Source organism: Streptomyces lomondensis (genome assembly GCF_014651035.1).
Classification (GTDB): domain Bacteria; phylum Actinomycetota; class Actinomycetes; order Streptomycetales; family Streptomycetaceae; genus Streptomyces; species Streptomyces lomondensis.
Window position 1 is genome coordinate 1 of the sequence record NZ_BMWC01000019.1, and the last position, 56949, is coordinate 56949.

Here is a 56949-nt window from a genome sequence, read left to right on the forward strand (position 1 = left end):
AGCACCCGTGGTTCCAGGAGTCGCGCAAGGACCCCGACGGCCCCTACGGCGACTACTACATGTGGGCCGACGACGACAAGGGCTACCCGGACGCGCGGATCATCTTCGTCGACACCGAGACGTCGAACTGGACGTTCGACCCGGTGCGCGGCCAGTACTTCTTCCACCGCTTCTTCTCGCACCAGCCCGACCTCAACTACGAGAACCCGCGCGTCCAGGAGGAGATCCTGGCGGCGCTGAAGTTCTGGCTGGACCTCGGCATCGACGGCTTCCGGCTGGACGCGGTCCCGTACCTCTACGCGGCCGAGGACACGAACTGCGAGAACCTGCCGGCCACCCACGCCTTCCTCAAGCGTGTCCGCCGCGAGATCGACGCGCAGTACCCCGACACGGTGCTGCTGGCGGAGGCCAACCAGTGGCCCGAGGACGTCGTCGACTACTTCGGCGACTACGCCACCGGCGGCGACGAGTGCCACATGGCCTTCCACTTCCCGGTCATGCCGCGCATCTTCATGGCCGTCCGCCGCGAGTCCCGCTACCCGGTCTCGGAAATCCTGGCCAAGACCCCGGCCATCCCCTCGGGCTGCCAGTGGGGCATGTTCCTGCGCAACCACGACGAGCTGACCCTGGAGATGGTCACCGACGAGGAGCGCGACTACATGTGGGCCGAGTACGCCAAGGACCCCCGCATGCGCGCCAACATCGGCATCCGCAGGCGTCTGGCTCCCCTGCTGGACAACGACCGGCACACCATCGAGCTGTTCACCGCGCTGCTGCTGGCCCTTCCCGGCTCGCCGATCCTCTACTACGGCGACGAGATCGGCATGGGCGACAACATCTGGCTCGGCGACCGCGACGCCGTCCGGACCCCGATGCAGTGGACCCCGGACCGCAACGCGGGCTTCTCCACCTGCGACCCGGGCCGCCTCTTCCTGCCGGCGATCATGGACCCCGTCTACGGCCACCAGGTCACCAACGTCGAGGCCTCGATGTCCTCGCCCTCGTCGCTGCTGCACTGGACCCGCCGCATGATCGAGATCCGCAAGCAGAACCCCGCCTTCGGACTCGGCTCCTACACCGAACTGCCCTCCTCCAACCCGGCGGTGCTCGCGTTCCTGCGCGAGTACGAGGACGACCTCGTGCTCTGCGTGAACAACTTCGCGCGGTTCGCGCAGCCCACCGAACTCGACCTGCGCGAGTTCGCCGGGCGCCATCCGGTGGAGCTGTTCGGCGGAGTCCGCTTCCCGGCCATCGGTGAACTGCCGTACCTGCTGACCCTCGGGGGCCACGGCTTCTACTGGTTCCGGCTCACCCGCGTCGCCTCGCGCATCGGCCGACGACTGTGAGCATGCGCCGACGAAAGGAGGCGTGACCATGCCGAAGACCGCATCCCTCCGCCCGAGCCTCACGCGCCTGGCCGAGCCCATGGAGTCGCTCGGCGGGCTGCTGCGCGACTGGCTGCCGCGGCAGCGCTGGTTCGCGGGCAAGGACCGGCCCGTCACTGAGCTCGGCCTGCTGTCGATGACCGAGCTGTTCCCGGGCTGTCTGCACCTGCTGGTCCACGCCGGTCACGCCGGTCACGCCGGTCACACGGGCGTGCCCTCCCCCGGTGGGGCGCTCCCTGCCGGGGACTGCTACCAGCTGCTGCTCGGCGTGCGTGAGCATCCGGCGCCGCGCCTCGGGCGGGCGCTCATCGGGCAGGTGCAGGACGGACCGCTGGCCGGTCTGACGGTGTACGACGCGCTGCACGACCCCCGTTCGGCGCAGCTCCTGCTGGACCGGCTGCGGCACCCCGGCACCGCGGGCCCGCTGCGCTTCGACTGCGACGCGGACCAGCAGGTACCCGCCGGACTGGTGCCTCGTCTGCTGGACGTGGAGCAGTCCAACTCCTCGCTGGTCTACGGCGACGAGTACATCCTGAAGGTCTTCCGGCGCATCCAGCCGGGCGTCAACCCCGACCTGGAGGTGCCGGGGGCACTGGCCCGCCAGGGCTGCCACCGCGTCCCGGCGCCCGTGGCCTGGTTCCAGACGAAGCATCCGTTCCAGGCCACCCTCGGCGTGCTCCAGCCGTATCTGCGGGACGCCTCCGACGGCTGGACGCTGGCGCTGCACGCGCTGGCCGCCGGCGACGACTTCACGGCCCAGGCGCGGGCGCTGGGCGCGGCCACGGCGGAGGTGCACCTCGCGCTGGCCTCGGCCTTCCCGGTCGGCGAGCCCGGGGAGAACGGGCGGACGGCCACCGCGATGAACGAGCGCCTGACCGCCGCCGCGCACTGCGTGCCCGCGCTGAAGCCGCTCGTGCCGGGCCTGCGGGCCGCGTTCGCCGCCCTGACCACCTGCGACGTCGGGCCGCCCGCCCAGCGCATCCACGGCGACCTGCACCTGGGCCAGGTGCTGCGGGCCGGGCGCGAGTGGTTCGTCATCGACTTCGAGGGCGAGCCGTCCAGGCCGCTCTCCGAACGGCGCAGCGCCCACTCCCCCGTGCGGGACATCGCCGGGATGCTGCGCTCCTTCGACTACGCCGCCCGGCAGCGCCGCCCCTGGCGCCCGCAGTGGGCCCGCCGCTGCCGCGAGGCCTACTGCGCGGGCTACGCCGGCCGCGCCGGCTGGGACCCCCGCAAGAAACACGGACTGCTCCGCGCCTACGAGACGGACAGGGCCGTGTACGAGGTGCTGTACGAGGCACGGCACCGCCCCGACTGGCTGCCTGTACCGATGGCGGCGATCGAGCGCCTCGCCGTGAGAGGAGACTGAGCCGTGGCCCTGCGCGACACCTCAATCCCGGAGCCGTCCGGCCCGGTCCCGAGCCCGACCGCGCCCGCCCTGAGCCCGGAGGACCGGGGGCGCCTGCTGGCGGGCGCCCACCACGATCCGCACGCGCTGCTGGGCGCCCACCCGGTCCCGGGCGGGATCGTGTTCCGGGCGCTGCGCCCCTTCGCCCGCTCCGTGAGCGTCGTGATCGGCGGGAAGCGCACCGCCCTCGCCTCGGAGGGCGACGGCCTCTTCTCCGGCGTGCTGCCCCTGGACGCGATCCCCGCGTACACGCTGCACGTGGCGTACGACGGCAGCGAGCAGGAGGTGCACGACCCGTACCGCTTCCTGCCCGCGCTCGGCGAGCTCGATCTGCACCTGATCCGCGAGGGCCGGCACGAGCAGCTGTGGCAGGCGCTCGGCGCGGAGCCCATGACCCACGAGGGCGTGGCGGGCACCCGGTTCACGGTGTGGGCGCCGAACGCGCAGGGCGTGCGGGTCGCCACGGACTTCACCTACTGGGACGGGACGCAGTTCCCCATGCGGTCCCTGGGCGCGTCCGGCGTGTGGGAGCTGTTCCTTCCGGGCGTCGGCGAGGGCACCGCGTACAAGTTCGAGATCCACTCCCGGTACGGCCACCGCTTCCTCAAGGCGGACCCGATGGCCCGCCGCTGCGAGGAGCCGCCCAACACGGCGTCGGTCGTGACGGCCTCGCACTACGAGTGGGGCGACGCCGAGTGGATGGCGCACCGCGCCGACACCCCGGTGCACGAGGCGCCGTTCTCGGTGTACGAGGTGCACCTGCCGTCCTGGCGCCCGGGGCTGACCTACCGGCAGCTCGCCGAGGAACTCCCGAAGTACGTCAAGGACCTGGGCTTCACGCACGTCGAGCTGATGCCGGTCGCCGAGCACCCCTTCCACGGCTCCTGGGGCTACCAGGTCACCGGGTTCTACGCGCCGACCGCGCGGCTGGGCTCCCCGGACGACTTCCGGTACTTCGTCGACGCCTGCCACCGGGCCGGCATCGGCGTGATCATGGACTGGGTGCCGGCGCACTTCCCGAAGGACGACTGGGCGCTGGCCCGGTTCGACGGGGACCCGCTGTACGAGCCCGGGAACGCGCAGCGCGCCGAGCACCCGGACTGGGGCACCTACGAGTTCGACTTCGCCCGCACCGAGGTGCGCAACTTCCTCGTGGCGAACGCCGTGTACTGGTGCGAGGAGTTCCACATCGACGGGCTGCGCGTGGACGCGGTCGCCTCGATGCTCTACCTGGACTACTCGCGCGAGGACGGCCAGTGGGAGCCCAACGCGTACGGCGGCCGGGAGGACCTGGCGGCCATGGCGTTCCTCCAGGAGATGAACGCGACCGTGTACCGGCGGGCGCCCGGCGTCGTCACCATCGCCGAGGAGTCCACCGCCTGGGGCGGGGTGACCCGGCCCACCGACACCGGCGGGCTCGGCTTCGGGCTGAAGTGGAACATGGGCTGGATGCACGACTCGCTGGAGTACATCGCCCACGAGCCGGTGCACCGCAAGTACCACCACCACGAGATGACGTTCTCGATGGTGTACGCCTACAGCGAGAACTACGTGCTGCCGATCTCCCACGACGAGGTCGTGCACGGCAAGCAGGCGCTGGTGTCGAAGATGCCCGGCGACTGGTGGCAGCGGCGCGCGACCGTCCGCGCCTACCTCGGCTTCATGTGGGGCCACCCGGGCAAGCAGCTGCTGTACATGGGGCAGGAGTTCGCGCAGGGAGCCGAGTGGTCGGTGGAGCACGGGCCGGAGTGGTGGCTGCTCGACGACGGCTACCACTCGGCGGGCGACCACCGGGGCGTGCGCGACCTGGTCCGCGACCTGAACGCGGTGTACCGGGCGACGCCCGCGCTGTGGCAGTGCGACACCCGGCCGGAGGGCTTCCGGTGGGTGGCGGTGGACTCGGCCGACGACAACGTCTTCGCGTTCCTGAGGTACGACGCCGAGGGCAGGCCGCTGCTGGCGGTGTCGAACTTCTCCCCCGTCGTCCGGCACGACTACGGCCTCTGGGTGCCGGGGGACGTGGCCGCTTGGCAGGAGACCCTCAACACCGACGACCCACGCTACGGCGGCAGCGGCGTGACCAACACAGATCCGGTCAAACCGGAGGACGGCTGTGTCCGGATCACGCTGCCTCCCCTGGCCACCGTCTGGCTGACGCCGTTCGCTCCGTGAAGTCCTGCCGCCCCACCAGGTGTCCGAACCGCCTGTGAGGGGCACTGGGGGTCTACCACCGGGACAACCCGGTGGCAGACGCGGCAGGGCACAGAAGGGCGGACATCAGGGTGCGCACCGTCGGAGTGGAGGAGGAACTCCTCCTGGTCGATCCCGAGACCGGGGACCCGCGGGCACTGTCCGCAGCGGTGCTCGCCCGGGCCGCGCAGGACGACGCGGATCAGGACGTTTTCGAGAAGGAACTCCACGAGCAGATGCTGGAGTTCGCCACTCATCCGCAGTCGTCCATGGAGGCCCTGCGCGCGGAGATCGTCCGCTGCCGCAAGGAGGCCGCCCGGCACGCCGGGGAGATCGGCTGCACGGTCGCGGCGCTCGCCACCTCCCCGCTGCCGGTCAGCCCCGCCGTCGGCGTCAACCGGCGCTACCAGTGGATGGCGGAGCAGTACGGCATCGCCACCCGGGAGCAGCTCGTCCTGGGCTGCCATGTGCATGTGGCGGTCGAGTCCGACGAGGAGGGCGTCGCGGTCGTCGACCGGCTGCGGCCCTGGCTCCAGGTGCTGAAGGCGCTCAGCGCCAACTCGCCGTTCTGGCAGGGCAAGGACTCCGGGTACAGCAGCTACCGCAGCCGGGTGTGGCTGCGCTGGCCGTCGGCCGGCCCGACCGAGATCTTCGGCTCGGCCGAGCGGTACCACCGCCTGATCGCGGACATGGTGGCCACCGGGGTCCTCCTCGACGACGCGATGATCTACTTCGACGCGAGGCTGTCCCAGCGGTACCCGACGGTGGAGATCCGGGTCTCGGACGTCTGCCTGCACGCGGGCACGGCCGTGCTGGTCGCCACCCTGGCCCGCGGGCTGGTCGAGACCGCGGCACGCGAGTGGCGGGCCGGCCGGGAGCCGCTCGACCACAGCGTCAGCCTGCTGCAGCTGGCCGACTGGCAGGCCGCCCGGTCCGGCCTCGCGGGCGAGCTGCTGCACCCCGTGACCATGCGGCGCATGCCCGCCGAAGCCGTCGTGCGAGCCCTGCTGGACCACGTCGAGGAGGCCCTCGCGGACACCGGTGACCTCGAACGGGCCCGGGCCGCCTGCGCGGAGCTGCTGCGGGACGGCAACGGCGCGCAGGTGCAGCGCGAGCTGTTCGAGCGCACGGGGAGCCTGCGGGACGTCGTCACGGAGTGCGTCCGCCACACGCAGGCGTGAGGCGTCCCGGTCTTTCCGGGCGCGGGTTCAGAGGATCAGGACGAGGGCGTAGGCCAGGAAGAACGCCGCGATCAGCACCACGAGGACGATGATCAGCGCCAGCGGTCCCTTGGCCCAGCCCTTGGGCGGGTTGTGCGTCTCCCGGGGCCCTGCCTCGGGCAGGCTGCTCTCCGCGGGCGGGGTCTCGCCCGGCGGTACGCCGCCGCCCGGCTCCAGGCCGGGGGTGCGCTCTGGATCGGGATCGGGATTGATGTGGCTCATGCCGACCGGGTCCCCCGATCGCGGCCGGATCATCAGGGGGTCCCACTTCCGTATTTCCCGACCCGGAGGGTCCGGTCTCGACTAGATTCGAGCACCGCGCCGATGACGGTACCCGTCGGCAATGTCACACCCCGTACACGTCAGGAGCAGTGCATGCGCGACCTCGCCCTCGCTCCGCCGGCCGTCTCGCCCCTGACCGGCGGGCTCGCCGACAGCGTCTTCGAGAGGGCGGACCGCGAGCCCACCCGGCCGGTGCTCGCCCGCCGCAGCGACCCCGCCTCCGCGGTCTGGGAGGAGGTGACGGCGATCGAGCTGCGCGACGAGGTGGTGGACGTGGCCAAGGGCCTGATCGCGTGCGGGTTACGGCCGGGCCACCGCGTGGCCATCATGGCGCGCACCCGGTACGAGTGGACGGTGCTGTGCTACGCGCTGTGGGCCGTGGGGGCGGAGGTCGTGCCGGTCTACCCGACGTCGTCGCGGGACCAGGTGGAGTGGATCCTGCGGGACTCCGGGTGTGTGGCCGTGGTGGTCGAGGACGAGCAGGGCGTGATGACCGTCGGCTCGGTGTGCGCGTCGCTGCCGCTGCTGCGCCACGTCTGGCAGCTGGACGCGGGCGCGCTGGAGGAGCTGACGGGGCGCGGGGAGTTCATCCCGCTCGCCACGGTCGACTCGATGCGCCGCCTCGTGCTGCCGGACTCCACGGCCGTCATCGCCTACACGTCCGGCACGTCGGGTCACGCCATGGGGTGCGCTCTGAGCCACCGCAGCCTGGCCGCCCCCTGCGACACGCTGCTGGCCGGCTGGGGGCACACGGTGGCCCCGCGCGGGGAGCAGGGCTCGGTGCTCGCGTTCCTGCCGTTCTCCCATGTGTACGGACTGATGATCCAGGGCCTGTGCGTGCGCGGTGGCCTGCTCATGGGGCACCAGGCCGAACTGAGCGCCGAGGCGCTGTCGTCGGCGCTGCGCTCCTTCCGGCCCACCTACCTGTACGCGGTCCCGTCGATCCTGGAGAAGATCTACAAGAACTTCCTGCGCACGGCCCAGCAGGGCGGTCACGGCGGGCTGTTCGAGCGGGCCGCCGAGACGGCACGGGACTTCGCCGCGGCCCTGGAGCGCCAGCGGCTGGGCCGGGGCCGAGGGCCGGGCTTCGACCTGCGGCTCCAGCACGCCCTGTACGAGCGCACGGTGTACCGCCGGCTGCGGGCCGCGCTGGGCGGCCGGGTGCGGCGGGCGACCTCGGGCGGCTCCCCCCTCAGCCGCGACCTGTCCCTCTTCTACGAGGGCATCGGCATCTACGTGCACGACGGGTACGGCCTGACGGAGACCGCCGGCGGTGTGACGATGCAGCCGCTGGGCCGGGAGAAGTCCGGGACCGTCGGGCAGCCGCTGCCGGGCACCGAGATCCGGGTGGCCGAGGACGGGGAGATCCTGGTGCGCGGCCCGTCGGTGTTCCAGGGGTACGTGGGCGACGAGGCGGCCACCCGGGCCGCGCTGCGCGGGGGCTGGCTGGCGACCGGGGACCTCGGGCAGCTGGACTCGGAGGGCTATCTGACGATCACCGGCCGCAAGAAGGACATCATCATCACCAGCGGCGGCAAGAGCGTCGCCCCGCTGGCGCTGGAGCAGCGGCTGCGGATGCACCCGCTCATCCACCAGGTGGTGGTCGTGGGCGACAACCGGCCCTGCGTCGGCGCCCTGATCACGCTGGACCCGGAGTTCCTGGCGCACTGGCGGGCGGCGCTGGCGCTCCAGGGCGAGATGCGGGAGGCGCGGGAGGAGAACGCGCTGCGGGAGGAGGTCGCGCGGGCCGTGGCCGCGGCCAACAGCGCGGTGTCGCGGTCGGAGTCGATCCGGGTGTTCCGGGTGCTGCCGGAGCCGTTCGACGTGACCAACGGGCTTCTGACACCCTCGATGAAGCTGCGCCGGGACGAGATCGTGCGGCGCTACGCGTCGGAGATCGACGCGATGTACCGGTCACGCCGGCGTCCCGGTCGCCCGAGCACGGTGGACGAACCATCGAACTGGGACGATTCGGACAGCGTGTTCCGCTGAGCACCCGGCCGGACGCGTAGGCCTCGCCCCCTCGGGAACACGCAACAGTGGCGACGCAAGAGAAAGGACGACAGCCCTGACGACAGCCCTTGCTGACGCCGGGCCGGAAAGGCGATATGTCAACCGAGCCGCGTGGGGATGACGCACTGACCTCCGAGGAGATCCCGAGCCGCACGAACAGCTTCGTGGGCGAGCCGCACGATGTGACGGGTGCGCGGCTTGCCGCGGAGGAGTTCCTGCGTGACCTGGCACGCTCCTCCCCGCCCGCTGCCCCCGAATACTGGGACGACATCCTGCTGGTGGTGACGGAACTGGCCGCCAACGCGGTCCAGTACGCCCCAGGACCGTTCGCCCTGCGGATGCGCCGGACCTTCGACGGGGTGCACGTGGTCCTGCACGACACCAGCACCACGGAGCCCGCCCCGCGCCCCTTCGACCCGCGCAGCGGTGGCGGCGGCATCGGCTGGCACCTGATCCACACCCTGTGCGACCAGGTCAGCGTGGTGACCGACGACCGGGGCAAGGACGTGCACGTGTTCCTGCCCTGGTGAGCCGGGAGCGTCACGGGCGCGGCGCGCCCGTGACGGCTTCAGACCGAGGTCGCCGCGCGCGGCGGCAGCCGGTGGTAGTAGTCGCCCACGGCTGTCAGGTACTCCCGGTCCCTGGTCTCGCTGTCGGTCTGGAAACGGGGCGCCGCCTTGGCGTCTCCCCTGGTGCAGGCCAGTGTGATCTTCCGGGCCTGCGTGTCTATGCCGGTGACGACCCCGGCCGGCACCAGGACACTGCGGCCGAACACCCAGACACCGGTGTCGACGACCAGGTGCCGCATGGCGTGCGGGGCGGCCTCGCGGTCCACGTGCCCGATCGTGCCGTCGGTCGCGGCGACGGTGAACCCGGTCAGGTCCTGCCCCTCGGTGTGACCGCTGTCCGGCGCGTACGACCAGATTCTGTCGATGGCCACGCTGTCCCATCCTCCCTGGCGATGTGCGGATCGAGCCCCGGCGGACGGCTCCCGCCCGCCTGCTCCACAGCAGCAATTACCCTCCTGCCGCAAGCGCATTCGGCGTACACGCCTGCCACCGCGCCAGGCGGCGGTCCTCGGCGATGTTCACATCCGGGGGCATGGAGGGCGGTTTCCGGGGTAATCGCGGGGGCGCGGTGAAAACGGAGCCCGGCAGCGAAGGGAGGCACATGAGAAACGGCACTCGAGCCCGCGACACGACCGGCATCGCCCCGCACCGCGGTCACCCCCGGAGGTGACCAGCCCAGGCCGTAGCACTTGTTGGAGGTACCCGTGCCCCTCGCCCAGAACCCGCTGTCCGTGGAAGTCGAACTGCCCCGGGAGGACGTGGCCCTGATCACGGTCGACGGCTACCTGGACGTCGACACCGCGACCGAGTTCCAGGCCCATCTGGCCAACCAGCTCCACCACGGCCGACGGCACTTCCTGCTCGACCTGTCGTCCGTCCCGTTCATGGACTCGTCGGGGATGAACATCATCCTGCGGGTGTACCAGGAGACCCGCGGCAACGCCGGCAGCGTGCATGTCATCGGCCCGACGCCGGCCGTGCGGCGCATCCTCGACCTGACCGGGGTCAGCATCACGGTGCCGATATCGGAGAGCGTCGACGAGGCCCTGGCCCGTGTCGACGAGACGCCGGACACCCCCGGGGAGCCGGGGGCGGAGGGCGCCTGACGGACTCGGTGTCCCTCGGGCACGGCGCCGGTACGACCGGTGGCCCGGTGCCCTCGCTCCGCCCTGCCCGGACGGCGGCCCGCCCCTGCGCACGCGGGTGACGGCGGTGGCCAACCGCCGTTCCCCCGAACCGTTCCGCTTGCGCCGGATCCGGTGTCGTACGAGGTCGGCGCATGGTTAGAGTTGTCGCCCGGCAAGTGTCACAGCGCCGTCTCGTTGCCTGAAGCGGGTTCGGTCGATGCAACGCGGATGAGGAGAGAACCAGGTGCCGGAGCACGAAGCGGACGGACAGCTCGCCACCCCGACGCACGAGGTCAGGGACTTCCTGAACCGACGGCGTGAACAGATCGCCCAGCGGTGGGCGGACGAGCCCCTGTTCCGCACCGTGTTCACCGTCTCGCGCGACGAGGCGGTGGAGGCGGGCAAGGTCGTCGTGGACGCGCTGGCCCAGGTGGCCGACTCGGACCAGGTGGAGGACCCGGACGCCGCGGGATTCAGCGGCGTGCGCGAGCAGCTGGCCCGGATGGGCGCGGCCCGCTCCCGGGCCGGGCTGTCCAACACCCAGGTCTCCAGCGAGCTGGCCGCCCTGCGGCCACCGGTCGAGAATCTGCTGGCCGCCGATCTGGAACAGGCACCCCCCGAGCACCTGCGGGCGTGTTCGACGGCGCTGACCGTGCTGATGGGCACCCTGCGGCTGGTGGCGATGCAGACCGCGCTGAGCGAGTGGCAGGCGCTCAGCGACCGGCAGCAGATGCAGCTGATGGAGGTGGCCACGCCCGTCATCCGGCTGTGGGACGGCATCGTGGCCGTGCCGCTGATCGGGACGCTGGACAGCGCCCGCAGCCAGGTGGTGATGGAGACCCTGCTGAACGCCGTGGTCGACCAGCACGCCCGGTTCGCGATCCTCGACATCACCGGCGTGCCGACCGTGGACTCGCTGGTGGCCCAGCACCTGATGAAGACGGTCGCCGCGGCGCGGCTGATGGGTGCCCAGTGCATCGTCTCGGGCATCCGCCCCGCCATCGCGCAGACCATCGTGCACCTCGGCCTGGACCTGGACGTGATCACCCGCGCGAGCCTGTCCGACGCGCTGGGTTACGCGCTGCACCAGCTCGGCGCGGACATCGTGAACCCGGGTACGGGTCAGCGGTGAGCGAGGCGTACTCCCGTCCGGTCACCGGCCATGTGCCGGTCCTGCGGCTCGGTGACGTCCTGCTGGTCACCCTCCAGGGGGACCTGCACGACAGCACGGCGCAGCAGCTCCAGCAGGATCTCGCCGAGACGATCTCCCGTACCGGAGTGCGCGGTGTCCTCATCGACATCTCCGGGGTGGAGATCGTCGACTCCTTCCTCGGCCGGGTGCTGGCCGAGATCGCGGCGCAGGCCAGGCTGCTGGCCGCGCGGACCGTGGTGGCGGGCATGCGCCCGGCGGTCGCCATCACCCTGGTGGAACTGGGCCTGACGCTGCCGGGGCTGAGCACCGCGCTCAGTACCGAGGCGGGCATGGAACTCCTCGGACAGCAGGCCCCGGTGACCCGTCCCGGCAGCCCGCGTCAGGAGAGTCCGTGATGCACACTGCCGCGGGCGTGGAGGCCTGCCTGCCCATCCGGTCGGACATGGACCTGGTGTGGGTGCGACAGCATGTACGGCAGGCCGCTGCCCGCCTGGGCTTCGGCCTGGTGGAGCAGACCAAGCTCGTCACCGCGGCCAGTGAGCTGGCCCGCAACACCCTCGTGCACGGCGGGGGCGGACAGATGGAGGCGGTCCACGTCAGCAGCGGGGGCGTCCACGGGCTCCGGCTGTCCTTCACGGACGAGGGGCCGGGCATCGCCGACCTGGACCAGGCGCTCAGCGACGGCTACACCTCCGGCAACGGGCTGGGCATGGGGCTGAGCGGCGCCCGGCGCCTGGTGCACGACTTCGACATCGAGAGCACGCCGGGCGCCGGCACCACCGTCCGGGTGACCTGCTGGGCGGCCCAGCCGCCGCGTCCGCGCGAGGAGGTGTGATGCCGCGCGTGTGGGATGTCCCGGTGCGCGACTCGACCCGGGTGCGCGACGCGCGGGTCGCGGCGGAGGGCGCGGCCGCGCTGGCCGGGCTGGACGAGCGGCGCACCGCGGCCGCCGCGCTGGTCGCGACCGAGCTCGCCACGAATCTGCTGAAGCACGCCGAGGGCGGGCAGGTGCTCATCGACGTCGTGGACCCGCCCGCGCCGCGGGACGGCCGGACGCGGGCCCGGGTCGTGCAGATCGCCGCGATCGACCACGGGCCCGGCATCGCGGACGTCCCCGCGGCCCTGCGCGACGGTTTCTCCACGACCCGGTCGCTCGGGGCCGGGCTCGGCACGTGTCTGCGTCTCGCCGACGACTTCGGCCTGCACAGCACACCGGGCCGCGGCACGGTCGCGGTGGCCCGCGTGGGGATGACGCCCAGGGGTGGTGCCGCCACCGCGGGGTCGGCGGTGACGGCGTGGGCCGACGGGCTGCCGGGGGGCCGGGGCCCGGCCGGTGGCGGGGTCGAGGGCGGCATGCCCGGGCCGGGCACGCCGGGTGGTGGGCAGCGGGGCACCGGTGCGTGGCCCGAGGGCCCGGGCTCCGGCGGCGGGCTGTGGCCGGACGCCGGGCCCGGCCCTGCCTCACGGACCGAGCCGCCGGTCATGGCCTTGGCCTGCGGTGACCTGACGGAGCACACGGCGGTGCCCGGCATCGCAGGAACCCTCGGCCTGCCGGCAGGGGCCCCCGCCGGCAGCCCCGGCACGCCGGAACAGGAGCCGGGACGACTGACGGCGCCGGGCGGCGAACCGTCCGGTGCCGGCGCGCCGGGGCGAGCGGCACTGGCCGGACCGCAGATGGGACCGGACGGCGATCCGTCCGGTGCCGGCGCGCCGGGGCGAGCGGCGCTGACCGGTCCGCAGCCGGGACGGCAGACAGGCCCGGGCGGCGAACCATCCGGTACCGGCACGCCGGGACGAGCGGCGCAGACCCGTCCGCAGCCCGGATGGCACGCGGGACTGGACGGCGAACCGTCCGGTACCGGCGTGCCGAGGCGGGCGGCGCAGGCCGGTCCGCAGACGGGACCGGGCGCCGAACCATCCAGTGCCGGCACGCCGAGGCGCACGGCGCAGCCCGGCCCGCAGACGGGACCGGGCGCCGAACCATCCGGTGCCAGCGCGCCGGGGCGAGCGGCGCAGACCGGCCCGCAGACGGGACCGGGCGCCGAACCATCCGGTGCCGACGCGCCGAGGCGCACGGCGCAGGCCAGTGCGCAGACGGGGCCAGGCGGGGAACCATCCGGTACCGCCACGCCGAGGCGCACGGCGCAGGCCGGTGCGCAGACCGGGCCGGGCGCCGAACCATCCGGTACCGACGCGCCGAGGCGTGCGGTGGTGGCCGGCCCCCTGCGCGGGCCCTCCATGCCCCTGGGGGGAGTGCGGGCCGGAGGTGTGAACATCCCTTACGGCGGGGCCGAGTACTCGGGGGACGCGTGGACGTGGGCGCGGGCCGGGGACCGGGTGACGCTGATGCTGGCGGACGGGCTGGGGCACGGGCCGGAGGCCGCCCGGGCCTCGTCCGCCGCGGTCGCGGAGCTGCACCGCTGGGCCGGCCTCTCCCCCGCCGAAGCGCTGCGGCGGCTCCACGACGCGCTGAGGGGCACCCGGGGCGCGGCCGTCGCCGTGGCCCAGGTCGATCTGAGTGCCGGGCGGCTGCGGTTCGCCGGCATCGGGAACGTGGGCGCGCGGCTGCGCGCGGACGGCACCTGGCGTCCGCTGCTGTCGCGGCCCGGCATCGTCGGCGTCCACCGGCCCACCACCCTCCGCGAGGAGGAGGCCGACTGGGCGGCCGACCGGCTGCTGATCCTGCACACCGACGGCCTGCCCAGCCGCTGGACGCCGCCGTCCGACGCCGGTCCGCCGGCGGCCGACCCGGCCGTGACGGCCGCCGTGACGATACGCGACGCGAGCAGTCCCGCCCGCCCGGTGCGGGACGACACCGCAGTGGCCGTGCTGACTCCGACCCCGCCGGACCGCCCATGATGCGCACTTGGCAGATCACCACCGTCACCGACGCGGCACGCGCCCGCATCGCCCTGGCGCGCCTGGCCGCCGCCTACGGTGTGCCCACCCTCGAACGGACCAGGCTGACCACCGCCCTCAGCGCCCACCTGCGGCAGTGCCTCACCAAGGGCGGCACCTGGCGGCTCACCCTGAACCTCGCCGGGTCGCCCGCCGAGGAGGGCCTGCTGCACGCCGTGGTGACCCCGTCGCCGGACGCGTGCGCCGCCGGGGAGCCGCCCTGGGAGGTCACGGTCCCCTGCCCGGAGGCGGCCCAGGCCGGGGAGGGCGGCACCGTCGCCGACGACCCGGCCGCCCTCGCGGAGGCGCTGCTCGGCGCCGACGAGGACACGGCCGTGGTGCTGGACAAGCTGACCGAGCAGGAGGATCTGGTCGCCTTCCACCGCGAGGAGCTGCACCAGACCAACCAGGGCGTCCTGGCGCTGCACGCCGAGCTGGACGCGGCGGGCCGGGCACAGCGCGAGGCCTTCGCCGCCGAGCGCAGCGCCCGCAACGAGGCGGAGAGCGCCCGCCGCAGGCTGACGTTCCTCGCGGACGCGAGCGCCGTGCTGACGGCCTCCCTCAACCACGAGGAGATCGTGCGCCGGCTGCCGGACCTGCTGGTGCCGGAGTACGCGAGCAGCGTCGACGTCTGGCTGTTCGACCACGAGGACGACAAGCACCGTTCGTCGCCGCATCCGGCGGCGGCCGTGGTCGCGGCCCGTACCGGCCGGCCCCAGTACGCCGCCGACCATCCCGGCAACCTGCCCGGCGTCGACGACCAGCCGCCGTCGGCGCTGGACCCGGCGCGGCCGCTGCTGTGCGTCCCGCTGCCGACGCGCCGGGCGCCGCTGGGCGTGCTGACGCTGTCGCCGCCCGGCGGGCGCTGGGACCCGGACGACGCGGTGATGCTGATCGAGCTGACCCGCCGGGCCAGCATCGCGATCGACAACGCCCGGCGCTTCGAGCACAACCGGGACATCGCCGAGACACTCCAGCGCGCCCTGCTCACGGACCTGCCGGCCACGCCCGGCCTCAGCCTGGCCGCGCGGTACCTGCCGGCCACGCACGGCCTGAACATCGGCGGCGACTGGTACGACGCGTTCCCGCAGCGGGACGGCGGGCTCATCACCGTCATCGGCGACGTGACCGGGCACGGTCTGCACGCGGCCGTCATGATGAGCCAGCTGCGCACCGCGCTGCGGGCCTACGCCGTCGACGGCGACAGCCCGGGCCGGCTGCTGACCCGGCTGCACCGGTTCCTGCACCATCTCCAGCCGGACCTGTACGCCACCGCCGTCATCGCCCGGTTCCACCCGGACGAGCCCACGCTGACCTGGGCCGCCGCGGGCCATCCGCCGCCGGTGCTGCGCCTGCCCGACGGCAGTGTGCGCACCCTCGACGCCAAGCCGGGCGCCATGCTCGGCATCCCGCTCACCCAGGAGATCGACGACCACACGGTGCGTGTGGCGCCCGGCTCGACGCTCGCGCTGTACACGGACGGTCTGGTGGAGCGGCGCGCGCAGGGCATAGACCCGGGCATCGAGCGGCTGGCCACGGCGCTCGGCGGGTTCCGGTCCGCGGAGCTGGACGCGGACCTGGAGGGCTCGGCGGACCGGATCCTGCATCCGCTGCTGAGCGACTCCGAGCGCGACGACGACGTGTGCCTGCTGCTGTGTCATCTCCAAGGGGACGCGGCGGCCTGACGTCAGGTCGCGCGGGACCGGGTGTGCACGCGTTCTTCACTCCCGCCTGGTGCTTTTCGGCCACGGTGCGGGCATGGTGGTGATCGACACGTTCGTCTGCATGCCGCGTCCGGCTGGCGTACCGGTCGGGCACGGGGTGGGATCGAAGGGGTGCGAACCGGCGATCCAGGGGCAGTCGAAAGGCGTTCGAGGCAGACCGCCTGGAGCCGCAGAAAGGGATGAACACCGTGACACGACCCAGGATCCTGGTGGTTGGCGCAGGCTTCGCCGGCGTGGAGTGCGTCCGCCGCCTGGAACGGAAACTCTCCCCGGACGAGGCCGACGTCACGCTGGTGACGCCGTTCGCCTACCAGCTCTACCTGCCGCTGCTCCCCCAGGTCGCCTCCGGGGTGCTGACGCCGCAGTCGATCGCCGTCTCGCTGCGCCGCAGCAAGAAGTACCGCACGCGGATCATCCCGGGCGGCGCCATCGGCGTGGACCTGAAGGCGAAGGTCTGCGTCATCCGCACCATCACCGACCGGATCGTCAACGAGCCGTACGACTACATCGTGCTGGCCCCCGGCAGCATCACCCGCACCTTCGACATCCCCGGGCTGACGGAGCACGCGTTCGGGATGAAGACGCTCGCCGAGGCTGCGTACATCCGTGACCACGTCATCTCCCAGCTGGACCTGGCCGACGCGAGCCAGGACCCTCAGGAGCGGGCCTCGCGGCTGCAGTTCGTGGTGGTCGGCGGCGGCTACGCGGGCACCGAGACCGCGGCGTGCCTCCAGCGTCTGACGCACGCCGCCGTCAAGCGCTACCCGCGCCTCGACCCGGGGCTGATCAAGTGGCATCTGATCGACATCGCGCCGAAGCTGATGCCGGAGCTGGGCGAGAAGCTCGGCAGCAGCGCGCAGGAGATCCTGCGCCGGCGGGGCATCGAGATCTCCCTGGGCACCTCCATCGCCAAGGCGGGCCCCGAGGAGGTCACCTTCACCGACGGGCGGGTGATCCCGACCCGCACGCTCATCTGGACGGCCGGGGTCGTCGCCAGTCCCCTCATCGCCACGCTCGGCGCGGAGACGGTCAAGGGGCGGCTGGCGGTCGCCCCCGAGATGAACCTGCCGGGCAGCGACGGGGTGTTCGCGCTCGGCGACTCGGCCGCCGTGCCCGACCTGGCCAAGGGCGACGACAGCGCCATGTGCCCGCCCACCGCGCAGCACGCCCTGCGGCAGGGCCGGCACGTCGCCGACAACGTCATCGCGACGCTGCGGGGCCAGGCGATGAAGCCCTACGTCCACAAGGACCTGGGGCTCGTGGTCGACCTCGGCGGCACCGACGCGGTCTCCAAGCCGCTGGGCATCGAACTGCGCGGCCTGCCCGCCCAGGCCGTCGCCCGCGGGTACCACTGGTCGGCGCTGCGCACCAACGTCGCCAAGACGCGGGTGATGACGAACTGGCTGCTCAACGCGATCGCCGGCGACGACTTCGTCCGCACCGGCTTCCAGGCCCGCAAGGCCGCCCGGCTGAAGGACTTCGAGTACACGGACGCCTACCTGACGCCGGAACAGGTGCGGGAGCACGTCGAGGGAGCCGGCCGGCAGGAGTAGCGCCCGGCCCGGACGGGAGCTTCCGCTCGTGGCATGACATGCTGAGGTGCGGATCTTGGTGTGAGTGCGAGTCGGGAGAGAGTGCGGCGGCGTGAGGGCAGCGGGACGCTCGGTGCGGACACGACTGCGGGACCGGATCGCGGCGTCCGACCCCGGACTGCTGCGTCTGACGGCCGGGCTGCGGACGGTCGGCGCCATCGCCCTCACCCTGCTCGTGCTCTCCCTGCTGCGGGCGGATGTGCACCACTTGGTGGCGGGGGCCATGGCGGCGATGGTCGCCACCTTCGCCATCCAGGAGAAGCAGCTCGGCGCGCAGGCCGTCACACTGGCGTGGGGGCTGCCGGTGGCGCTGGCGTCCGTGTCCCTGGGCGCGGTGCTGAACACGCGTCTCGTCGTCGGTGACGTCTTCTTCGTCGTCCTGATCTTCTGCGCGGTCTACGGCCGCCGGTTCGGCGACCGCGGCACCGCGCTGGGGCTGATCGGCTTCCAGGTCTACTTCCTGTCCCTGTTCGTCGGCGCCACCGTCTCGGCGCTGCCCGTGCTGTGCGGCGCCATCGCCCTGGCGTTCTGCTCCAGCGCGGTGATGCGGTTCGCGGTCGTGCCCGCGACCCCGGCGGGCGTCCTGCTGCGGCTGCGGCTGGCCTTCCGCGCCCGGCTGGCCCAGCTGGTCTCCGCGCAGCTCGACCTCCTCGACGCCGGCCCGGACGAGATGGACAAGGCTCTGGAGGCCGTGCGCGAGGGCACCGCGCGGCTGCACGAGACGGCGATGATGATCCAGGCGCGGCTGGAGGAGGGCACTCCTGACGAGTCGGTGGCGCGGCTCGTGCAGCGCCGGATCGCGGACGCCGAGATCGCCGCCGAGCGGCTCGGCCTGCTGCTGCTGACCTCCCGCAGCGCCGAACGGGCCGACACCCTCACCCTGCACCTGCCGGGTGCCCCGGCGCCGTCGGTGGGGCACCCGGCCGTGCCGGACGAGGCCACCGCCACGCTCCGCCGTGATCTCCAGGCGCTGCGCACCCTCGTGCTGCGGGCCGGGAGGGGCGACTCGGGAACCGCGCTGGCCCATGTGCGCAACCGGCTCCTCGGCTACCGGGACGAGGACAACCTGCCGCCCGCTCCGGCCGCCGTCCAGGACGTCTTCCGGGCCATCGGTGAGGCCGCGCGGGCGGTGCTGGGGCTGCGGATCGCGCTGGACGGCCCGCAGGACGAGTCGGACGACTCCCCCGCCACGGCCCGCTCCCGCGAGGAGCTGGACGCCGAGGACGCCGCGATCGACGGCGGCGAGGAGCCGGCGCAGGAGGAGCAGGACAGGGGTCTGCGGCGCCCCACCACGCGCGCGGCCGTACAGGTCGCCGTCGGGTCGACGCTGGCCATCGTGGGCGGCGAGCTGCTGTCCACGCAGCGCTGGTACTGGGCCGTGCTGACCTGCTGGATCGTTTTCCTGAACACCGCCTCGACGGGCGAGATCCTGGTCAAGGGCTATCGGCGGCTGCTGGGCACGGTCTTCGGCGTCGTGGCCGGCATCGTGCTGGCGGGCCTGGTGGGACAGCACACCTGGACGGCGTTCGCCCTGGTCCTGGTGCTGATCTTCGCGATGTTCTACGTGGCGCCGCTGTCGTACACGCTGATGTCGTTCTTCGTCACCGCGATGCTGGGGTTGCTGTACACGCTGCTGCACACCTACAGCCTCGACGTGCTCCTGCTGCGGGTGGAGGAGACGGCGCTCGGTGCGGCCTGCGGAGTCGTCGCGGCGGCGCTGGTGCTGCCGGTGCGGACGGACCGCCGGACGAACGAGCTGCTCGGCACCGTGCTGGAGCGGCTGGCCGCCGTGACGGAGGCCGCGGTCGGCCAGCTCAGCGGCGGGCCCGCGGACGACCTGCTGGACAAGGCGCGCGACCTGGACCAGGCGCTGGCCGACCTGCGGGCCGCCACCCAGCCGCTGACCCACCCGGTCACGCCGCTGCGGGCCCGGCGCCACACGGCCCGGTACGTGGTGGCGCTGCTGGAGACCTGCGCGTACCACGCGCGGTCCCTGGCGGCGACCGCCGAGCTGCTGCCCACGCATCCCTCGATCGCGGCGGACCCGAGGCTGCGCGGGGCCGCGGGGCGCACGGTGCGCAACATCGAGACCATCGCGGCCCGGGTCGCGGACGAGCACGCCGGTGCGAAGGTCGAGACCGGGCCGAGCATCGCCTCGCTGCTGGGGTCCGACGCCGGCACACCGCGCTACGGCCGCATCACCGACCGCGTGCTGCGGCATCTGGAGCGGCTGGACGAGGCCGTGGTGGGCCTGGCCCGGCCGCTGGACGTGCCGGTGGCGGCGCCCCAGCAGTGACGCGGGCTCCCGCCGGTCAGAAGTCGGTGGGCAGCCCGCTCACCTCGGCGATGCCGCGGAGCTCCTCGGTCTGCCGGTGCCGTTCCTTGATGTAGTCGGCTATCTCGCCGAGGCGGACCGGGTCGGACGCGGTGGTCGCGTCGGTGACGATCCGGACCGGGCCGGTCTCGTCGACGTCGAGTTCGATCACTTCGTTGTCCAGGCGGCCGGTGACGGCGGTGGCGATGACGAGGGCCACCTCGTCACGCACCTCCTGGGGCAGTTCGTCATTGGCCCCGGAGTCGAGCGCGAAGTCGAGGCTGGACAGGCGTTCCTCGTCGATCGCCTCGAGGACCGGTTCCACCACACGCATCAGGAGGCGGTAGTCCTCCGTGTCCATCCGGATGCGCAGGAGGTCCAGGTACATGTCCACGGGCCGGCCGTCGCCATGCGGAATCTCGGAATCGCTCATCCGTCCCGTGTTCCCCGTACGGCGCGGCTCAGACGCGTCGCCAGCGGGCCATGGCGAAGGAGAACACCCCGAAGAGCACGAGCCCGGCCGCGACGCAGACCAGCAGCCAGGGGCCGAGCGGGGTGTCGGCGAAGCTGCGCAGGGTGTCGTCCAGGCCCTTGGCCCGGTCGGGCTCGTAGTCGACGGCGGCACGGACGGCGAAGAGGCCGGCCACGGCGAAGACCAGCCCGCGGGCGGCGCCGCCGGCCACGCCGGTGACGTCCACCAGCTGCCGGGTCCGCTGGCTCATCTGCCCCAGCCGCAGCTTGTCGTGGTACTTGCGGAGCACCGCCCGTACGCCGATCCAGCCGCCCACCGCGACGATCGCGATCCCGGCGGCGCCGACCAGCCACTGCCCGGCGGGTATCTCCAGGACCCTGGCGGTGGCGTCCCGGGACTGCTGGTCGCTGGAGCCGCCGCCGCTCTGGTCGCGGCTCGCCGCGAAGGAGAGCACGGAGTAGGCGACGAAGGCGTAGAACGCGCAGCGGGCCGTCGCGAGCAGCCGCTTGCGCGCGCTGCGGCCGTCCTGCCCGACGGAGCCGAAGAGCACCTCGGACAGCCGCCACAGGGCCATGCCGACAAGCCCGATGCCCAGGGCCCACAGCAGCACCGCGCCGAACGGCTTCTGCGACAGTTCCGCCAGGGCGCCCCCGCGGTCGGCCTGCTCGCCCGTGTCGCCGAAGGCGATCTGCAGGGCCAGCGCACCGACGAGCAGGTAGATCACGCCACGGGCGGCGAGGCCCGCACGTGCCGCCCCCTCGGTCACCGAACCCCGCGCCGCTCGCCGGGCCCGGAACCGACCTTGTGCCAACGCACTCGTGTCCATGTCGACCTCCCGGCCCTCCGGATGCCCCGGCTCGGCCACCGCACACCCGGCGCGGCCTCCGGACCAGGGGATTCCGGTCGGTGCCGGGCCGGTTGGGGTCTGCCGGACACCCGGCGCGGCGGACCCGGTCCGACAGACGTGCCGGCCGGGCACGGTGTGCCGGGCCGGTTCCGGCTGCCGGACGCCCGCCGGGGCAGGGACCCGGTCCGGCAGGCCGAGGCGCTAGCGGCGCCGGGCAGCGCCTACCGCTCCCGCGGCGAGACCTGCCCGCCGGGCACAGTGTCCGGCCCGGCGACCGCGGGCTGCCGGCGCCGCCCGTGACGAAGGGGCTCGCGGCGCCGGGGAGCGCGAGCGCGTACCGCTCCGGCGGCATGCCACGCACGAGCCCGGCCGCGGCTGTCGCCGTCGGCCGGGCTCGTGTTCCGCCTCGCCTTCCCCGTCGGGTCACACCCAGCCGTGGATCAGGCGTTCTCCGTGGCCGGGACGCGCTGTTCGGTGGCCAGGGCAGCGGTCTCGCGGGCCGGTGCGGGTGCGGCCGCGAGCCACTGGTGAGCCGCCTCCAGGGCGCGCCTGACGTCCCGGGTGCCGGTGGACACGCACAGCGTGTACGCCAGGTCGCGGGCGCGGGGGCTCAGCTCGGCCGGTCCGCGCGCGGCCTCGGCGGCCGACAGTGCCTCGTACTCGTCGACAAGTCGGCGCAGCACGGCTGGATGGGGCCTCAGCATGTAGTTCGCTCCTCGTGGGGTCGGTTGGTCAGGCCGTCGTGGAAGTGCCGCCGGTGCCCCGGTTGCCCGTCCGCTGCCCCAGGACCTCGTCGCGCACGCGGGCGCAGCTGCGGCTGATGAGGCGGGAGACGTGCATCTGGGAGATGCCGAGGTGGTCGGCGATGCGGCTTTGTGTCATGTCCTCGAAGAAGCGCATGTAGAGGATGGCCCGTTCGCGCTCCGGCAGGCGGCGCAGGCCCTCCTTGGCGGATTCGCGGTCGACGACGACGTCGTAGGACGAGTCTGCCGCGCCGAGGGTGTCCGCGAGGCTGTAGCCGTCGTCGTCGGCCGAGAGCTCGGCGTCCAGCGACAGGGTGCTGAAGCTGTCCAGCGCCTCGAGCCCGGCGCCGACCTCTTCCTCGGTCAGGCCGGTGTGGGCGGCGATGTCCGCCACGGAGGGCTCGGGGCTGCCCGGGTTCTGGGTGAGTTCACGGCGGGCCACCCGCACCTTGTTGCGCAGTTCCTGCACACGGCGGGGGACTCGCAGGGCCCACATGCGGTCCCGGAAGTGCCGCTTGACCTCACCGGTGATGGTGGGCACGGCGTAGCTTTCGAAGGCACCCCGGCTCGGGTCGAACCGGTCGATGGCCTTGACCAGCCCCAGGGCGGCCACCTGGCGGAGGTCCTCGATGGACTCTCCGCGGTCGCGGAAGCGGCCGGCGATGCGGTGGGCCATGGGCAGCCACAGCGTGACGAGCTCGTCGCGGACGGCTTCCCGCTCGGGTCCCTCCTCCAGCTCCGCCATCCGGGCGAAGAGGGCCGCGGTGTCAGGGGCGTCGTCGTGGCGCCGCCGGGGAGCGGCGGTCGTCGTTTCGGGCGTGCCGGGACGGTTGGTGGGCGTATCGATGAGCATGCGGATTCGCTCCTGAACGGTCGTTTCAGGGATGTACCGCGGGAGCGTCACGCCCGGATCGCCTGGACGGCCTCCGGGGCAGTCATACCGCTCCCGCTGGCGCGCCTCCGGTCCGAAGCACGAAACTGCGTCTGCCCTGCACCCGGTAGAACAAACTCCACTTTGCAGAGCAATCTGCCGGGGGGCTACCGCGCCGCTGTTCAGACGAGGGGCACGACGGCGGTGATGCACTTGCCGCCGGCGGGCAGGTCCGACACGCGGACGTCGCGGGAGAGCCGGCAGACGATGGGCCAGCCGTGGCCGCCGTGCCGCAGCCGTCCGTGCGGATCGGTGCGGGGCGGGGTGACGGGCAGTTCGTCACTGCGGTCGCTCACCGAGACGGCCACACCGGGCCCGTCGATGTCCACCCGGAAGTCGGTGACGCCGCCGCCGTGCAGGATCGCGTTGGTCGTCAGCTCCGAGGCCACGAGCAGCGCGTCGGACAGGGCGTCCGCGTCGCACGGTGTGTGGGTGGCGCGGCAGCGTTCGGCCACGGCGCGCTCCACCGCCCGGCGCGCCTCGGCGGGTTTGCACGGCCGGGTCCGGCCCGCGCCGGGCGGCTCGAATACAGATTCGATCGTGTGCTCCTCGCACATCCTGAAGCTCCCTGGTCACTGGGGACGGAAGCCGGATCCGGACCGCCGTCCGGGGCCGTCCGCACGGGCGCACCTGGGGCCCGCGGACCCGCTGCTTCCTCCAACCTGCCGCGGCGTCCGGGGCGCGCACCGCGCGAGCGCCGCGGGTCTCCCTCTTCGGCTGACCTCTCCCCGCACCTGCAAACCTCCGGCGCGCCCCGAAGGCCGAAAACACGTCGAACGGCCGTGAGTCGGTGCCATCGCCGCGCTCTCCCGGGGTACGCGGTGTCCCATGACCGATGTGGTGGATTCGGACGAACTGCTGCGGCGCATCCAGCGCGCGAGGGCCTGCGCGGCCGAGGAGGAACGGACGTGGCGGAGCAGGAGCGAGGAACTGGACGCGACCGACCCGCAGGGAGCGCGGGACGCGACCGTGCGGCGGATGTCCTACGAGGCGGTGCTCACGGTGCTGGACGAGATCCTGACCCCGGGCAAACGCACCGCGCAGGGCTGACCCGGCGGCGCCCGTGCCCGGTGCCCGGCCCGGGCTGATTGCGAGGGCACGGGCCGGGAACCCGGTGCGCATGACAGTCGACCACACCCGAGCACCGGTTCTGGAAGCCCTGGACGCCTACCGCCGCAAGGGGCACCTGTCGTTCACGCCGCCGGGGCACAAGCAGGCCCGCGGCGCGGACCCGGAGGTCCGGGAGGTCCTCGGTGACGCGGTGTTCCTCGGGGACGTGCTGGCCTCGGGCGGCCTGGACGACCGGCTGACCCGGGGCCGGGTGCTCCAGCGGGCGCAGGAGCTGATGGCCGACGCGGTGCACGCCGATCACACGTTCTTCAGCACGTGCGGGAGTTCCCTGTCGGTGAAGGCGGCGATGCTGTCGGTCGCGGGGCCGCACGAGAAGCTGCTGATCGGCCGGGACGCCCACAAGTCGGTGGTGTCGGGGCTGATCATCTCCGGTGTCGAGCCCGTCTGGGTCGAGCCCCGCTGGGACGCCGAGCGGCATCTGGCCCATCCGCCGTCCGCCGAGGACTTCGAGCGGGCCTTCGAGGCCCACCCGGACGCGCGCGGCGCCCTGGTCACGAGTCCCACGCCGTACGGCGGCTGCGCGGACCTGCGGGCGGTCGCCGAAGTGTGCCACCGACGCGCGCGGCCGCTGATCGTGGACGAGGCCTGGGGCGCGCATCTGCCGTTCCACCCCGACCTGCCGTCCTGGGCGATGGACGCGGGCGCGGACATCTGCGTGACGAGCATCCACAAGATGGGCAGCGGCCTGGAGCAGGGCTCCGTCTTCCATCTCCAGGGCGATCTGGTCCCGCCGGCACTGCTGGGGATGCGGGCGGACCTGCTGGGCACCACCAGCCCGTCGTCGCTGATCTTCGCGGGGCTGGACGGCTGGCGGCGGCAGATGGCGCTGCACGGCAAGGAGCTGATGGGCGGCGCGCTGGACCTCACGGCCGAGGTCCGGGCCGCCATCGAGGAGATCGACGGGCTGCACGTCAACGGCCGGGACGACTTCTGCGGCCCGGGGCTGTCCGACGACCTCGACCCGCTGCCCGGCGTCATCGACCTCACCGGCCTGGGGATCACGGGCTTCCAGGCGGCGGACTGGCTGCGCGAGCACCGGCGGATCGACGCGCATCTGGTGGACCACCGCCGCATCGGCGCGCAGATCACCCATGGTGACGACCGCGAGACGACCGGGGAGTTGCTGGAGGCGCTGCGGGACCTCGCGCGCGCCGCGCCGGACCTGCCCCGGGCGCCGCGGGTGGAGGTGCCCTCGCCCGCGGAGCTGCGGATGGAGCAGGCGGTGCTGCCCCGGGACGCGTTCTTCGGCACCGCCGAGGACGTGCCGGTGGCGGAGGCGGCCGGGCGGGTCGCGGCGGAGATGATCACGCCGTATCCCCCCGGCATCCCGGCCGTCCTGCCCGGTGAGCGCCTCACCGAGCCGGTGCTGGCGTATCTGCGCACGGGGCTGGCCGCGGGCATGCACCTCCCCGACCCGACGGACCCGGAGCTGGAGACGGTCCGGGTGGTCGCGGAGGAGTCGCGGTGACACCGAGTGAAACAGGTCACGCAACCGGTTCCACGCAGGCGCACGGCCGCGCGGATGGTTTACGGTTCATTCATACGTGGTGACGGAGTCGACCGTTGTCCTCCGTGTACCACCGCTTACGGCCCTGGCTGGTTTCCCCCGTCCAGCCAGGGCTTTCTCATGCCCGGAGAAAGTCGCGCACGCCGAGGTGCCCGGGGCCCCGCCAGCCGCTGAAATGGGCGTAGGGACAGCACCGCAGTCGACCGCCCGGCGAGGAGCTCCGCATGACCAAAGCGATCAAACTCCTGACCGCCCTGCCTCCGCCCCAGCGGCAGCGCCTGATGACGCTCGCCCGGGAGGTGTCCTTCCCCGAGGACACCCGGATCTTCGAGGCGGGCGGCACGGCCGACCGCTTCTGGGTCATCCGCTCCGGCGCGGTCTCCCTGGACCAGCAGGTGAACTCCCTGCAGCGGGTGACCGTGGCCAGCCTCGGCGCGGGCGACCTGCTCGGCTGGTCCTGGCTGTTCCCGCCGTACACGTGGGACTTCGGCGCGGTGGCGTTCAGCCCGGTCAGGGCCTACGAGTTCGACGCGCGGGCCGTGCTGGGGCTGTGCGAGGAGGATCCGCAGCTGGGACTGACGCTGGTGCGGAACGTCGCCGAGGTGCTCGCGCACCGGCTGGAGATGACCCGGGGCAAGCTCATGGAGCAGTACACGCTGCACCGGCGCGGGGCGCTGTGAGGCGTCGGACCGCGTTGTGAGGCTCGGACCGGCGCTGTGAGGTCTCAGACGCGGTAGCGCCGCAGCGCCGGTACGGCCGCGGCCAGGACCAGCATCACGGCGACGACCAGCAGTCCGCCGCCCGCGACGGCGGTGCGGGGGCCGAAGGCGGAGCCCGCGGTGCCGTGCAGCACGTCGGCGAGGCGCGGGCCGCCCGCCACGACGACGGTGAAGACGCCCTGCATGCGCCCGTGCATCTCGTCGGTGGCGGCGGACAGCAGGATCGCCCCGCGGAAGACCATGGAGACCATGTCGGCCACCCCGGCGACGGCGAGGAACGCCACCGCGACCCACAGGCTGCGGCTCAGCCCGAAGCCGGTGATGGCCACGCCCCAGACGACGACCGCCCCGATGACCATCCAGCCGTGCCGCCGGGCCCGGGAGAAGGTGCCGGAGAACAGCCCGCCGAGCACGGCGCCGATGGGGATCGCCGCGAACAGCAGGCCCAGCTGGGGCCCTTCTGATGGATCTCCGTGGGAGAAGGAGCGGCGTTCGGTGCGTGCGATCGGCGTGCGGGGCGGAGGGTCATGTGGCGGAGCCACCTGGCCCTTCGCGCCGTGCGGTGAGCGTGCGTGCCGGGCGTCGCGACGCCGCGGAGATCCATCAGAAGGGCCCCGGTCCCTCGCCGTACGGCGCGTAGGTCTGGGCGGCGAGCTGCGGGAACAGGGCGCGGGGCATGCCGAGGACCATGGCGACGATGTCGGCGAGGAAGGACAGCAGCAGCACCGTGTGCCCGGAGATGTAGCGGAAGCCCGCGGCGATCTCCTTCACTCCCGCGCGCCGCTTCGCCGTGCCGGCCAGGGGCGGCAGCCGGTACACGGCCCACACCGTGACGCACAGGGCCAGGGCGTCGATGAGGTACAGCTCGGGCAGGCCGATGACGGGGATGAGGGCGCCGGCGAGCAGGGGACCGGCGACCTGGCCGGTCTGCATGACGGTCGAGCCCAGGGCGTTGGCCGCGGGCAGTTCGTCCTCGGGGACCAGCCGGGCGATGGAGGCGTTGCGGGCGGGCGCGTTCAGGCCCCAGAAGGCCTGCTGCACCGCGAGCAGCAGCATGAGCGCGGCCACCGACTCCAGGCCGGCGAAGGCCTGGAGCCAGAACAGCACCGACGTGACGGCGATGCCGCTGTTGGTGATCAGCAGCAGCTTGCGCCGGTCCATGGTGTCGGCGACCGCCCCGCCCCACAGCGCGAACACGATGAGGGGCACGAGGCCCGCCATGCTCGCCGCGCCCACCCACGCCGAGGAGCCCGTGAGGTCGTAGATCTGCTTGGGCACGGCGACGGCGGTGAGCTGGCTGCCGACCGCCGTGACGATGGTCGAGACCCACAGCCGGCGGTAGGCGGGGCGGCGCAGGGGGCGGGTGTCCATGGCCCATCGGCGCCGGCCGCGCCGCCGGGGCGTCTCCGGCCCGGGGTCCCGCTCTTCGGTTCTGCTCTCGCTCGTGTCCACGCGCCGCTTCCTCGATGCTCGCTACATCTTTCGGGCGGGGATCACTATCGCACCAGCCGCCGCTGGCTCGGCGGCCGGTCTCAGCTTCCGGCGATGAGCAGGGCACCGAGCACGATCATGGTGGCGGCGACCAGGCCGTCCAGGACGCGCCAGGCGGCGGGGTTGGCGAGGAACCGGCCGAGCAGGCGGGCGCCGAACCCGAGGGCGGTGAACCAGCACAGGCTGGCCAGCACGGCGCCGAGGCCGAACGTCCAGCGCAGCGGGCCGTGGTCGGCCGCGACGGACCCGAGCAGGAACACGGTGTCGAGGTAGACGTGCGGGTTGAGCCACGTCATCGCCAGGCAGGTGAGGACGGCCCGGCGCACCGATCCGGCCGCCTCCCCCTCCGCCCGCAGCGCACCGCCGTCCGGCCGGAACACCCGGCGGGCGGCCAGGGCGCCGTAGCCGAGCAGGAACGCGCCGCCGATCCAGCCGACCGCCGTCAGCGCGCCCGGCCAGGTCACCACCACCGCGCCGACGCCGCCGACCCCGAGCGCGATGAGCAGGGCGTCGGACAGGGCGCAGATGCCGACGACGGCGAGGACGGCCTGGCGGCGGACCCCCTGGCGCAGGACGAAGGCGTTCTGGGCGCCGATGGCGACGATGAGGGAGAGGCCGGTGCCGAAACCCGCGGCCGCGGCGGTGAAGGAGCTGGTCATGGCCTTGACGCTACGGACGGACGCCTCTCGCGTACAGCTAAGGATTCTTACGTATCATTAGCCGGCGTGATGATGACGGATCTTCCGCTGGACCAGGTGCGGACCCTGCTCGCGGTGGTGGACGAGGGGACGTTCGACGCGGCGGCGGCCGCCCTGCACGTGACGCCGTCGGCGGTCAGCCAGCGGGTGAAGGCGCTGGAGCAGCGCACGGGGCGGGTCCTGCTGCTGCGCACCAAGCCGGTGCGGCCGACGGAGTCGGGCGAGGTGCTGGTGCGGCTGGCCCGCCAGGTGGCGCGGCTGGAGCACGACGCGTACGCGGAACTCGGCCTGAGCGGCACCGGCGAGCCGACGCGGGTGTCGGTGGCGGTGAACGCGGACTCGCTGGCGACGTGGTTCCTCCCAGTGCTTACTCGGGTGCCTCCGGAGCTGCGGCTCTGCTTCGAGCTGCGCCGCGAGGACGAGGACCACACGGCGGCGCTGCTGCGGGAGGGCGTGGTGATGGCGGCCGTGACCTCGTCCCCGGATCCCGTGCCGGGTTGTTCCGTGCGGGCCCTCGGCCGGATGCGCTACCTCCCGGTGGCCACGCCGGACTTCGCCGCGCGCCGGCTCGGCGGTCCTCTGGAGGAGGTGCTGCCCGACGCGCCCGTGGTGGCCTTCGACCGGCGGGACGACTTCCAGGACGGCTTCGTCCGCCGCCTCACCCGGGGGCGGAGCAACGCGAGCGCGCTGCGGCACTACGTGCCGACCTCGGAGGGGTTCGTCGAGGCCGTCGCCGCCGGACTGGGCTGGGGCCTGGTGCCCGAGGCCCAGGCGGGCCCCCTGCTGCGCGACGGCCGCCTCGTGCCGCTCGCCGGGGGACGGGTGACCGACGTGCCGCTGTACTGGCAGCAGTGGAAGCTCGACTCCCCCGCGCTGAAGCACGTGGCACAGGCGGTGACGGCGACCGCCGCGGAGGCGCTACGGCCCTGACGCCCTGGCCCCGGCCGCGTCCAGCCGGGCCGCCGCGCCGTCCATGGCCCGTGGGGCCTGCCCCAGCAGTGAGCGCTTCTCCGGCAAGGCGCTGTTTCACCACGCATCGACAGGTGACCCGAAAGGGAGTAAGCATCCGAAAGAACACGTTTCTACTGCGATGCAGGTGACTTCGATGGACAACTGGCGAGACCACGCTGCCTGCCGGCACGAGGACCCCGAGCTCTTCTTCCCGATCGGCACCTCCGGCCCGGCCCTCTTCCAGACGGAAAAGGCCAAGGCGGTGTGCCGGCGCTGCCCGGTCCAGGACCAGTGCCTGGAATGGGCGCTGGACACCGGGCAGTCCATCGGCGTCTGGGGCGGGACCAGCGAGACGGAACGGCGTGCCCTGAAGCGGCGCACGGCCGCCCGCCGCCGCTCCGGCTGACAGCGGCCCGCCGTGCCCTGGGGGTTCAGCTGCGACGCAGCGTCCCCCAGGGTTTTTCCTGCCGGGCCACCTCCGTCTTCGCCTCGTCGATCACCTGCTGGTCGATCCAGCACATCGGCCGGGCGTCGGTGACCAGCGGTTCGTTGTCGGGCCCGCGTGCCGTCTCCTTGCCCGCCAGCACCCAGGGACGGACGCCGGGCCCCTTCTCGTGCGGCAGATGCGCGTAGTCGTGCAGGCGGCGTGCCACCCACACCCGGCCGGGCCGGTCCTCCCACCACTCCTCGACGTCGAGCGGGTTGGCGGACAGGCCCGGCATGGACACGCCCGTCAGATCGTCGGTGCTGGACACGTCGCGGAGATCGGTCGCCGGGCCGCGGGACCAGCGGACGTACAGGCCCTGGTGCCGCTCGACCAGCTCGGTGAGTTCGGCGAGTGTGCGCACGACCGGCAGGTCGTCCGATCCACTCATGTCGTGACCTCCTCCCTCGACGCCGTCAGGCGGACGGAGTACCCCGCCCGGCGCGAGCGGAATCGGCCGTTCGGCACGACGCGCTGTCGGCCACGGCCGGGGTTACGCTCGCGGCAGATCCGTCCGCCGCCGAAGGGGGTCGTCCATGAGCGTGCGCGTCCGCCGTGTCTACGAGCCGCCCGAGCAGCGGGACGGGGCGCGGGTCCTGGTCGACCGGCTGTGGCCGCGCGGGCTGGCGAAGGACGCCGCGCGCGTGGACGAGTGGCCGAAGGCGCTCACCCCGTCGACGGAGCTGCGCCGCTGGTACCACGCGGGTGAGGGCTCGTACGAGGAGTTCGCCGGGCGGTACGAGGCGGAGCTCGCCGCCGGCGGGGCGGCCGAGGCCCTCGACCGGGTGCGGGACCTGGCCCGCGAGGGCGACGTGACCCTGCTGACCGCGTCGAAGACGCCGGAGCGGAGTCACGCCGCGGTGCTGGCCCGCCTCCTCGAAGCGTGAGGCGACGGGCCGTCCCGTACGGTCAGGCGGTCTGCTTCGCCGCCGCCCGGCCCGCCGCCCGGCCGGAGAAGAGGCAGCCGCCGAGGAAGGTGCCTTCCAGCGCGTTGTAGCCGTGGACGCCTCCCCCGCCGAATCCGGCGACCTCGCCGGCCGCGTACAGGCCCTCGACCGGTTTGCCGTCCGTCCCGAGGGCGCGGGAGTCGAGGTCGGTCTGGATGCCGCCGAGGGTCTTGCGGGTGAGGATGTGCAGCTTGACGCCGATCAGGGGGCCGGCCGCCGGGTCGAGGACGCGGTGCGGGGTGGCGACCCGGCCGAGGCGGTCGCCGATGTAGCGGCGGGCGTTGCGGATGCCCTGGACCTGGGCGTCCTTGGCGTAGGGGTTGGCGATCTGGAGGTCGCGGGCCTCGATCTGGCGCTTGATCACTGCCGCGTCGAGGAGCGGCTTGTCGGTCAGCTCGTTCATCTTCGCGACGAGCTGTTCGACGCTGGGCGCGGTGACGAAGTCGGCGCCCTTGCGCAGAAACGCGTCGACCGGTCCGGGCGCGCCCTTTCCGAGGATGCGCTCCTTGAGGAACCCGGTGCGGTCCTTGGCGGTGATGTCGGGGTTCTGCTCGGAGCCCGACAGGGCGAACTCCTTCTCGATGATCTTCTGCGTGAGGATGAACCAGGAGTGGTCGTACCCGGCGATGTCCTCGGTGGTGCGCAGGTGCTTCAGGGTGCCCAGGGTGTCGTAGCCGGGGAGGTACGGCCCGGGCAGGCGGCGGCCGAGGGCGTCGAACCACAGGGAGGAGGGGCCGGGCAGGATGCGGATGCCGTGGCCGGGCCAGATCGGGTCCCAGTTCTGCAGGCCCTCGGTGTAGTGCCACATGCGGTCCCGGTTGACCAGCCGTACGCCCGCCTCGGCGCTGATGTCGAGCATCCGCCCGTCGACGTAGGCGGGTACGCCCGTCACCATCTCGTTCGGCGGCGTGCCGAGGCGCTCGGGCCAGTAGCGGCGGACGATGTCGTGGTTGGCGCCGATGCCGCCGCTGGTGACGATGACGGCCTGGGCGGTGAGTTCGAACTCGCCGACCGGGTCGCGGTTGGAGGCGACGCCGCGGGGCGAGGTGTCCTCGGCGAGGACCGTGCCGCGCACGCCCCGGGCGGTGCCGCCCTCGACGACGAGCGCGTCGACGCGGTGGCGGTGGTGGAAGGTGAGCAGGCCGTCGCGGGCGGCCTGCTCGGCGTATCGGACGAAGGGTTCCACGACGCCGGTGCCGGTGCCCCAGGCGATGTGGAAGCGGGGCACGGTGTTGCCGTGCCCGTGCGCGGTGAGGTCGCCGCGCTCGGCCCAGCCGACGGTGGGCAGGAACGTGATGCCGTGGCCGTCGAGCCAGGACCGCTTCTCCCCCGCGGCGAACTCGACGTAGGCGCGCGCCCAGCGCACGGCCCAGGAGTCCTCGTCGTCCAGGCGGTCGAAGCCCGCGCTGCCCCGCCAGTCGCTCCAGGCGAGGTCGAAGGAGTCCTTGATGCCCAGGCGGCGCTGCTCCGGCGAGCCGACGAGGAACAGCCCGCCGAAGGACCAGAAGGCCTGTCCGCCGAGGTTGGCGGCGTTCTCCTGGTCGACGAGGGCGACCCTCCTGCCCCTGCTGGTCAGTTCGTGTGCCGCGACCAGGCCGGCCAGGCCCGCTCCGACGACGATGACGTCGGCATCCATGCGACCGTTCCCTTCTTCAGTTACGCGTGTCTTCGAGGGTGCCGCTGCCGTCGGTCAGCAGGGCCGTGAGCAGTTGCTTCAGCCAGGCCCGGGCGTGCTCGACGTCCCGGTCCAGCAGCAGTTGCACGGTGACGCCGTCGTACGCCGCGACCACGGCATGGGCGGCGCCGTCGGTGTCGCCCAGGACGGCGGGCAGGGCGGTGTGCCCGCGGGCGCGGGCGAGCCGGTCGGCGATCGCCCGCCGCAGCCGGGCGCGGTGTTCGAGCAGGCTCCGCGCCACGTCGGGGTCGCGGGCGGCGTGCACGAGGAAGTCCGTCTTCACCAGGAGCCAGTCCCGGTCGAGCAGCAGCACCTCGGTGACGCGGTCCACGGCGGCCGGCACGTCTAGGTCGGGGCCGTCGAGGGCGAGGGCCCCGGACACCTGCTCCGCGATCAGCTCGGCCCGTTCCTGGTAGAGGGCGAAGAACAGCTCGTCGAGGCTGGAGAAGTTGGAGTAGAAGGCGCCCCTGCTGTAGCCGGCGGCCTCGCACACCTCCTCGATCGAGACGTGCCCGAAGCCCTTGGCCGCGAACACGGCGAACGCCGCCTGGAGAAGGTTGGCGCGCGTGCGGACACGGCGCCTGGTCACGCGCCCGGTGGCTTCCTGATGCACGGACAGACCCCCTTTCGATACACGACTGTATTCGATACAGCGATGTATCGAAAGGCATCCTCTCCATGGAACACACTTTCGATTAAGGGGTACGCTGAACGCATGGCCAGGCATCACCTCCAGGGCTCCCTCTTCGACCAGGCCGACGAGCTGCGCCTCGGCACGCTCGACGGGATCCGCCGCACCGACCTCGGGTTCGGCGCCTGGCTCGACGTGCTGCCCGGGTGGCTCAGCGGCTCCGACGAGCTGTTCGAACAGCTGGCCGCACAGGTGCCGTGGCGGGCGGAGCGGCGTCAGATGTACGACCACGTCGTCGACGTGCCGCGGCTGCTCGCGTTCTACGGCGCCGGCGATGCGCTGCCGCATCCGGTGCTGGCCGAGGCGCGGGACGCGCTGAGCGCCCACTACGCCGGGGAGCTGGGCGAGCCGTTCACCACGGCCGGGCTGTGCTACTACCGCGACGGCCGGGACAGTGTGGCCTGGCACGGCGACCGGATCGGGCGGGGCGCGCGCGAGGACACCATGGTCGCCATCCTGTCCGTGGGGGCGCCCAGGGACCTGCTGCTGCGCCCGATGCGGGGCGGTCGCGACACGGTGCGTCGGCCCCTGGGCCACGGCGACCTGATCGTGATGGGCGGTTCCTGCCAGCGCACCTGGGAGCACTCGGTCCCCAAGAGCACGCGCGCGACGGGGCCCCGCATCAGCATCCAGTTCCGCCCGCACGGCGTGCAGTGAGACACGCCCAACGGCCGTGCCGCGCCGGTCCGTTGATCCGGGCCCGGTGATTTCGCCACCCGCGGGGTCTGCTTTTCTTGTCCCGTCGGGCTGGGACCGGGACCTCACCATGCGGGGCGATCATGCGGGCAGACATACACCACGTCGCGGACGGCACCTACCTGGTGCACGGATCCAACACGAACTGGGTGATCCTCACGGAGGGGGACGCCGTCACGCTGGTCGACACCGGCTATCCCGGCGACCGGGAGCGGGTCCTCGCCTCGCTCGCGGAGGTGGGGAGCGCTCCGGAGGCCGTCGCGGCGGTGCTGATCACGCACGCGCACAACGACCACCTGGGCTCCGCCGAGTATCTGCGGGCCACGTACGGCACGCCCGTGTACCTCCACGAGGCCGAAGTGCCGCACGCGCGGCGGGAGTTCCTGCACCAGGTGTCCGTCGGGACGGTGCTGCGCAACGGCTGGCGGCCGGGGGTGCTGCCGTGGGCGGTGCACGCGCTGCGCTCCGGCGGCACGGCCCACGTCCCCGTCACCGCCCCGGAGGCGTTCCCCGGTGACGGCGCCCTGGACCTGCCCGGGCGGCCCGTGCCGGTGCACACGCCGGGCCACACCGACGGGCACTGCGCCTACCACGTGCCGGGCACCGGCGTGCTGATCTCCGGCGACGCCCTGGTCAGCGGCCACCCCACCTCCCGCGTCGAGGGGCCGCAGCTGCTGCCGGACATGTTCCACCGCGAGCGGTCCCGTGCCGTGGCCTCCCTGGACGTGCTCGCCGGACTGGAGGGCGATGTGCTGCTGCCCGGGCACGGCCCGGTGCACCGCGGTCCGGTGCGGGACGCCGCGGACCGGGCCCGGGAGCGCGCCCTTTAGAGTGAGGCGACGATCGGCGGCGAGACAAGGACACCCGGCGCATGGCACTCCAGATCAGCGCGACGAACCCGGAGCATCCCGCGCTCCTGCTGGAACTGCCGTGGGACGTGCCCCTGGAGGAGTGGCCGGAGGAGTACCTCGTGCCGCTGCCGCGCGGCATCTCCCGGCACGTGGTGCGCTACTCGCGCGCCGGCGACGAGGTGATCGCCGTCAAGGAGCTGGCCGAGCGGCCCGCGCTGCGCGAGTACGAGCTGCTGCGCGACCTGGACCGGATCGGGATCCCGGCGGTGGATCCGCTGGCCGTGGTCACGGGCCGCGTCGACGCGGACGGCGCGCCGCTGGAGAGCGTGCTCGTCACCCGGCACCTGGGCGGCTCGATGCCGTACCGCTCGATGTTCGAGACGACCATGCGTCCGGCCACCATGCACCGGCTGATGGACGCGCTCGCCGTGCTCCTGGTGCGGCTGCACCTGGCCGGGTTCGCGTGGGGCGACTGCTCCCTGTCCAACACCCTCTTCCGGCGCGACGCGGGCGCCTACGCGGCCTATCTGGTGGACGCCGAGACCGGTGACCTGCACCCGCAACTCAGCGTCGGGCAGCGCGAGTACGACCTCGATCTCGCCCGGGTGAACATCAGCGGGGAACTGCTGGACCTGGAGGCGTCCGGGGCGCTGCATCCGTCCGTCGACCCGGTCGAGTTCGGCATGGAGATCTGCGCGCGTTACCGCGGTCTGTGGGACGAGCTGACGCGCACGTCCGTCTACCCGGCCGGCAAGTACCACTACATCGAACGCCGGATCCGCCGCCTGAACGACCTCGGCTTCGACGTGGCCGAGATGCAGATCGAGCACGCCTCGAACGGTGACACGGTCACGTTCGTGCCCAAGGTCGTCGACGCGGGTCACCACCAGCGGCAGTTGCTGCGGCTGACCGGGCTGGACACGGAGGAGAACCAGGCCCGGCGGCTGCTGAACGACCTGGAGAGCTGGATGGCGACCCAGGACGACTACGCGCCGGGCGACCCCCTCGGCGCCCGCCCCGAGGTGCTGGCCCACCGCTGGGTGCGGGAGGTTTTCCGGCCGACCGTGCGTGCGGTCCCGCTCGAACTGCGCGGCGCGATGGACCCGGCGGAGATCTACCACCAGCTCCTCGAACACCGCTGGTACATGTCCGAGCGCGCCCAGCACGACATCGGCCTCGACACGGCGGTCGAGGACTACATCAAGAACATCCTCCCGAAGGCGAGCGAGACACTCCAGCCGACGGCGGAATGAGGCCGGGGGCCGCCAGGCCGGGGGCCGCAGGCCGCCAAGCCAGGGGCCGCAGGCCGCCAAGCCAGGGGCCGCAGGCCGCCAAGCCAGGGGCCGCAGGCCGCCAAGCCAGGGGCCGCAGGCCGCCAAGCCAGGGGCCGCAGGCCGCAAGCCAGGGTGCAGCGACCCGGCCTGGCGGCCGACCGGCGCCGCGCCACCGGCGGACCGTGACCCGGGGCGCCGGGCACCGCGCGCCCGCCGTCCGACGGGGGGCGGACCGACGTCCACTGGCGGCTCCGAGCATGGCCCCGGTCGCTTGTCGGCAGCGGCACAGAACAGAGGCGCCATCGCTCGCGCATGGCGGCAGACGCGAGGGGCGCGCCGTCCACAGCGGTAAGCGGGAACTCGGGCGCCCGCCGGCACGGCGCAGAGCAGCGGCCCGGGCGTTCCTCGTCGCGGGCGCGGGCCGCGCCCGCGCCCAGGCCGTGAACGGCGACCGGGCGGCGGCCGTCAGGCCGCGCCGCCCGCGCCGAGTGGGACCGCCGCCGTCCGGAAGGCGGCGGCAGACGCCAAGCGCACGGCCTCACCGGCCGCCGCAGACGCCGAGCACGCCGCCACCCACCACTCAGCGCACCCACCACTCAGCGCACCCACCACCCACCACCCATCACTCACGGCAGCAGACACCGAAGGGGGGCGGTTACGTGTGGGGGACCACCGCCACCGGGCAGTCCGCGTGGTGGAGGACGCCGTGGGCCACCGAGCCGATGCGGGCGCCGACGGCCGTGCGGTGGGCGCGGCGGCCGACGACCATCAGCTGGGCCGTGCCGGCCACCGACAGCAGGACCTGCCCGGCGCTGCCCATCTCCACGTGCTCCTCCACCGGCACGTCGGGGAAGCGTTCCCGCCAGGGCCGGACCGCGGCGGCCAGGGCCTTCTTCTCGTAGGGCTCCAGTCCCCCGGCCTCGTCGAGGAGCTTCAGCGAGCCGGGGCTGTAGGCGAACACGGGCGGCAGCGTCCAGGCGCGTACGACCCGCACGGTCGCCCCGCGCGCCGCGGCCGTCTCGAAGGCGAAGCGCAGCGCGTCCGCGTTGTCCTCCGGGTCGCCCTGCTGGCCCACGACGACCTCGCGCCCTGCGGCCTCGTCCGAGGGCTGGTCGCCGGCCCGGACGAGCACCACGGGCCGGGTGGTCTCGGCGATGACCTGCTGGCCGACCGAGCCGAGCAGGAAGCCGACGATCGGCCCGTGCCCGCGCGAGCCGAGTACCAGCAGTTCGGCGTCGGCAGCGGCGGCGACCAGGGTGTCGACGACCGGGCCCTCCACGACGTCCGTGGTCACCTCCAGGTCCGGGTGCCGTTCGGTGACGGTCCCGACGGCCTCGGTCACCGCGCTGTGCACCCACTCGGCCTGACTGTCCGCGTCCCCCTCGATCCCCGCTTCGAGCGCCTCCCGCGGCTGGAACCGCCAGGCGTGCACCACGCGCAGCGGCCGATCGCGCCGCACCGCCTCGCGGGCCGCCCAGCCGAGGGCCGCGAGGCTCTCCTGTGATCCGTCGACCCCTGCGGTGATCGGGCGTGTCATCCGGCTGCCTCCTTGTGTGGAAAAAGTCGCTGGCGTTGATGATCAGTCTTCCCTACCCTTCGCTCCATGTCTTTGGAGTGGGAACAGGTCATGGTGGACTCGGCCGACCCGGAGGCCCTGGGCCGCTGGTGGGCCGAGGCGCTGGGCTGGACGGTGGTGAACGACGCACCCGACGAGTTCGAGATCCGGCCGGCCCCCGACCGGCTGCCCGGGTTGCTGTTCACGAGCGTGCCGGAGCGCAAGACGGTCAAGAACCGCCTCCACCTCGACTTCCGGCCCGACGACCAGGAGGCCGAGGTCGCCCGGCTGCTGGCGCTCGGCGCGCGGCACGCCGACATCGGGCAGGGCGAGCAGTCGTGGGTGACGCTCGCCGATCCGGAGGGCAACGAGTTCTGCGTGCTGGGGGCCTTCAAGAGCTGATCCCCGTATCCGGGCACGGTGCGGCGATCGAACATACGATGGGCGGAGGTCGGCGCGGTGCCCCGGGACGCCGTGCCGGGAGTCAACCGCCCGGCGTGGGGGACGTATGGCACAGGCCGCCGACACGGCACGGACCGTCATCATGACCGTGGACGACGACCCGGGGGTCTCCCGGGCCGTGGCCCGGGACCTGAGGCGGCGGTACGGCGCGTCGTACCGGATCGTGCGGGCGGAGTCCGGGGCGTCCGCGCTGGACGCGCTGCGGGAGCTGAAGCTGCGCGGCGATCTCGTGGCGGTGATCCTGGCCGACTACCGGATGCCGCGGATGAACGGCATCGAGTTCCTCGAACAGGCCCTGGACGTCTACCCGGGCGCGCGGCGCGTGCTGCTGACCGCGTACGCGGACACGAACGCGGCGATCGACGCGATCAACGTCGTCGATCTCGACCACTACCTCCTCAAGCCGTGGGATCCGCCCGAGGAGAAGCTGTATCCGGTGCTCGACGATCTGCTCCGGGCGTGGCGGAGCAGCGACTTCCGGCCCGTGCCCAGCACGAAGGTCGTCGGGCACCGCTGGTCGGCGCGCTCCTCGCACGTGCGGGAGTTCCTGGCCCGCAACCAGGTGCCCTACCGCTGGTACTCCTCCGACGAGCCGGAGGGGCGGCGGCTGCTGGCCGCGGCCGGCGCGGACGGGATGCGCCTGCCGGTGGTGATCACGCCCGACGGGACGCCGCTCGTGGAACCGGGGGCCGTCGACCTCGCCGCCCGGGTCGGGCTGGCGACGACCCCGACGGCCGACTTCTACGACCTGGTCGTGATCGGCGGCGGCCCGGCCGGGCTGGGCGCCGCCGTCTACGGGGCGTCGGAAGGGCTGCGGACCGTGCTGGTGGAGCGGTCGGCGACCGGCGGGCAGGCCGGGCAGAGCTCCCGCATCGAGAACTACCTCGGCTTCCCCGACGGCGTGTCGGGGGCGCAGCTCACCGACCGGGCGCGGCGGCAGGCGGCCAAGTTCGGCGCCGAGATCCTCACCGCGCGCGAGGTGACGGCGCTGGAGGCCAACGGCGCCGCCCGGATCGTACGGTTCTCCGACGGCTCGGCGGTCGCCGCGCACAGCGTGATCCTGGCGACCGGCGTGTCCTACCGGCAGTTGGAGGCGCCCGGCTGCGAGGACCTGACCGGATGCGGGGTGTTCTACGGCTCCGCCCTGACGGAGGCACCCTCCTGCCAGGGGCAGGACGTGTACATCGTCGGCGGCGCCAACTCCGCCGGGCAGGCGGCGATGTACCTGTCGCGGGGCGCCAAGTCGGTGACGCTGCTGGTGCGCGGCGAGTCGCTGGCGGCGTCGATGTCGCACTACCTGATCCAGCAGATCGAGGAGTCCCCCAACATCCGGGTGCGGGCCCGCACGGTCGTCGAGGAGGCGCACGGCGACGGCCGCCTGGAGCGGCTCACCCTGCGGGACGTGGACACCGGCGAGACCGAACAGGTCGACGCGCAGTGGATGTTCGTGTTCATCGGCGCGGCCCCGCTGACCGACTGGCTGGACGGCACGGTGCTGCGGGACGAGCGCGGGTTCATCCTCGCCGGGCCGGACCTGACCGCGGACGGCCGCCCGCCTGAGGGCTGGGAGCTGGACCGGCCGCCGTACCACCTGGAGACCAGCGTGCCCGGCGTGTTCGTGGCGGGTGACGCCCGCTCCGAGTCCGCCAAGCGGGTCGCGTCCGCCGTCGGAGAGGGAGCCATGGCCGTGATGCTCGTCCACCGGTATCTGGAGCAGTCGTGAGCGGGCGGCCCGTGCCGTGCGCCCCGCAGGAGATCGGCTCCCTCTTCCTGTTCGAGAAGCTGACGCCCGAACAACTCGGGCGGCTGTGCGCCGAGGGGCGGGTGGAGCGCTTCGAGCCCGGCCCCGTGTACACCGAGGGCGAGCCCGCCACCTGCTTCTACGTGATGCTCGAGGGCACGGTCGTGCTGTACCGCCGGGTCGGCGGGGACGACGTGGAGGTGACCCGGACCTCGCAGCGGGGGGTGTACGCGGGGTCCATGCAGGCGTATCTCGGCGACCGGGTGCGGCAGGTCTACAACAACTCCATGCGCGTCACGGAGCCGACGCGGTTCTTCGTGCTGCCCGCCGACACGTTCGCGGAGATCATGCAGGAGTGGTTCCCGATGGCGGTGCATCTGCTGGAGGGGCTCTTCTTCGGTTCGAAGAACACCCAGCGGATGATCGGGCAGCGCGAACGGCTGCTGGCGCTCGGCTCGCTGTCGGCCGGTCTCACCCACGAGCTCAACAACCCGGCCGCGGCGGCCGTACGGGCGACCGCGACGCTGCGGGAGCGGGTGGGCAAGATGCGGCACAAGCTGGCGGTCATCGCGCAGGGGGCGTACTCCCCCGAGGTGATGGCGAAGCTCATCGACATCCAGGAACGCACCGCCGAGCGCGTCGCCAAGGCCCCGGTGCTGAGCCCGCTGGAGGCCTCCGACCGGGAGGACACGGTCACCGACTGGCTCGACGACCACGACATCCAGGACGGCTGGCGGATCGCGCCCACGTTCGTCCAGGCCGGTCTCGACGTGGACTGGCTGGACCAGGTCGCGGCGGCGGTGGACGAGGAGATGCTGCCGAGCGCGATCGGGTGGCTCAACTACACCGTCGAGACCGAGCTGCTGATGGACGAGATCCACGACTCGACCACGCGCATCTCGCATCTCGTCGACGCGGCGAAGCAGTACTCGCAGCTCGACCGGGCGCCCTTCCAGGACGCCGATGTGCACGAACTCCTCGACTCCACCCTGCTGATGCTGTCCGGCAAGTTCGGCCCGGAGATCAAGGTCGTCAAGGAGTACGACCGGACGCTGCCGAAGATCCCGGCGTATCCGGCGGAGCTCAACCAGGTGTGGACGAACCTGATCGACAACGCGGTATCGGCGATGAACAGCGCGAGCGGCGAAGGGACGTTGACCGTGCGGACCGCGCGGGACCACGACCGGCTGCTGGTGGAGTTCCGGGACACGGGCGTCGGTATCCCGGCGGAGGACCGGGGGCGGATCTTCGACCCCTTCTTCACGACGAAGCCCGTGGGCGAGGGGACGGGGCTCGGCCTGGACATCTCCTGGCGGATCGTGGTCGACAAGCACCACGGGAGCATCCACGTGGAGTCGGAGCCGGGGGACACGCGTTTCCAGGTGCTGCTTCCGCTGACAGCGGTCGAGGAGGAGCCGGCATGAGTGATGTGGACGGGATCGATCCGAGTGTGCCGCCGAGCGGCAGCGGGTGTGTGGAGTGTGATGCGGCCGGGGGGTGGTGGTTCCACCTGCGGCGGTGTGCGCAGTGCGGGCATGTGGGGTGCTGTGACAGTTCGCCGGCGCGGCACGCGACGGCTCATTTCCGGGAGACGGGGCATCCGTTCGTGCAGAGTTTCGAACCGGGTGAGAGCTGGTTCTGGAACTTCGAGACGAACGAGTTGTACGAGGGTGGGCCGGAGTTGGCCGCGCCGGTGAGTCATCCGGATGAGCAGCCGGCGCCCGGCCCTGCCGGGCGGGTGCCGGTGGATTGGGCCAAGGGGTTGCGGGCCTAGCAGCTCGGGACTGTCCGGTCATACGGCGGCTGCGGGTTGATTGTGGTTGTTCGCGCAGTTCCCCGCGTCCCCAGGAAAAGAAAGTTGGTTTCGTGCCCCAGGCCTCATCAGTCACGCCTGTTGTCGGGCGGGATGCCGAACTCGCGCGGCTCTCCGACGTACTGGAGCGTGCGCGCGGAGGTGAGGCGCGAGCCGTGCTGGTCGCCGGGGACGCCGGTGTCGGCAAGACGCGGGTGCTGGACGAAGTCGGGAAGCGGGCCGCCGAGGGCGGTATGACCGTGGTCACCGGGCACTGTGTGGATCTCGGCGACGTCGGGCTGCCCTATCTGCCGTTCACCGAGATCCTGGGGGTGCTCGCCGCCGACGAGCGGTTCGCGGGGGCCCTGGCCGCGCATCCCGTGGTCGAGCGGCTGCTGGGGGCCGGGACCGATGCCGTGCGGGACGTGGACGGGCGGTTGCGGCTGTTCGAGGGGATGGCCGGGCTGCTGGCCGACGTGGCGGAGGTCGCCCCGCTGTTGCTCGTGCTGGAGGATCTGCACTGGGCCGACCAGTCGTCGCGGGACCTGCTGCGGTTCCTGCTCGGCCGGGGCGTCCTGCGGCACCGGCTGGCGGTGTTCGCCTCGTACCGGGCGGACGACCTGCACCGCCGGCATCCCCTGCGGCCGCTGCTGGCGGAGCTGGTGCGGCTGCCCGCCGTGGAGCGGCTGGAGCTGCGGCCGCTGGCCGATCCCGATGTGGACCGGCTGGTGCGGGCCCTCGAACAACGGCCGCTGCCGGACGCCACCGTGCGGCGGATCGTGGAGCGGGCCGAGGGGAACGCCTTCTACGCGGAGGAGCTGCTCGCGGCCACCGACACGGAGTCCGGCGGGGTGCCCAGCGGACTCGCCGATGTGCTGCTGATCCGCTTCGAGCAGCTCTCCGACACCGCCCAGCAGGTGCTGCGGACCGCCGCCGTCGCCGGGCGCCGGGTGGAGCACGACCTGCTGCGGGAGGCGGTCGGGCTGCCCGAGGAGGAGCTGGAGTCGGCGCTGCGCGAGGCGGTGGGGCGGCAGCTCCTGGTCGCCGGAGACGACGACACGTACTCCTTCCGGCACGCCCTCGCCCGCGAGGCCGTCTACGCCGATCTGCTGCCCGGGGAACGGGCCCGGCTGCACGGGTCGTTCGCGCGGCTGCTCGCCGGGCGCGGGCGCCGCGCCGAGAGCGCCGCCGAGCGCGCCCACCACTACCGGGAGAGCCACGACCTCGCCGAGGCGCTGGCCGCCTCCCTGGAGGCCGCCGACCACGCCCAGCGGGTCGGCGCACCGGCCGAGGAGCAGCGGCATCTCGAAGCCGCCCTCGACCTGTGGCCGGCCGTGGCGGCCGAGGCCCGGCCGGCCGGCGGGGGCGTCGACCGGGTGACGCTGACGTTGCGCGCCTCGGCGGCCGCCGCGCACGCCGGCGAGTTGCACCGGGCGGTCTCCCTCACCCGGTCCGCGCTGGCGGAGCTCGGCCAGGACGCCGACTCCGAGCTCGCCGCCCGGGTCCGCTACACCCTCGCCGGGAACCTGCTGAGCGTGGACAGCCTGACGGCGGCGTTCGCCTACAGCAGCGAGGCGCTGGCGATGATCCCGGAGGATCCCCCGTCGCGTACGTGGGTGTGGGCGGCGGCCACCCATGTCATGGCCGCGCGCTACGTCGGGGAGAACGAGACCGCGCTGCGGGTGGCGCGCAGGGCGCTGGACGTGGCCGAGGCGCTGCGGGTGACCGACGCCCAGGCGGACCTGCTGATCTCCCTGGCCGGGTTCGACGGCGGCGGGCGGCGCAGCCCGGAGGGACGGCAGCGGCTGCTCAAGGCCCGGGAACTGGCCTCGCGTTCGGGCAACGCGCCCGTGGAGCTGCGCGCCGTGTTCAACCTCGCCATGGGCTGTTACGAGAACGGGGACCTGGCGGAGTGCCTGCCCTGGCTGACGGAGGGCCTGGACCGGGCCCGGCGCGCCGGGCTGCTGTCGTCGCCGTACCCGCTGGAGATGCGGTACCTGCGGCTGCTGGTGCTGCACGCCCTGGGCCGCTGGGACGAGTGCGTGCGCGCGGCGGCGGCCGACGCCGAGGTGCTGCCGGCCGCCGGCGGGTACACGGTCGGTCCCGCGCTGTACGTGGCGCTGGCCCGCGGCGATCTCGCGGCGGCGGACCGGGCCCGTGCCCTGCTGGAGGGGCCCTTCGACTGGATGGCCACCCTGGTCGCGGGCATCGTCCTCACCGAGGCCGCGGTGCTGCGCGGTGATCCCGAGGACGCCGTGCGGTGGATGCGCTCCACGGTCACGGCCCTCACCGACGAGGCGGGCACCCGCCCGGACGTGACGGTCCGGCTCGCCGCCCTGGCGCTGTCCGCCGTTGCCGACGCGGCCGTCGAACTGCGGCGCACCGGCGACGAGCCGGGGGCCCGCCGCTGGGCGGACACGGCGACGGAACTGGTGGAACTGGCGCGGGACATCGCCTGCCACGGCGAGGACGGCACGCCGCAGGGGCCCGAGGGGCACGCGTGGCTGGCCCGGGCCGAGGCCGAGTGCGTGCGGGCCGTGTCGGGGCCGGACGCGGCGGCCTGGGCGGAGGCGGTGTCGGCGTTCGGCTACGGCGACGTCCACGAGCGGGCGCGCTGCCGGCTGCGGTACACCGAGGCGCTGGTGGCGGCCGGGCGTCGTGAGGAGGCGGCGGCGGAGGCCCGGGCGGTCCGGGAGACCGCCGAGCGCCTCGGTGCCGTGCCGCTGCGGGAGCAGGTGGACGCCCTGGTCCGTCGCGGCCGGCTGTCGGACACGCCGGACGGCGGCGACCGCGCCGGTGTGCTCACCGCGCGCGAGCAGGACGTGCTGCGGCTGCTCGCCCTCGGCCGCAGCAACCGGCAGATCGGCGAGGAGCTGTTCATCAGCGGCAAGACGGCGAGCGTCCATGTCTCCAACATCCTCGCCAAGCTGGGCGCGTCGAGCCGCGGCGAGGCCGTGGCGATCGCCTACCGGGAGGGCCTGATCACCCCGGAGCCGTCGGCGTCCGGCTGACCGCCCGACCTGCCCGGGCCAGGCGCGTTCCCTTGGTCACCCGGCCCCACAGTCGAGGCTCTCCAGATCGACGGCGTCGGCCATCGCCCGCATCCCCTTGTCGTTGGGGTGCAGATGGTCGCCGCCGTCGAAGGCGGGGAGGATCCGCTCGGGGTCGTGGGGGCTGCGCAGGATGCGGTCGAAGTCCGCGACGGCGTCGAACTCGCCGCTGCCGCGGATGAAGGCGTTGACTTCCTGGCGTACCGCTTCCCCGGCGGGGTCCCACTCCTGCCAGCCCTTGAAGGGCGCGATCGTGGCGGCGACGACGCACTTCCCGGCCGCGTGCGCCCGGTCGATCATCTTCCGGTACCCGGCGATCAGCCCGGCGGCCGTGGCCCCGGGCTCGGCCTTGATGTCGTTGACGCCCTGGAAGAGGAACACCGTCCGCACGCCCGGCAGCGAGAGCGCGTCCCGTTGCAGCCGGTTCAGGGCGCTCTGCCCGGGGCCGTCGGTGAGGACCTTGTTGCCGGCGATGCCGCCGTTGGCCACGCCCTTCACCGTGTTCGTCGGGGACTTGGCGAGGCGGCGGGCGAGGTAGTCGGGCCAGCGGCGGTTGAGGCCGGTCGTCGACTGCCGGCCGTCGGTGATGGAGTCGCCGAGGGCGGCCACGGCCCCCGTCCCCTTGCCGGGCCGCACGGTGACGGCGTCGAGGTAGAACCAGGAGCCGGTCCGCTGCTTCCAGTTCGCCGCGCTCTCCTCTGCGGTGTGGTCGCCCTCGGTGGTGTACGACGTCTGCATCGCCATCCAGTGCCCGGTGAGGGCGCCGCCCGCCCGGGCGACGTACAGGCTGACGGCGAGCGTGTGCGCGGCGGGGACATGGCCGGGCAGCGGGTCGCTGTAGACGATGCCGCCTGGGGGGACGGTGACGGAGCGCGCGCCGCCGAAGGCCAGGCGCCTGTTGCTGCCGGGGACCAGCGCGGCCCCGTCCCGTTGCAGTCCCGCGTGGACGTTCTCGAACGTCACCGGCTGGTCGCCGAAGGCGTTGGACAGCCGCACCCTCAGGCCGCTGCCGCCGACGCTGGTGTGCACCAGCAGCCGGTAGCCACGGCCGTCGACCGCCTCGCCGACGCGGTCGGCGGAGGAGGCCCAGGTGACCACGCCGTACCCGGCTCCCGTCGGGGCGCTGGGCGGCGGGGACGGCTGGTCCCCCCGGGGCGGCGCGCCGGTCCCGCAGCCCAGCGCGACGCAGCAGGAGAGGGCGGCCAGGGCGGCACGGCCGCGGGGGCGTGCGGTGCGGGGCATCGTCGGCGCTCCTTCGGCCGGTCGGGCGTGAGCGGGATCCTGCGGGTCGTCCCGGCGTACGACACGGTAGTGGTGCGGCCTTCGGCGCTGTGCAGGGTGGCCCCGGAGGGGCCTGCCGTGCCGTCGGCGCAGGTCGAGGGCGAAGCCGCCGCGCGCGCCGGCTCCCCGGCCGCGACTGCACGGCCGTTTCGGCGGGCGCCTGCCACCACAGCCGGCGGTGTGTGCCGCCGGTGGGCAGGGGCGCTTCGGCGGGGCGCTGTGGTGCGGCCGAGGCGGTGGAGGCGGGCAGCGCGGCGAGGCCGTCGGAAGCGGCGGGGATCGCTCCCGGCGGTAGTCGCATTGCCCTGTTTCGGGCGGGAACCCTCGTGTGCCCCTGGCCGTTGTCCGGACATCCGCTGCCGTACCGGAGCGGACAGGGCGAAACAACGGGGCGGGGCGATGAGCGAGTTGGTTCCCGGCGGCAATCTGCCGTTGCCGGGCGGTGCGGTGAGCGTCCGGGTGCCCGGGCCGTTCGACGTGTCGGCGCTCGTCACGGACGACGGCGGAAAGGTCCGGGGCGACGAGGACTTCGTCTTCTACAACCAGCCGGCCGCGCCGGGCGCCCGGCTGCGGGGCGACACGCTGACCGTGGACCCGCCGAGGTTGCGTCCGGGCGCGACCCGGGTGACCATCGCCGTCAGCCCGGCCGATCCCGGCACCGCCCTGGGCCGCCTGCCCTCCCCCACGCTCCACGTCACCGACGCCGGCGGCCGCCCGCTCGCCCGGTTCACCCCGCCGCGGCCCGAGCGGGAGACGGTGCTGTTGCTCGCGGAGCTCTACCGGCGCGGCGACCGCTGGAAGCTGCGGGCCCTGGGCCAGGGGTACGCGGACGGACTGGCGGGCCTCGCCCGGGACTTCGGCGTCGACGTCGTGGACGACCCGCCAGCGTCCGGGCCGAACCCGGCGGCATCCGGCGCGCCGGGCATGGCGGCGCTCGGCGCACCAGGCACGGCAGCGAGCGGTACGCCGGGCATGGCAGCATCCGGCGCACCAGGCACGGCGGCGAGCGGTACGCCGGGCATGGCGGCATCCGGCGCGCCGGGCACGGCGGCATCCAGTACGCCAGGCACTGCGGCGACCGGTACGCCAGGCACGGCCGGCGCCCGGGTCTTCCGGCCGGGTCCCGATCCCGCCGCGCCAGGCTCGCCCGGCGGCGGGGCGCGGCGAGCGGGACCGGCGGCCGGAGCGGCCGCGACCGCCGTCTCCCCCTCCCCCGGCCCGCCGCCCTTCCCACCGTCCGCCCCCGACCCGGACGGTTTCCTCCCCCTGGTCAACTCCGCCCGTGCCGCAGCCGGTTCACCACCGGTCTCCCTCGACGCCCGTCTCGTGTCGGCGGCTCGGGAGCACGCCGCCGCCATGGCCGCCTCGGGGCGCCTGGGCGTCGAGTCCCGCGACGGCGTCTCCGTCTACCAGCGCGTCATCGGCGCCGGGTACGCGTACCTCACCATCGGCGAGCACCTGGTGTCCGGGCCGCGTACGGCCGACGAGTTCGTCGCGTACTGCCTGCGCCAGGACGCGCCCCGCCGCACCGTGCAGGACCTGGCGTTCACCCACACGGGCCTGGCCCACGTCCACGACGGCCCCTCCGGTGACACGTACTGGACCGCGCTGTGGGCCCGGCCCTTCACGCCGGACGGGCTGGCCGGGACGGCGGCGGCCGTCACCGACCTCACCAACCGGGAGCGGGCCCGGGCCGGACTGCCTCCCCTGGCCGTCGACCCGCTGCTCACCGCGGCGGCGCAGGCGCACAGCGCGGACATGGTGGCCCGCGCCTTCTACTCGCACACCGCGCCCGACGGCAGCCGGCCCTGGGACCGGGCCGCCGCCGCGGGCTCGACCCGGCGTGCCATCGGCGAGAACATAGCCTGCGGCCAGCGCTCCCCCGCCGACGTGGTGGAGGGCTGGATGAACAGCCCCGGCCACCGGGCCAACATCCTCAAGCCCGACTTCACGCACATCGGCATCGGCTTCGCCGGCGGCGGCCGGGCGGGCACCTACTGGACGCAGCTCTTCGGCGGCTGACCCCGCACCACGGCTGACCCCGCACCACCGCGCCGCGCACCGGTCATCCCTGCCGCGATCTTGGCGGAGGCGGACGCTCCGGGCGAGGATGCCCGTCATGAAGGGTGACCTCTTTTCCAGTGAGCACATGGCACAGCCGGCCGTCGCGGCGGGCATGGCGGTCGAGAACGCCAAGTGCGTCCGGTACGCGGTGAACGGCGAGATGCTCGCCCGGCAGGGCGCGATGATCGCCTACCGCGGCAACCTCCAGTTCGAGCGCAAGGGCCAGGGCGTGGGCGGCATGCTGAAACGCGCGGTCACCGGGGAGGGCCTCCCGCTGATGGCGGTGCGCGGGCAGGGCGAGGCCTGGTTCGCGCACGAGGCGCAGAACTGCTTCGTCGTCGACGTCGAACCGGGTGACGAGTTCACGGTCAACGGGCGCAACGTGCTGTGCTTCGACGCCACGTTGTCGTACCGCATCGCGACCGTGAAGGGCGCCGGCATCACCGGTGGCGGCCTGTTCAACAGCGTGTTCACCGGGCACGGCAAGCTGGCCCTGGTATGCGAGGGCAACCCGCTCGTCATCCCGGTCTCGCCGCAGTACCCGGTGTACGTCGACACCGACGCGATCGTCGGCTGGACCGCGGGACTCCAGACCTCGCTGCACCGCTCCCAGTCCCTCGGCTCCATGCTGCGCGGCGGCTCCGGCGAGGCCGTGCAGCTGATGCTCCAGGGCCAGGGGTACGTCGTGGTGCGGCCGAGCGAGGCGACCCCGCAGAAACCGGGGCAGCACTGAGCCTCCGTCAGGTGATCTGCGCCTCACAGGCAACCCGGTCCGGCCCTCCAACGTCTTGATCGGCAACAGGTGACGCCCTGGCCCTTGTGGCCAGGGCCGATTTCCACCCGTCTATACACGCCATGTATACGCACTGTGTATAGATGAGGTGTATACGGACCGAAAGGCATCGATGTACGGCAAGGCATTCGCCCCGGAGTACCAGGGCGCACTCACCACCCTGTCCGTCAACTCCTCGCTGACCGACGTCCTGGCCGCCGGCACCGAGCAGTTGAGGGCGGCCGAGCGGGCCGGAAAGCCCGGGGAGGCGGCGCGTTCCGGGCTCGCCGTGGCCGAGGCGCACCGCAGGCTGGGCCGGGTCGAGGAGGCGGACCGGGCCTGGAAGGCGAGTTACCGCGCCGCCCGCCGGGCCGGGGACGTCGCGGCGATGGCCTGGGCTCTGTGGAGCGGCGGCACGCTGGCCCGGCAGCGCGGCGCGTTCCGGCTCGCCCGCCGGCTGCTCCAACTGGCCGCCGATCTGGGCGAGCGCGGCGGGGACGTCGTCGTACGCGGCTACTCGCTGGCGGGCCTGGCCGAGACCGGCCGGATCCAGGGCGACTACGAGGCCGTCGGCCGGCTGCACGAGCAGTTGCTCGCCGAGGCCCGGCGGCGCGGGGAGGCGCGGCACACGGTGTGGGCGCTGGAGGGCATCGCGCAGATGCACCGCAACATCGGGAAGTACGACACGGCGTACGCCCTGTTCGAGGAGGCCGCCGAAATCGCCGCGCGCGCCGACGACCGGCGCGGCCACGCCTGGGCGTTGCGCGGTCTGGCCGATGTGGTGTCCGTGCGCGACGGGGACACCGAGCGGGCCCTGGACCTGCTGAGCGAGGCGGAGACGATGTGCCGCGCGATGCGGCTGTCCAGCGCGCTGGCCTACAACCACAAGATGCGCGGCAACGTCCTGTACCGGGCCGGGCGTTACGCCGAGGCGCGGGCGCTGTACGAGCAGGCGCTCGCGGAGTTCCGCGAGATGAGCGAGCCGCGCGGGGAGGCGCTGTCGCGGCTGGGGCTGGCCAAGTCCCTGGCCCGGCTGGGCCGCGACCGGGGCGAGACGGCGGCCGAACTGGCCGACCTCGCCGGCACGCTGGAGCGGATCGGCCTCCAGCACGCCCGCGCGATGGTGGCCCGCGCCCATGAGGAACTCGGCATACCGGCGGACACGAGGGCGATGGAGGCGGCACGGTGACGGCGCTCCCGACGGCGGTCCAGATGGCGCGGCAGGACATGGCGCCGGCCCTCTCCACGCCCCCGGACCCGGTCGCCCACGCCCGCCCGCAGGAACTCCCGGGCGACGCCCACCAGATCCTCGAACGCTGCCGTGCGCTGGTCCGGCCGGCCCTGGCCGAGGCCGTGGCGCGGCTGCACCCCTGGGTCGGCGAGATGGCCGCGTACTCCTTCGGCTGGTGCGAGGTGGGCGGCGCCCCGGCCGCGGCCTCCGGCGGCAAGGGCGTGCGGCAGGCGCTCGCGGTGCTCGGCGCCGAGGCGGCCGGTGCGCCCGCGCGGGCCGGGGTGGCCGCGGCCGTCGCGGTGGAGCTGGTGCACACCTTCTCCCTGCTGCACGACGACATCATGGACGGCGACACGGACCGGCGCCGCCGCCCGGCCGTGTGGAAGGCCTACGGCACGGGGCCCGCGGTCCTCGCGGGCGACGCCCTGTTCGCGCTGGCCGTCGAGACGCTCGCCGCGCAGCCGGGCGGTGCCGCCGCCGTGCGGACGCTGTCCGTGGCGCTGGGCGACCTGGTGCGCGGCCAGGCGGACGACCTGCTCTTCGCCGACCGCCCCTGGACGGGACCGCGGCGCGTGCGGCCGGACGAGTACCGGGCGATGGCGGAGCACAAGACGGGCGCGCTGCTGGGCTGCGCGGCCGCACTGGGCGCCGTGCTCGGCGGTGCCGCCCCCGAGACGGTCGCCGCCCTCGACCGGGTGGGCCGGCATCTCGGGATCGCCTTCCAGATCGTCGACGACGTGCTGGGCATCTGGGGCGACCCCCGGGTCACGGGCAAGCCGGTCCACAGCGACCTGCGGGAGCGGAAGAAGACGTTCCCGGTGCTGGTTACGCTCGGCTCGCCGAGCGGCGGCCGGCTCGCCACGCTCCTGGAGACCGGCGACGAGCCGGACGCGGCGGCGGCGCTGATCGAGGAGGCGGGCGGCCGTTCGGCGGCCATGGCGGAGGCCCGGCGGCACCTCGCCGCTGTCGAGACGGCCCTCGCGGGCGTACCGTCGGCGGCGGGGGCCGTCGGCGAGCTGCGGTCGCTGCTCGGCTTCCTGGTACGGCGCGACCTCTGAGCGGGTGCCGTCCGCCCGGCCCTGATTGACCCCGGCCGCGTCGGCGGGTCAGGGTTCGACTCGGCGCGCTCCGCGACCCCGCGCCGGGAGGATGGCTGCCGTGATCGGCATCTCGGAGATCGAAACCGCGGCCGGGCGGATCGCCGGGCACGTCGTGCGCACACCGACCGTGGACAGCCCGGGGCTGTCGGCGCTGCTCGGCGCCCCGGTCACCACGAAGCTGGAACTGCTCCAGCGCACCGGCTCGTTCAAGGCGCGCGGGGCGACGGCGAAGCTGCTGTCGCTGGGCGAGGCCGAACGGGCCGCCGGCGTCGTCGCGGTCAGCGGCGGCAACCACGGGATCGCCGTCGCGGTCATGGCCGCCGCCCTGGATGTGAAGGCCACGGTGGTGATGCCGCGGTCGGCGCCCGCCCGGGCCGTGGAGATCGCGGAGGTGTCCGGCGCGTCGGTGCGGCTGACCGACGACATGGACGGCGCCTTCGCGCTCATGACGCGGCTTCAGCAGGAGGGGCTGACCCTGGTCCATCCCTTCGACGACCCGGTGGTGATCGCCGGACAGGGCACGGTGGGGCTCGAGTTCGCCGCCGACGCCGGGGAACTCACCGACGTGCTCGTCAGCATCGGGGGCGGCGGGCTGATCTCCGGTGTCGCCGCCGCGCTGCGGGCGCGCCGGCCCGGGGTGCGGGTGTGGGGCGTGGAGACCGAGGGAGCGCAGGCCATGTCCGAGGCCCTGGCGGCGGGCGGCCCGCGACCGGTCGCCCTGTCGTCGATCGTGTCCACGCTCAGTGCCCCGTCCGTGTCCCGGCTGACGTACGACCACGTCTCCGCCCTGGTCACCGAGGTGCTCGTGGTCCCGGACCGGGAGGCCGTACAGGGCTCGCTGGATCTGGCGGACCACGCCAAGGTGTGGACCGAGCCGGCCGCCGGGTGTCTGCTGCCCGCCGCCCGGCAGGTCCTGGAGCGGGTCGGTGACGGGGCCCGGCTCGGCCTGGTGGTGTGCGGGGGCAACGCCACCACGGGCGACATGATCGCGTGGTCACGTCGCTTCGGTCTGCGCTGAGGGTCCGGCGGCCTTCGGGAATCCGGCGCCGAAATTCGTCGGAGGGGTGTCGAGTTCAGCTGTTGGACACCTCCGCATTTACCGCCGGTTACCACCTGGCCGGCCGGGGATTTACGAATCCACGGGCCCCGGGCGGCCGAATTCTCCGCGCCCTCGGCGGCCCGGGCAGTCGAGGTAAGCCGCGCCCGGACCCGCGAAAGACCGTTTTCTCTCGCACACGTGCTCCCATCGTTTGAATAAAAGACAAGAATGAACGCGGAGTTGCGATCCGTTTGAACGCAGGCGGCCTCACGCTGCGTACCTCTGGAAAAGGTGAGAGCCAGGTTTCCAGCGAGGGATGGCCATGGGCAGGGCGCACGTCTCCACACACCAGTTGGTCGCCGGCGGCCGGTACCGGCTGCTCGAGATCATCCAGCGCGAGACCAACCGCATCTGCTGGTACGCCGAGGACCTCGGCGCCGGCGACGTCTCCCGCCCGTGTCTGGTCACCCAGATCGGGCTGCCGGACGACCCGGGCGAGACCGACCGCCGGACCGCCGTCCGCCTGCTGCGCACGTCCGAGAACATGGCGCTGCTGTGCCCGGGCCGCATCGCCACGGTCGTGGACGCCGTCGAGGAGGCGGGCACCCTGTGGACCGTGAACGAGTGGATCGACGGCACCCCCCTGGGCGAACTCCTCTCGGAGCAGGGCACGTTCAACTACGTGCGGGCCGCGCGCGTGGGCCTGGAGCTGCTCGACGTGCTGGACGCGGCGCACGCCGAGGGCATCACGCACGGCGAGCTCAGCCCCGGCCAGGTGTTCGTACGCGAGGACCACTCGATCGTCGTCACCGGCTTCGGGCTGGCCGGCGCGACCCTGGCACCGCGTCTGACGGCACCGGCGTACGCCTCCCCGGAACAGGCCCGCGACCAGCGCATCGGACCCGCGGCCGACCTGTGGGCGCTGGGCGCGATCCTCTACACGATGGTCGAGGGACGCCCGCCCTTCCGGGACCGGGGGCGTCCGGAGAACACGCTGAAGGGCGTGGACCGGCTGCCGCTGCGCGCGCCGATGCGGGCCGGGCCGCTGGCGCAGGTCGTGCAGGGGCTGCTCCGCAAGGACTCCCGGGAGCGGCTCACCCGCCCGGTGGTCCGTGAGGCGCTGACCCGCGCGCTCAGCGAGGACCCCGAAGCGGCCGTGGGCTCGGTGGCGTCCCCGCGGCTGCGCGGCGCGTACGCCGCCGTGCGGCCGGGGAGCCCGGTCTGGAGCAGACGGACCATGGTGGCCGGGACCGCCCTGGCCGTCGTCACCGTCGCGGTCGCCGTGCTCGCCGCGACCCAGGGGCTGCCCGGCGGTGACTCGGGCAGCGACGCGGCCGAGTCCCCGGCCCGGCCACCGGCCTCCGCCGTGTCGCCGGGCGAGGGCACCGGCGGCGACACGGGCGGCGGCAGTGACAGCCCCGAGCCGTCCGGGACACCCGGCCCGACCGGGTCCCAGTCACCCTCCCCCTCCCCCTCCCCCACGCCCACGCCCACCGCCCCGTCCCCCACGCCGACGCCGTCCGATCCGGCCGCGGCCCTGCCGCCCGGCTTCCAGCGCTACGACGCGCCGGAGGGCTTCTCCGTGGCGCTCCCCGAGCACTGGACGCGGCTGGACACCGACCGCCAGGGCGACCTGGCGTACCGGATCGTCTTCGGTGCCGACGGCGACGACCGCACGCTGGCCGTCACCTACAGCGAGCGCGTGGGCCCGGACCCCGTCGCCGTGTGGCGGGACGACGTCGAACCGAACCTGAAGCAGTCCGGTGGCTACGACCGGATCGGCGAGATCCGCGCGACGACCTACCAGGGGCGCGAGGCCGCCGACATGGAGTGGACGGCGAAGGCCGACGGCACTCGCGTGCACACCTTCGGGCGGGGCTTCCTGCTGGGCGGGGGCCGCAGCTTCTCGCTGCGCTGGACGACGCCCGACGCCGAGTGGGAGGACGCCGCGAACCAGGAGGCGCTGCGCACGTTCCTGAAGACGTTCCGGCCGGTCTCAGACTGAGCCGCGCGGTGCGCGCTGGGCGGTGGGCCGGCCGCCGTGGAGCGGCTCGGTGCGCCAGCGCGCCGTGAGCGAGCGGTCCGCGAGGGAGCAGGTCAGCGCCAGCCGGTGCGGGGTCTCCAGGAACACCACCTCCACGGTCAGCGTGCCGACATCGGTCCAGCCGCCGCTCACCGCGGTCGGGAGGGGCTCCTCGGCGACCGTCCAGCCGGGCTCTCCGATCCGCAGGTCCAGCCGGTCCCCTTCCCGGTCCCCGGTGAGCGTCAGCGTCCAGCCGTCCGCGTCCGGTGCGAGCCCGACCGCCCGCGCCGGTCCCGCCTCGCCGGAGGACGTGAACTCGGCGGCGGCCCAGTCCCCGGCCCGTTCCGGCGGTGCGGAGCTGCCCGGAGCGGGCGGCAGCGCGAGCCGGGTGAGGCGCTCTTGCAGCTCGGCGTCGGCGGCCTCCCGGCCGGGCAGCGGCTCGGGCCCGAAGGCGGGCAGCAGATGCTCCCAGACGAGGTTCAGGAACTCCTGCATCCGCTCGGTCGCCGCGGTCGCCGCGATCACCGCGTCCTGCTCGGGCAGCACCAGGCAGAACTGGCCGTACGCGCCGTCGCCCCGGTAGCCGTGCCGGGAGATCCAGAACTGGTGGCCGTAGCCCTGCTGCCAGTCCTCCCAGTCCGCCTCTGCCATAAAACCGGCGGTCGGTATGTGCGGGCGCGAGGCACGGGCCACCCATCCCTGCGGCAGCAGCCGCTCGCCCTCCCAGACCCCGTCGGACAGGTACAGCTGGCCCAGGCGGGCGACGGCGTCGGTCGTGGCGTGCAGACCGCTGAAGCCGAGCTCGCGGCCGGTGCGGTCCCGCCGCCAGAACACCTCCCCGATGCCCAGCGGGTCCAGCAGCCGGGGCCGCAGGTACGCGGTGAGCGACCCGCCGGTCACGCGCTGCACGATCGCGGCGAGGGTGTACGTGGCGGGCTGGTTGTAGGCGAAGACCGTCCCCGGGTCACGGTCGGGCGGCAGCAGCAGGAACCCGCGCACGGGCTCCTCGGGGTCCCGCGCATAGGCCTCCTCGACGGTCTCCCGCTCATGGCCGCTCGCCATGGACGCCACGTGCCGCACGAGCATGGCCCGGCTGCGCGGGTCGGTGATGTCGGCCTCGAACTCCGGGAAGTACGAGATCACCGGCGCGTCGAAGTCGAGCAGTCCCTCGGCCTCGGCCAGCGCGGCGGCGGTGCCGGTGAAGCTCTTGCTGAGCGAGTACAGCAGCTGGGGGCGGCCGGGGGTGTACGGCGCCCACCAGCCGGAGGCGACCAGCCGGCCGTGCCGCACGATCATCAGGCTGTGCGGCTCGATCCCGGGGGCGGCTTCGAGGGCGTCGAGGAAGGCGAGGACGCCGGACGCGTCGACGCCTTGGGCGGCGGGGTCGGAGGGGGAGAGCACGGGGGCGTTCATGCAGGCATCGTGCCCCGCCGGCGGACCTTGATCGAGCCGTTTTCCCGCCCGGTGTCAGGGGACTCGGCGACTATGGTGCAAATCGGATACACGATGATGACCGAGCAGGCCGGCCCCCGCGAGCTCGTGGACCACGTGGTGCGGGCCGAGGAGGCGGGCTTCGACTTCTCGGTGACCTCCGACCACTACTTCCCGTGGCTGCGCTCGCAGGGCCACTCGCCCTACGCCTGGGCGGTGCTCGGCGCGGCCGCCCAGGCCACGTCACGTATCCCGCTGATGACGTACGTGACGTGCCCGACGTTCCGCTACCACCCGGCGGTGGTGGCGCAGAAGGCGGCGACGGTGCAGCTGCTGTCCGAGGGCCGGTTCCGGCTGGGGCTCGGCTCGGGCGAGAACCTCAACGAGCACGTGGTGGGCGGCGGCTGGCCGTCCGTCGACGTCCGGCACGAGATGTTCGAGGAGGCCGTGGAGATCATCCGCGCCCTCTTCAAGGGCGGCCACGTCAACCACCGCGGCACGCACTTCGACGTGGAGTCGGCCCGGCTGTGGGACCTGCCGGACGAGGCGCCGCCCATCGGCATCGCCGTCTCCGGGGAGCAGTCCTGCGAACTCGCGGGCCGGCTCGGCGACCTGGTGATCGCCACCGAGCCCAAGGCGGGCCTGCTGGAGGCGTTCGACCGGCACGGCGGCCAGGGCAAGCCCCGCGTGGGCCAGTTGCCCGTCTGCTACGACCCCGACCGGGACACGGCCGTCAAGCGGGCGCACTCCCAGTTCCGCTGGTTCGGCAGCGGCTGGAAGGTCAACTCGGAGCTGCCGCACCCGGACTCCTTCGAGGCGGCGACCCAGTTCGTCACGCGGGACGACGTCGCCGACTCCATCCCGTGCGGCGACGACCCGGACGCCTTCGTGGAGGCCGTACGCCCCTACGCCGAGGCCGGCTTCACCGAGATCGCCCTGGTCCAGATCGGGGGCGAGTCGCAGCCGGCGTACCTGGACTGGTCGGAGAAGACCCTGCTGCCGGCCCTGCGCGACGCGTTCGGCTGAGGCCCTCGGCCGGCGCCTGTCCGACCAGCTGAGCCCTCCGGCCCGGAGGGCTCTTCTTCGGTCGGGGGCGTCGTCCCTCACCCGCCCGCGAGGTCGGCGGGTGCCGATAGGCTGCCGTTCGCACCTCGTGCAGTCCCGATCTGCCCCGCCTCAGGAGAGTCGTCCGTGACCGTAGCCCTCACCCCGCCCGAGACGTCCCCGGCACCCGTGTCCGATCTGGTCGCGCGCGACGCGCGGGAGTTCGGGGCGTACGCCCGGACCGGAGGGTGGGCCTTCGGGCTGAAGGTGGCGCGCAGTGTGCGGCCCGGCGGGCAGGGCGCGGACGAGACGCCGAAGGTGTCCGCGAAGGAGTTCGCGGAGCTCGCCGGGTGCTCCCCCGAGCGGGTCATGCGCTACTAC

The 56949-nt window shown here is 73.5% G+C and carries 49 protein-coding genes and 4 pseudogenes (1 of these 53 only partly in view); 37 read left to right on the forward strand and 16 right to left on the reverse strand.

The annotated features are described in order from the left end of the window. The 4 genes from treS to IE255_RS36790 all read left to right on the forward strand — a co-directional run. Window positions 1-1346, forward strand: a 1346-nt coding sequence (gene treS / locus IE255_RS36775) for a maltose alpha-D-glucosyltransferase (protein WP_190054774.1), incomplete at its 5' end; no start/stop codon positions are given. Window positions 1347-1374: 28 nt separating this feature from the next. Then, window positions 1375-2754: a maltokinase N-terminal cap-like domain-containing protein gene (locus IE255_RS36780; protein WP_190054775.1), complete on the forward strand. Its 1380-nt coding sequence runs from the start codon at window positions 1375-1377 to the stop codon at window positions 2752-2754. 3 nt (window positions 2755-2757) lie between these two features. Then, window positions 2758-4965 carry a 1,4-alpha-glucan branching protein GlgB gene (gene glgB, locus IE255_RS36785; protein ID WP_190054776.1) on the forward strand — a complete coding sequence of 736 codons (2208 nt, stop codon included), beginning with the start codon at window positions 2758-2760 and terminating at the stop codon, window positions 4963-4965. A gap of 110 nt (window positions 4966-5075) precedes the next feature. Beyond that, entirely contained in the window at window positions 5076-6164 is a 1089-nt protein-coding gene (locus IE255_RS36790; RefSeq protein ID WP_190054777.1) for a glutamate--cysteine ligase 2, read from the forward strand. Between the two features lie 27 nt (window positions 6165-6191). Here the strand turns inward: IE255_RS36790 and IE255_RS36795 are convergent, their stop codons facing one another. Further along, complete coding sequence (locus IE255_RS36795; protein WP_190054778.1) at window positions 6192-6425, reverse strand: DUF6480 family protein; 234 nt, start codon at window positions 6423-6425, stop codon at window positions 6192-6194. Between the two features lie 153 nt (window positions 6426-6578). Here IE255_RS36795 and IE255_RS36800 point away from each other — a divergent pair, with 153 nt between their 5' ends. Together IE255_RS36800 and IE255_RS36805 are read left to right on the forward strand one after the other, a co-directional pair. Then, window positions 6579-8477 (forward strand): AMP-dependent synthetase/ligase, encoded by a 1899-nt coding sequence (locus IE255_RS36800; RefSeq protein WP_190054779.1) that lies wholly within the window; start codon window positions 6579-6581, stop codon window positions 8475-8477. Between the two features lie 116 nt (window positions 8478-8593). Next, window positions 8594-9028 (forward strand): ATP-binding protein, encoded by a 435-nt coding sequence (locus tag IE255_RS36805; RefSeq protein WP_190054780.1) that lies wholly within the window; start codon window positions 8594-8596, stop codon window positions 9026-9028. Between the two features lie 38 nt (window positions 9029-9066). Here IE255_RS36805 and IE255_RS36810 read toward each other — a convergent pair whose 3' ends face one another. Beyond that, a complete protein-coding gene (locus tag IE255_RS36810; RefSeq protein ID WP_190054781.1) occupies window positions 9067-9438 on the reverse strand; it encodes a PRC-barrel domain containing protein in 372 nt (123 codons plus the stop codon). 333 nt (window positions 9439-9771) lie between these two features. Here IE255_RS36810 and IE255_RS36815 point away from each other — a divergent pair, with 333 nt between their 5' ends. The 9 genes and pseudogenes from IE255_RS36815 to IE255_RS36855 all read left to right on the forward strand — a co-directional run bounded on the left by IE255_RS36815 (window position 9772) and on the right by IE255_RS36855 (window position 19857). Next, on the forward strand, window positions 9772-10173 hold the full coding sequence (locus IE255_RS36815; protein WP_190054782.1) for an STAS domain-containing protein: 402 nt from the start codon (window positions 9772-9774) through the stop codon (window positions 10171-10173). 265 nt (window positions 10174-10438) lie between these two features. Beyond that, a complete protein-coding gene (locus IE255_RS36820) occupies window positions 10439-11326 on the forward strand; it encodes an STAS domain-containing protein (RefSeq protein WP_190054783.1) in 888 nt (295 codons plus the stop codon). After that, window positions 11323-11742, forward strand: a complete 420-nt coding sequence (locus tag IE255_RS36825; RefSeq protein ID WP_190054784.1) for an STAS domain-containing protein — start codon at window positions 11323-11325, stop codon at window positions 11740-11742. The genes IE255_RS36820 and IE255_RS36825 overlap by 4 nt, the downstream gene beginning before the upstream one ends. Further along, on the forward strand, window positions 11742-12182 hold the full coding sequence (locus IE255_RS36830; RefSeq protein ID WP_190054831.1) for an anti-sigma regulatory factor: 441 nt from the start codon (window positions 11742-11744) through the stop codon (window positions 12180-12182). The genes IE255_RS36825 and IE255_RS36830 overlap by 1 nt, the downstream gene beginning before the upstream one ends. Further along, window positions 12182-12667 (forward strand): annotated as a pseudogene (locus tag IE255_RS36835) (ATP-binding protein); the annotation flags it as partial. The gene IE255_RS36830 and the pseudogene IE255_RS36835, both read left to right, overlap by 1 nt. Window positions 12668-13597: 930 nt before the next feature. Next, window positions 13598-14206, forward strand: a pseudogene (locus IE255_RS39750) (SpoIIE family protein phosphatase); the annotation flags it as partial. Continuing rightward, entirely contained in the window at window positions 14203-15930 is a 1728-nt protein-coding gene (locus IE255_RS36845; protein ID WP_190054785.1) for a PP2C family protein-serine/threonine phosphatase, read from the forward strand. The pseudogene IE255_RS39750 and the gene IE255_RS36845, both read left to right, overlap by 4 nt. 218 nt (window positions 15931-16148) lie before the next feature. Next, entirely contained in the window at window positions 16149-17522 is a 1374-nt protein-coding gene (locus IE255_RS36850) for an NAD(P)/FAD-dependent oxidoreductase (protein WP_190054786.1), read from the forward strand. 91 nt (window positions 17523-17613) lie between these two features. After that, window positions 17614-19857: an FUSC family protein gene (locus tag IE255_RS36855; protein WP_190054787.1), complete on the forward strand. Its 2244-nt coding sequence runs from the start codon at window positions 17614-17616 to the stop codon at window positions 19855-19857. 16 nt (window positions 19858-19873) lie between these two features. Here IE255_RS36855 and IE255_RS36860 read toward each other — a convergent pair whose 3' ends face one another. From IE255_RS36860 to IE255_RS36880, 5 genes are all read right to left on the reverse strand, one after another. Next, window positions 19874-20308: a hypothetical protein gene (locus tag IE255_RS36860; RefSeq protein WP_190054788.1), complete on the reverse strand. Its 435-nt coding sequence runs from the start codon at window positions 20306-20308 to the stop codon at window positions 19874-19876. A gap of 28 nt (window positions 20309-20336) precedes the next feature. Beyond that, window positions 20337-21173, reverse strand: coding sequence for a DUF1206 domain-containing protein (locus IE255_RS36865; RefSeq protein ID WP_190054789.1), 837 nt, complete (start codon window positions 21171-21173; stop codon window positions 20337-20339). 461 nt (window positions 21174-21634) lie between these two features. Further along, window positions 21635-21898, reverse strand: coding sequence for a DUF5133 domain-containing protein (locus IE255_RS36870; RefSeq protein WP_190054790.1), 264 nt, complete (start codon window positions 21896-21898; stop codon window positions 21635-21637). A 28-nt stretch (window positions 21899-21926) separates the two neighbouring features. Beyond that, window positions 21927-22790, reverse strand: a complete 864-nt coding sequence (locus IE255_RS36875; protein WP_190054791.1) for an RNA polymerase sigma factor SigF — start codon at window positions 22788-22790, stop codon at window positions 21927-21929. Between the two features lie 200 nt (window positions 22791-22990). Beyond that, window positions 22991-23425, reverse strand: coding sequence for an ATP-binding protein (locus IE255_RS36880; protein ID WP_190054792.1), 435 nt, complete (start codon window positions 23423-23425; stop codon window positions 22991-22993). Between the two features lie 271 nt (window positions 23426-23696). Here IE255_RS36880 and IE255_RS36885 point away from each other — a divergent pair, with 271 nt between their 5' ends. The 3 genes from IE255_RS36885 to IE255_RS36895 all read left to right on the forward strand — a co-directional run bounded on the left by IE255_RS36885 (window position 23697) and on the right by IE255_RS36895 (window position 26186). Next, window positions 23697-23918, forward strand: coding sequence for a hypothetical protein (locus IE255_RS36885; RefSeq protein ID WP_190054793.1), 222 nt, complete (start codon window positions 23697-23699; stop codon window positions 23916-23918). A 70-nt stretch (window positions 23919-23988) separates the two neighbouring features. Then, window positions 23989-25467, forward strand: coding sequence for an aminotransferase class I/II-fold pyridoxal phosphate-dependent enzyme (locus tag IE255_RS36890; RefSeq protein WP_190054794.1), 1479 nt, complete (start codon window positions 23989-23991; stop codon window positions 25465-25467). 263 nt (window positions 25468-25730) lie between these two features. Then, a complete protein-coding gene (locus tag IE255_RS36895; protein WP_190054795.1) occupies window positions 25731-26186 on the forward strand; it encodes a cyclic nucleotide-binding domain-containing protein in 456 nt (151 codons plus the stop codon). 44 nt (window positions 26187-26230) lie between these two features. On the opposite strand, the pseudogene IE255_RS40640 reads toward IE255_RS36895, so the two are convergent. From IE255_RS40640 to IE255_RS36910, 3 genes and pseudogenes are all read right to left on the reverse strand, one after another. Continuing rightward, window positions 26231-26677, reverse strand: a pseudogene (locus IE255_RS40640) (MFS transporter); the annotation flags it as partial. A 165-nt stretch (window positions 26678-26842) separates the two neighbouring features. After that, window positions 26843-27677, reverse strand: a pseudogene (locus IE255_RS40645) (MFS transporter); the annotation flags it as partial. An 80-nt stretch (window positions 27678-27757) separates the two neighbouring features. Next, window positions 27758-28375, reverse strand: coding sequence for a LysE/ArgO family amino acid transporter (locus IE255_RS36910; RefSeq protein WP_190054796.1), 618 nt, complete (start codon window positions 28373-28375; stop codon window positions 27758-27760). Between the two features lie 69 nt (window positions 28376-28444). Between IE255_RS36910 and IE255_RS36915 the strand changes: the two genes are divergently transcribed. Together IE255_RS36915 and IE255_RS36920 are read left to right on the forward strand one after the other, a co-directional pair. Continuing rightward, window positions 28445-29344, forward strand: coding sequence for a LysR family transcriptional regulator ArgP (locus IE255_RS36915; protein WP_190054833.1), 900 nt, complete (start codon window positions 28445-28447; stop codon window positions 29342-29344). A 175-nt stretch (window positions 29345-29519) separates the two neighbouring features. Continuing rightward, window positions 29520-29771 carry a WhiB family transcriptional regulator gene (locus IE255_RS36920; protein ID WP_190054797.1) on the forward strand — a complete coding sequence of 84 codons (252 nt, stop codon included), beginning with the start codon at window positions 29520-29522 and terminating at the stop codon, window positions 29769-29771. A 25-nt stretch (window positions 29772-29796) separates the two neighbouring features. Here IE255_RS36920 and IE255_RS36925 read toward each other — a convergent pair whose 3' ends face one another. Then, window positions 29797-30240, reverse strand: a complete 444-nt coding sequence (locus IE255_RS36925; RefSeq protein ID WP_190054798.1) for a DUF6098 family protein — start codon at window positions 30238-30240, stop codon at window positions 29797-29799. A gap of 145 nt (window positions 30241-30385) precedes the next feature. On the opposite strand from IE255_RS36925, the gene IE255_RS36930 reads away from it, so the two are divergent. Then, entirely contained in the window at window positions 30386-30736 is a 351-nt protein-coding gene (locus IE255_RS36930) for a DUF488 domain-containing protein (RefSeq protein WP_190054799.1), read from the forward strand. 22 nt (window positions 30737-30758) lie between these two features. Here the strand turns inward: IE255_RS36930 and IE255_RS36935 are convergent, their stop codons facing one another. Together IE255_RS36935 and IE255_RS36940 are read right to left on the reverse strand one after the other, a co-directional pair. Further along, window positions 30759-32432, reverse strand: a complete 1674-nt coding sequence (locus IE255_RS36935) for an FAD-binding dehydrogenase (RefSeq protein WP_190054800.1) — start codon at window positions 32430-32432, stop codon at window positions 30759-30761. 16 nt (window positions 32433-32448) lie between these two features. Continuing rightward, the gene (locus IE255_RS36940) at window positions 32449-33060 is read right to left on the reverse strand and encodes a TetR/AcrR family transcriptional regulator (RefSeq protein ID WP_190054801.1); all 612 of its coding nucleotides are present in this window, start codon (window positions 33058-33060) and stop codon (window positions 32449-32451) included. A 126-nt stretch (window positions 33061-33186) separates the two neighbouring features. On the opposite strand from IE255_RS36940, the gene IE255_RS36945 reads away from it, so the two are divergent. The 3 genes from IE255_RS36945 to IE255_RS36955 all read left to right on the forward strand — a co-directional run bounded on the left by IE255_RS36945 (window position 33187) and on the right by IE255_RS36955 (window position 35962). Further along, window positions 33187-33819, forward strand: a complete 633-nt coding sequence (locus IE255_RS36945; RefSeq protein WP_190054802.1) for an alpha-ketoglutarate-dependent dioxygenase AlkB — start codon at window positions 33187-33189, stop codon at window positions 33817-33819. A gap of 122 nt (window positions 33820-33941) precedes the next feature. Next, entirely contained in the window at window positions 33942-34688 is a 747-nt protein-coding gene (locus IE255_RS36950) for an MBL fold metallo-hydrolase (RefSeq protein WP_190054803.1), read from the forward strand. A 41-nt stretch (window positions 34689-34729) separates the two neighbouring features. Next, a complete protein-coding gene (locus IE255_RS36955; RefSeq protein ID WP_190054804.1) occupies window positions 34730-35962 on the forward strand; it encodes a DUF4032 domain-containing protein in 1233 nt (410 codons plus the stop codon). A 676-nt stretch (window positions 35963-36638) separates the two neighbouring features. On the opposite strand, the gene IE255_RS36960 is transcribed toward IE255_RS36955, so the two are convergent. Beyond that, the gene (locus IE255_RS36960; protein ID WP_190054805.1) at window positions 36639-37520 is read right to left on the reverse strand and encodes a universal stress protein; all 882 of its coding nucleotides are present in this window, start codon (window positions 37518-37520) and stop codon (window positions 36639-36641) included. Between the two features lie 66 nt (window positions 37521-37586). On the opposite strand from IE255_RS36960, the gene IE255_RS36965 reads away from it, so the two are divergent. The 5 genes from IE255_RS36965 (at window position 37587) to IE255_RS36985 (ending at window position 44544) form a co-directional block, all read left to right on the forward strand. Next, window positions 37587-37940 (forward strand): VOC family protein, encoded by a 354-nt coding sequence (locus tag IE255_RS36965; protein ID WP_190054806.1) that lies wholly within the window; start codon window positions 37587-37589, stop codon window positions 37938-37940. A gap of 106 nt (window positions 37941-38046) precedes the next feature. Further along, window positions 38047-39723, forward strand: coding sequence for an NAD(P)/FAD-dependent oxidoreductase (locus IE255_RS36970; protein WP_190054807.1), 1677 nt, complete (start codon window positions 38047-38049; stop codon window positions 39721-39723). Beyond that, on the forward strand, window positions 39720-41165 hold the full coding sequence (locus tag IE255_RS36975; protein WP_190054808.1) for an ATP-binding protein: 1446 nt from the start codon (window positions 39720-39722) through the stop codon (window positions 41163-41165). The genes IE255_RS36970 and IE255_RS36975 overlap by 4 nt, the downstream gene beginning before the upstream one ends. Further along, window positions 41162-41515, forward strand: coding sequence for a UBP-type zinc finger domain-containing protein (locus IE255_RS36980; RefSeq protein ID WP_190054809.1), 354 nt, complete (start codon window positions 41162-41164; stop codon window positions 41513-41515). Before IE255_RS36975 ends, IE255_RS36980 begins: the two co-directional genes overlap by 4 nt. 92 nt (window positions 41516-41607) lie before the next feature. After that, window positions 41608-44544: a helix-turn-helix transcriptional regulator gene (locus IE255_RS36985; RefSeq protein ID WP_190054810.1), complete on the forward strand. Its 2937-nt coding sequence runs from the start codon at window positions 41608-41610 to the stop codon at window positions 44542-44544. A 36-nt stretch (window positions 44545-44580) separates the two neighbouring features. Here the strand turns inward: IE255_RS36985 and IE255_RS36990 are convergent, their stop codons facing one another. Further along, window positions 44581-45825, reverse strand: a complete 1245-nt coding sequence (locus IE255_RS36990; RefSeq protein WP_190054811.1) for an SGNH/GDSL hydrolase family protein — start codon at window positions 45823-45825, stop codon at window positions 44581-44583. A 438-nt stretch (window positions 45826-46263) separates the two neighbouring features. Between IE255_RS36990 and IE255_RS36995 the strand changes: the two genes are divergently transcribed. The 6 genes from IE255_RS36995 (at window position 46264) to IE255_RS37020 (ending at window position 54075) form a co-directional block, all read left to right on the forward strand. Next, a complete protein-coding gene (locus IE255_RS36995) occupies window positions 46264-47886 on the forward strand; it encodes a CAP domain-containing protein (protein ID WP_229906774.1) in 1623 nt (540 codons plus the stop codon). Between the two features lie 97 nt (window positions 47887-47983). Further along, window positions 47984-48661, forward strand: a complete 678-nt coding sequence (locus IE255_RS37000) for an AIM24 family protein (protein WP_190054812.1) — start codon at window positions 47984-47986, stop codon at window positions 48659-48661. A gap of 172 nt (window positions 48662-48833) precedes the next feature. Then, on the forward strand, window positions 48834-49889 hold the full coding sequence (locus IE255_RS37005) for a tetratricopeptide repeat protein (protein WP_190054813.1): 1056 nt from the start codon (window positions 48834-48836) through the stop codon (window positions 49887-49889). Window positions 49890-49927: 38 nt separating this feature from the next. Beyond that, a complete protein-coding gene (locus IE255_RS37010) occupies window positions 49928-50989 on the forward strand; it encodes a polyprenyl synthetase family protein (protein ID WP_190054835.1) in 1062 nt (353 codons plus the stop codon). A 100-nt stretch (window positions 50990-51089) separates the two neighbouring features. Continuing rightward, window positions 51090-52049 carry a threonine/serine dehydratase family protein gene (locus tag IE255_RS37015; protein WP_190054814.1) on the forward strand — a complete coding sequence of 320 codons (960 nt, stop codon included), beginning with the start codon at window positions 51090-51092 and terminating at the stop codon, window positions 52047-52049. Window positions 52050-52392: 343 nt separating this feature from the next. After that, window positions 52393-54075 (forward strand): serine/threonine protein kinase, encoded by a 1683-nt coding sequence (locus tag IE255_RS37020; RefSeq protein WP_190054815.1) that lies wholly within the window; start codon window positions 52393-52395, stop codon window positions 54073-54075. Here the strand turns inward: IE255_RS37020 and IE255_RS37025 are convergent. Continuing rightward, a complete protein-coding gene (locus IE255_RS37025; protein WP_190054816.1) occupies window positions 54067-55506 on the reverse strand; it encodes a serine hydrolase domain-containing protein in 1440 nt (479 codons plus the stop codon). The two genes, IE255_RS37020 and IE255_RS37025, sit on opposite strands and share 9 nt — an antisense overlap. Window positions 55507-55578: 72 nt before the next feature. Between IE255_RS37025 and IE255_RS37030 the strand changes: the two genes are divergently transcribed. Together IE255_RS37030 and IE255_RS37035 are read left to right on the forward strand one after the other, a co-directional pair. Continuing rightward, entirely contained in the window at window positions 55579-56550 is a 972-nt protein-coding gene (locus tag IE255_RS37030; protein WP_190054817.1) for an LLM class F420-dependent oxidoreductase, read from the forward strand. 165 nt (window positions 56551-56715) lie between these two features. Continuing rightward, on the forward strand, window positions 56716-56949 hold the beginning of the coding sequence (locus IE255_RS37035; protein ID WP_190054818.1) for a hypothetical protein. It continues 798 nt past the right edge of the window; only the first 234 of its 1032 coding nucleotides appear in the window; the start codon lies at window positions 56716-56718; its stop codon lies beyond the right edge, outside the window.

Coding starts and splice junctions, on each gene's coding strand:
- IE255_RS36945 (WP_190054802.1), top strand. CDS start 33,187: ATGGCCAGGCATCACCTCCAGGGCTCCCTCTTCGACCAGGCCGACGAG.
- IE255_RS36955 (WP_190054804.1), top strand. CDS start 34,730: ATGGCACTCCAGATCAGCGCGACGAACCCGGAGCATCCCGCGCTCCTG.
- IE255_RS36880 (WP_190054792.1), bottom strand. CDS start 23,425: ATGTGCGAGGAGCACACGATCGAATCTGTATTCGAGCCGCCCGGCGCG.
- IE255_RS36800 (WP_190054779.1), top strand. CDS start 6,579: ATGCGCGACCTCGCCCTCGCTCCGCCGGCCGTCTCGCCCCTGACCGGC.
- IE255_RS36875 (WP_190054791.1), bottom strand. CDS start 22,790: ATGCTCATCGATACGCCCACCAACCGTCCCGGCACGCCCGAAACGACG.
- IE255_RS36970 (WP_190054807.1), top strand. CDS start 38,047: ATGGCACAGGCCGCCGACACGGCACGGACCGTCATCATGACCGTGGAC.
- IE255_RS37000 (WP_190054812.1), top strand. CDS start 47,984: ATGAAGGGTGACCTCTTTTCCAGTGAGCACATGGCACAGCCGGCCGTC.
- IE255_RS37020 (WP_190054815.1), top strand. CDS start 52,393: ATGGGCAGGGCGCACGTCTCCACACACCAGTTGGTCGCCGGCGGCCGG.
- IE255_RS36965 (WP_190054806.1), top strand. CDS start 37,587: ATGTCTTTGGAGTGGGAACAGGTCATGGTGGACTCGGCCGACCCGGAG.
- IE255_RS37005 (WP_190054813.1), top strand. CDS start 48,834: ATGTACGGCAAGGCATTCGCCCCGGAGTACCAGGGCGCACTCACCACC.
- IE255_RS36870 (WP_190054790.1), bottom strand. CDS start 21,898: ATGCTGAGGCCCCATCCAGCCGTGCTGCGCCGACTTGTCGACGAGTAC.
- IE255_RS36865 (WP_190054789.1), bottom strand. CDS start 21,173: ATGGACACGAGTGCGTTGGCACAAGGTCGGTTCCGGGCCCGGCGAGCG.
- IE255_RS37030 (WP_190054817.1), top strand. CDS start 55,579: ATGGTGCAAATCGGATACACGATGATGACCGAGCAGGCCGGCCCCCGC.
- IE255_RS36850 (WP_190054786.1), top strand. CDS start 16,149: ATGAACACCGTGACACGACCCAGGATCCTGGTGGTTGGCGCAGGCTTC.
- IE255_RS36950 (WP_190054803.1), top strand. CDS start 33,942: ATGCGGGCAGACATACACCACGTCGCGGACGGCACCTACCTGGTGCAC.
- IE255_RS36980 (WP_190054809.1), top strand. CDS start 41,162: ATGAGTGATGTGGACGGGATCGATCCGAGTGTGCCGCCGAGCGGCAGC.
- IE255_RS36910 (WP_190054796.1), bottom strand. CDS start 28,375: ATGACCAGCTCCTTCACCGCCGCGGCCGCGGGTTTCGGCACCGGCCTC.
- IE255_RS36920 (WP_190054797.1), top strand. CDS start 29,520: ATGGACAACTGGCGAGACCACGCTGCCTGCCGGCACGAGGACCCCGAG.
- IE255_RS36925 (WP_190054798.1), bottom strand. CDS start 30,240: ATGAGTGGATCGGACGACCTGCCGGTCGTGCGCACACTCGCCGAACTC.
- IE255_RS36935 (WP_190054800.1), bottom strand. CDS start 32,432: ATGGATGCCGACGTCATCGTCGTCGGAGCGGGCCTGGCCGGCCTGGTC.
- IE255_RS36845 (WP_190054785.1), top strand. CDS start 14,203: ATGATGCGCACTTGGCAGATCACCACCGTCACCGACGCGGCACGCGCC.
- IE255_RS36960 (WP_190054805.1), bottom strand. CDS start 37,520: ATGACACGCCCGATCACCGCAGGGGTCGACGGATCACAGGAGAGCCTC.
- IE255_RS36860 (WP_190054788.1), bottom strand. CDS start 20,308: ATGAGCGATTCCGAGATTCCGCATGGCGACGGCCGGCCCGTGGACATG.
- IE255_RS36780 (WP_190054775.1), top strand. CDS start 1,375: ATGCCGAAGACCGCATCCCTCCGCCCGAGCCTCACGCGCCTGGCCGAG.
- IE255_RS36885 (WP_190054793.1), top strand. CDS start 23,697: ATGACCGATGTGGTGGATTCGGACGAACTGCTGCGGCGCATCCAGCGC.
- IE255_RS36995 (WP_229906774.1), top strand. CDS start 46,264: ATGAGCGAGTTGGTTCCCGGCGGCAATCTGCCGTTGCCGGGCGGTGCG.
- IE255_RS37025 (WP_190054816.1), bottom strand. CDS start 55,506: ATGAACGCCCCCGTGCTCTCCCCCTCCGACCCCGCCGCCCAAGGCGTC.
- IE255_RS36915 (WP_190054833.1), top strand. CDS start 28,445: ATGATGACGGATCTTCCGCTGGACCAGGTGCGGACCCTGCTCGCGGTG.
- IE255_RS36795 (WP_190054778.1), bottom strand. CDS start 6,425: ATGAGCCACATCAATCCCGATCCCGATCCAGAGCGCACCCCCGGCCTG.
- IE255_RS37010 (WP_190054835.1), top strand. CDS start 49,928: ATGGCGCCGGCCCTCTCCACGCCCCCGGACCCGGTCGCCCACGCCCGC.
- IE255_RS36830 (WP_190054831.1), top strand. CDS start 11,742: ATGCACACTGCCGCGGGCGTGGAGGCCTGCCTGCCCATCCGGTCGGAC.
- IE255_RS36930 (WP_190054799.1), top strand. CDS start 30,386: ATGAGCGTGCGCGTCCGCCGTGTCTACGAGCCGCCCGAGCAGCGGGAC.
- IE255_RS36805 (WP_190054780.1), top strand. CDS start 8,594: ATGTCAACCGAGCCGCGTGGGGATGACGCACTGACCTCCGAGGAGATC.
- IE255_RS36990 (WP_190054811.1), bottom strand. CDS start 45,825: ATGCCCCGCACCGCACGCCCCCGCGGCCGTGCCGCCCTGGCCGCCCTC.
- IE255_RS36895 (WP_190054795.1), top strand. CDS start 25,731: ATGACCAAAGCGATCAAACTCCTGACCGCCCTGCCTCCGCCCCAGCGG.
- IE255_RS36890 (WP_190054794.1), top strand. CDS start 23,989: ATGACAGTCGACCACACCCGAGCACCGGTTCTGGAAGCCCTGGACGCC.